The organism is Planococcus koreensis, from assembly GCF_004761975.1.
Taxonomy (GTDB): domain Bacteria; phylum Bacillota; class Bacilli; order Bacillales_A; family Planococcaceae; genus Planococcus; species Planococcus koreensis.
The window spans coordinates 1-44,783 of the sequence record NZ_RQII01000006.1; the positions used below are offsets into that span (position 1 = coordinate 1).

Annotated in this window: 43 protein-coding genes and 2 other annotated features; of the genes, 2 read left to right on the plus strand and 41 right to left on the minus strand. The window is 47.5% G+C overall.

Annotation, left to right across the window (positions count from 1 at the left end; translation table 11 throughout):
• Positions 1–236: 236 nt before the first annotated feature.
• The 11 genes from EGV91_RS00950 to EGV91_RS01000 all read right to left on the minus strand — a co-directional run bounded on the left by EGV91_RS00950 (position 237) and on the right by EGV91_RS01000 (position 10,664).
• Positions 237–1,706, minus strand: a complete 1,470-nt coding sequence (locus tag EGV91_RS00950; protein ID WP_135500304.1) for a hypothetical protein — start codon at positions 1,704–1,706, stop codon at positions 237–239.
• Entirely contained in the window at positions 1,703–2,182 is a 480-nt protein-coding gene (locus EGV91_RS00955; protein ID WP_158290553.1) for a prepilin-type N-terminal cleavage/methylation domain-containing protein, read from the minus strand. Before EGV91_RS00955 ends, EGV91_RS00950 begins: the two co-directional genes overlap by 4 nt.
• Positions 2,183–2,186: 4 nt before the next feature.
• Positions 2,187–2,657, minus strand: a complete 471-nt coding sequence (locus EGV91_RS00960) for a prepilin-type N-terminal cleavage/methylation domain-containing protein (RefSeq protein ID WP_135500306.1) — start codon at positions 2,655–2,657, stop codon at positions 2,187–2,189.
• A gap of 216 nt (positions 2,658–2,873) precedes the next feature.
• Complete coding sequence (gene pheT / locus EGV91_RS00965; RefSeq protein WP_135500307.1) at positions 2,874–5,273, minus strand: phenylalanine--tRNA ligase subunit beta; 2,400 nt, start codon at positions 5,271–5,273, stop codon at positions 2,874–2,876.
• Positions 5,274–5,288: 15 nt separating this feature from the next.
• Complete coding sequence (gene pheS / locus EGV91_RS00970) at positions 5,289–6,326, minus strand: phenylalanine--tRNA ligase subunit alpha (RefSeq protein ID WP_135500308.1); 1,038 nt, start codon at positions 6,324–6,326, stop codon at positions 5,289–5,291.
• A 38-nt stretch (positions 6,327–6,364) separates the two neighbouring features.
• Positions 6,365–6,592 (minus strand) — a binding site (T-box leader).
• Positions 6,593–6,636: 44 nt separating this feature from the next.
• Positions 6,637–7,404, minus strand: coding sequence for a TrmH family RNA methyltransferase (locus tag EGV91_RS00975; protein WP_135500309.1), 768 nt, complete (start codon positions 7,402–7,404; stop codon positions 6,637–6,639).
• Between the two features lie 186 nt (positions 7,405–7,590).
• On the minus strand, positions 7,591–8,034 hold the full coding sequence (locus EGV91_RS00980) for a small multi-drug export protein (protein ID WP_135500310.1): 444 nt from the start codon (positions 8,032–8,034) through the stop codon (positions 7,591–7,593).
• A complete protein-coding gene (locus EGV91_RS00985; protein ID WP_135500311.1) occupies positions 8,031–8,522 on the minus strand; it encodes a hypothetical protein in 492 nt (163 codons plus the stop codon). Before EGV91_RS00985 ends, EGV91_RS00980 begins: the two co-directional genes overlap by 4 nt.
• Entirely contained in the window at positions 8,512–8,727 is a 216-nt protein-coding gene (locus tag EGV91_RS00990) for a helix-turn-helix transcriptional regulator (protein WP_135500343.1), read from the minus strand. Before EGV91_RS00990 ends, EGV91_RS00985 begins: the two co-directional genes overlap by 11 nt.
• A 292-nt stretch (positions 8,728–9,019) precedes the next feature.
• Positions 9,020–10,108: a M42 family metallopeptidase gene (locus tag EGV91_RS00995; RefSeq protein WP_135500312.1), complete on the minus strand. Its 1,089-nt coding sequence runs from the start codon at positions 10,106–10,108 to the stop codon at positions 9,020–9,022.
• Between the two features lie 70 nt (positions 10,109–10,178).
• On the minus strand, positions 10,179–10,664 hold the full coding sequence (locus EGV91_RS01000; protein ID WP_135500313.1) for a dUTP diphosphatase: 486 nt from the start codon (positions 10,662–10,664) through the stop codon (positions 10,179–10,181).
• Between the two features lie 90 nt (positions 10,665–10,754).
• On the opposite strand from EGV91_RS01000, the gene EGV91_RS01005 reads away from it, so the two are divergent.
• Complete coding sequence (locus EGV91_RS01005; protein ID WP_135500314.1) at positions 10,755–11,141, plus strand: sigma-w pathway protein ysdB; 387 nt, start codon at positions 10,755–10,757, stop codon at positions 11,139–11,141.
• 9 nt (positions 11,142–11,150) lie between these two features.
• On the opposite strand, the gene EGV91_RS01010 is transcribed toward EGV91_RS01005, so the two are convergent.
• The 30 genes from EGV91_RS01010 to EGV91_RS01155 form a co-directional block, all read right to left on the minus strand.
• Complete coding sequence (locus EGV91_RS01010) at positions 11,151–11,426, minus strand: DUF1294 domain-containing protein (protein WP_241666079.1); 276 nt, start codon at positions 11,424–11,426, stop codon at positions 11,151–11,153.
• Between the two features lie 64 nt (positions 11,427–11,490).
• Positions 11,491–11,850 carry a 50S ribosomal protein L20 gene (rplT, locus tag EGV91_RS01015; RefSeq protein ID WP_135500315.1) on the minus strand — a complete coding sequence of 120 codons (360 nt, stop codon included), beginning with the start codon at positions 11,848–11,850 and terminating at the stop codon, positions 11,491–11,493.
• Between the two features lie 92 nt (positions 11,851–11,942).
• The gene (gene rpmI, locus EGV91_RS01020; protein WP_006831131.1) at positions 11,943–12,143 is read right to left on the minus strand and encodes a 50S ribosomal protein L35; all 201 of its coding nucleotides are present in this window, start codon (positions 12,141–12,143) and stop codon (positions 11,943–11,945) included.
• A 27-nt stretch (positions 12,144–12,170) separates the two neighbouring features.
• Positions 12,171–12,677 carry a translation initiation factor IF-3 gene (gene infC / locus EGV91_RS01025; protein ID WP_135500316.1) on the minus strand — a complete coding sequence of 169 codons (507 nt, stop codon included), beginning with the start codon at positions 12,675–12,677 and terminating at the stop codon, positions 12,171–12,173.
• Between the two features lie 84 nt (positions 12,678–12,761).
• Positions 12,762–12,897 (minus strand) — a sequence feature (ribosomal protein L20 leader region).
• Between the two features lie 58 nt (positions 12,898–12,955).
• Positions 12,956–14,884, minus strand: a complete 1,929-nt coding sequence (gene thrS, locus EGV91_RS01030) for a threonine--tRNA ligase (RefSeq protein WP_135500317.1) — start codon at positions 14,882–14,884, stop codon at positions 12,956–12,958.
• Positions 14,885–15,277: 393 nt separating this feature from the next.
• Positions 15,278–16,213: a primosomal protein DnaI gene (dnaI, locus tag EGV91_RS01035; protein WP_135500318.1), complete on the minus strand. Its 936-nt coding sequence runs from the start codon at positions 16,211–16,213 to the stop codon at positions 15,278–15,280.
• Positions 16,214–17,584: a replication initiation and membrane attachment family protein gene (locus EGV91_RS01040; RefSeq protein WP_135500319.1), complete on the minus strand. Its 1,371-nt coding sequence runs from the start codon at positions 17,582–17,584 to the stop codon at positions 16,214–16,216.
• Between the two features lie 11 nt (positions 17,585–17,595).
• The gene (gene nrdR / locus EGV91_RS01045; protein WP_135500320.1) at positions 17,596–18,072 is read right to left on the minus strand and encodes a transcriptional regulator NrdR; all 477 of its coding nucleotides are present in this window, start codon (positions 18,070–18,072) and stop codon (positions 17,596–17,598) included.
• Positions 18,073–18,651: 579 nt separating this feature from the next.
• A complete protein-coding gene (gene speD / locus EGV91_RS01050) occupies positions 18,652–19,035 on the minus strand; it encodes an adenosylmethionine decarboxylase (RefSeq protein ID WP_135500321.1) in 384 nt (127 codons plus the stop codon).
• A gap of 312 nt (positions 19,036–19,347) precedes the next feature.
• Positions 19,348–20,364, minus strand: coding sequence for a glyceraldehyde-3-phosphate dehydrogenase (locus tag EGV91_RS01055; RefSeq protein ID WP_135500322.1), 1,017 nt, complete (start codon positions 20,362–20,364; stop codon positions 19,348–19,350).
• Between the two features lie 100 nt (positions 20,365–20,464).
• Positions 20,465–21,070, minus strand: coding sequence for a dephospho-CoA kinase (coaE, locus tag EGV91_RS01060; protein WP_135500323.1), 606 nt, complete (start codon positions 21,068–21,070; stop codon positions 20,465–20,467).
• A gap of 9 nt (positions 21,071–21,079) precedes the next feature.
• Complete coding sequence (gene mutM / locus EGV91_RS01065) at positions 21,080–21,949, minus strand: bifunctional DNA-formamidopyrimidine glycosylase/DNA-(apurinic or apyrimidinic site) lyase (RefSeq protein WP_135500324.1); 870 nt, start codon at positions 21,947–21,949, stop codon at positions 21,080–21,082.
• Between the two features lie 15 nt (positions 21,950–21,964).
• On the minus strand, positions 21,965–24,586 hold the full coding sequence (polA, locus tag EGV91_RS01070; protein WP_135500345.1) for a DNA polymerase I: 2,622 nt from the start codon (positions 24,584–24,586) through the stop codon (positions 21,965–21,967).
• Positions 24,587–24,666: 80 nt separating this feature from the next.
• On the minus strand, positions 24,667–25,647 hold the full coding sequence (gene hflC, locus EGV91_RS01075) for a protease modulator HflC (RefSeq protein WP_135500325.1): 981 nt from the start codon (positions 25,645–25,647) through the stop codon (positions 24,667–24,669).
• Positions 25,647–26,606: an FtsH protease activity modulator HflK gene (gene hflK / locus EGV91_RS01080; protein ID WP_135500326.1), complete on the minus strand. Its 960-nt coding sequence runs from the start codon at positions 26,604–26,606 to the stop codon at positions 25,647–25,649. Before hflK ends, hflC begins: the two co-directional genes overlap by 1 nt.
• A gap of 170 nt (positions 26,607–26,776) precedes the next feature.
• Entirely contained in the window at positions 26,777–27,991 is a 1,215-nt protein-coding gene (locus EGV91_RS01085) for a carboxylate--amine ligase (RefSeq protein WP_135500327.1), read from the minus strand.
• A gap of 14 nt (positions 27,992–28,005) precedes the next feature.
• The gene (gene pnpS / locus EGV91_RS01090) at positions 28,006–29,403 is read right to left on the minus strand and encodes a two-component system histidine kinase PnpS (protein WP_135500328.1); all 1,398 of its coding nucleotides are present in this window, start codon (positions 29,401–29,403) and stop codon (positions 28,006–28,008) included.
• Entirely contained in the window at positions 29,400–30,107 is a 708-nt protein-coding gene (locus tag EGV91_RS01095; protein WP_135500329.1) for a response regulator transcription factor, read from the minus strand. Before EGV91_RS01095 ends, pnpS begins: the two co-directional genes overlap by 4 nt.
• Before the next feature lie 44 nt (positions 30,108–30,151).
• Positions 30,152–30,628 (minus strand): MaoC/PaaZ C-terminal domain-containing protein, encoded by a 477-nt coding sequence (locus EGV91_RS01100; protein WP_135500330.1) that lies wholly within the window; start codon positions 30,626–30,628, stop codon positions 30,152–30,154.
• Between the two features lie 134 nt (positions 30,629–30,762).
• A complete protein-coding gene (gene mdh / locus EGV91_RS01105; protein ID WP_135500331.1) occupies positions 30,763–31,701 on the minus strand; it encodes a malate dehydrogenase in 939 nt (312 codons plus the stop codon).
• A gap of 63 nt (positions 31,702–31,764) precedes the next feature.
• Positions 31,765–33,030, minus strand: coding sequence for an NADP-dependent isocitrate dehydrogenase (icd, locus tag EGV91_RS01110; RefSeq protein ID WP_135500332.1), 1,266 nt, complete (start codon positions 33,028–33,030; stop codon positions 31,765–31,767).
• A 74-nt stretch (positions 33,031–33,104) separates the two neighbouring features.
• Entirely contained in the window at positions 33,105–34,220 is a 1,116-nt protein-coding gene (gene citZ, locus EGV91_RS01115; RefSeq protein WP_135500333.1) for a citrate synthase, read from the minus strand.
• A 186-nt stretch (positions 34,221–34,406) separates the two neighbouring features.
• Positions 34,407–34,790: an FxsA family protein gene (locus tag EGV91_RS01120; RefSeq protein WP_135500334.1), complete on the minus strand. Its 384-nt coding sequence runs from the start codon at positions 34,788–34,790 to the stop codon at positions 34,407–34,409.
• Positions 34,791–34,814: 24 nt separating this feature from the next.
• Positions 34,815–36,575 (minus strand): pyruvate kinase, encoded by a 1,761-nt coding sequence (gene pyk, locus EGV91_RS01125; RefSeq protein WP_135500335.1) that lies wholly within the window; start codon positions 36,573–36,575, stop codon positions 34,815–34,817.
• A gap of 21 nt (positions 36,576–36,596) precedes the next feature.
• Positions 36,597–37,556 carry a 6-phosphofructokinase gene (pfkA, locus tag EGV91_RS01130; RefSeq protein ID WP_135500336.1) on the minus strand — a complete coding sequence of 320 codons (960 nt, stop codon included), beginning with the start codon at positions 37,554–37,556 and terminating at the stop codon, positions 36,597–36,599.
• Positions 37,557–37,737: 181 nt separating this feature from the next.
• Positions 37,738–38,721 (minus strand): acetyl-CoA carboxylase carboxyl transferase subunit alpha, encoded by a 984-nt coding sequence (gene accA / locus EGV91_RS17435; RefSeq protein ID WP_135500337.1) that lies wholly within the window; start codon positions 38,719–38,721, stop codon positions 37,738–37,740.
• On the minus strand, positions 38,708–39,586 hold the full coding sequence (gene accD / locus EGV91_RS17440; protein ID WP_135500338.1) for an acetyl-CoA carboxylase, carboxyltransferase subunit beta: 879 nt from the start codon (positions 39,584–39,586) through the stop codon (positions 38,708–38,710). Before accD ends, accA begins: the two co-directional genes overlap by 14 nt.
• On the minus strand, positions 39,570–40,220 hold the full coding sequence (locus tag EGV91_RS01145; protein ID WP_135500339.1) for a FadR/GntR family transcriptional regulator: 651 nt from the start codon (positions 40,218–40,220) through the stop codon (positions 39,570–39,572). Before EGV91_RS01145 ends, accD begins: the two co-directional genes overlap by 17 nt.
• Before the next feature lie 113 nt (positions 40,221–40,333).
• Positions 40,334–43,390: a DNA polymerase III subunit alpha gene (dnaE, locus tag EGV91_RS01150; RefSeq protein ID WP_241666080.1), complete on the minus strand. Its 3,057-nt coding sequence runs from the start codon at positions 43,388–43,390 to the stop codon at positions 40,334–40,336.
• Between the two features lie 21 nt (positions 43,391–43,411).
• Positions 43,412–44,350 carry a DHH family phosphoesterase gene (locus EGV91_RS01155; protein WP_135500341.1) on the minus strand — a complete coding sequence of 313 codons (939 nt, stop codon included), beginning with the start codon at positions 44,348–44,350 and terminating at the stop codon, positions 43,412–43,414.
• Between the two features lie 93 nt (positions 44,351–44,443).
• Here EGV91_RS01155 and EGV91_RS01160 point away from each other — a divergent pair, with 93 nt between their 5' ends.
• The gene (locus EGV91_RS01160; protein ID WP_135500342.1) at positions 44,444–44,743 is read left to right on the plus strand and encodes a YtpI family protein; all 300 of its coding nucleotides are present in this window, start codon (positions 44,444–44,446) and stop codon (positions 44,741–44,743) included.
• Positions 44,744–44,783 lie beyond the last annotated feature (40 nt).

Genomic DNA, 44,783 nt, shown 5'->3' on the forward strand with positions numbered 1-44,783 from the left:
TCCATTTTGCTAATACGAAGAAAGCAAAAGATCTTGCCGCGAAAAGACGGTAATCAACAACTTACGTGTATTTTAAAGCTTAAGGGGAGGTCCCTTAAGCTTTTTTTATTTGGTTTCTAATTTTTCGAACATTCTTATATTAACATATCTTTGGTGAAAAGGAAGCACACTTTAAGTATTTAGCACTAATAAATTTACAATTAAAAAAACGAAATCCAAGGATTTCGTTTTTTTATTTAATATGTTACATCCATATTTACGTCCCATTCCAAATCTGAAATCAAGAGCGGAAGGCCGAATATCTCTACACCTTCAACATTGTAATTAACGGCAACTCCACAGTTTTCCAAGAATTTCGTTGGATCATTAAAGTAAACCACTTTTGCATTGCTTGGCAACACCGTTGCAGGACCAGTTTTTGAAAAAAGATAAATCTTTCCAGTGCCCCTCACCGCTAAATCCGAGCTGCTGCTTCCATTCGTTTCACTTACATCAATTTTCGTAAACATATCCGCCGGTGATGGTGTAATGCCATCTAAATTCACACATAACTTAGAACCATCGTTAATTGTAACTTTACTGGCCGTATAGGTGCTCTTTGCAGTGTTACCAATATTAATAATTGTATTATTATAGATGTTTTGGTTGTTTTGGAAAGTTATTATTTCAGCGACAATAAAATTATTATTCGTGTGGACGTTGGTATTTTGCAATGCCAACAGTCCTTTATAGTAAAGCGTTAAATTGTCTGTTTGGTTAATATTGGGTTGGGTTGTAATGGAGCCACTGTCGGCTAGTATCGGTATATTGTAGGCATTGAAGTTATTTATTTGCTGAGGGAATTCATCTACTTTGATATAGAATGATCCATCTACATTGGCATCTTTCAAGGCCTTTAAATATGCCTCAGTTATTACTCCATCAAATTTGCATGGAGACATATCCGCTGTGATGCTGGCAGCGGATGGACATGCCGCTAATGGTTTGTCGACTAATTGCGGAAAAAAATTCGTCACTTCAGTTATCGGTTGTCCCCATTTCACCTCTACTTCAGATACTGAATCATCATTAAAGAACGGCACTTCTGGAAAATTCAATTCAGTAGGCAGCGTCTTTGATCTTAACACTGTTTTGGTTGCAGATGGCACCTGGTTTGGCTCGCTTTTTTCTCCGGTAACATCCATTTTCAAATTAATCGTCTTGTCTGTTGCAGTCATCGGCAAAAGCGAGATGCTTGCAAGTTCGTGCGACAATGTATCACTAACTGCCACTTCATCTTTATTAATCAAACTCAATTGGACCTGCATTTCATTAAAGAATTCTGTTCTCAACTCTTCGTCGTATTTGTCGATATTACATTGAATCCAGTCCTGCATAACGGGTTTACTCGCTTTTAGGCAAATTGCATTTAAGTTTGCATGATTGGGATACTTTTTCACTTCCGCTTCAAGTGCTTTCTTCTTAAGCAAAGCCGAAGCGTTCACTTTTGCATAGGTCTTTGCAAAAGCATTCTCAGCTTCTTTCGAGTACTTCTCTACACCCATTTCGGCTGCAGAGACTGCGAGATTCCCTTGATCCACTGTCTGTTCCTGCGTCGCATGGCTTAAAGAAGCTTGAACAAATACTGCTGACATCCCCATAAATAATACAATCAATAAAAGTGCAATGATTAAAGTATAGCCGCCTTCTTCTTTAAGCTTGTTCATGGTCCACAGGCCCCCTCAGTTTTTATTCGTGAAATGGTGGAATTTAAAACGACTTCCCTCGTTCCGCTCTTCACAGTTAGTTCCAATTTCAAATCGCATTTCTTGGGATTTCCAAGAAAGCCATTGGTATTTACTTTATACTCGTATGAACTATCGGATACGGCTTCAACTGCCAATTCTTCTGAGCATGGGATGGCCGTTCCGGTTTTATACGATACAAAAAACAGTTTTCCTCCTGTTTCTTTCAGGTTATAACATTCACCGCTTCGGTGTTTGGCGCTGATTTTAGCGATTACTAGATTGGCTTCTTGCTGCACCCTGAGCGTATCGGAAGCTGAAACATTGTGTTTGGCGCCGATTGAAAAAGAAGTCATTAAAATTCCCACTACTAATGAGGCAAGCAAAAGTGCAGCGATAAGTTCGAGCAGTGTTACGCCTCTTTCATTGTTTATCAACTTAAAGCCGATTTTCCTCACCCCTTTAATTCACTTCAATATAAGCAAATGTTTCACTATTGAATGTCTGCCCGGTCTTCACTGTCAAATGAACCTGATAAAGCTTCCCTAGCGCTGCTTCGCCCGTGAACTTAGGCGTTTCATTAAACCGCAATTCATATTCATAAGTGCCTTTGGTTTTCTTGAAGTAGTGGATTATTTCTCCGCCAGGCCCTGTTTCATTTAAAAGAGGGTTTGAAGAATAAGCCATTAACGGATCCGCCACAAGCTTTTGGCGTATTTCAACGGGTGTACCGGTGAAGGTCAATGCTTTCATTTCACTGATTTCCTGCCTCGCCAAATTCATCGTGTCTAATTTGGTATAAGTCTTTTCATTAAATAATGACATTTGAGGGAAAATGGACATGACGCCTACAAAGACGATGCCGATGAGTGCCAGCGTCGCCAATATTTCTACCAATGTTAAGCCCTTATTGTTTAGAAGCACGCTTTTCACTTCTGCTCATCTCCCTTAAAACATTATTCTTCCTCATTCGTAGTACTTTTTACCGCAAAATTCTAACTCATGAATATATATTATCACATACTTTAAATAAAAATAGATATTTTTAACTAATTAAATGGATTAATTGCCTTTTATTTTTTGTAGAGTAAATAAAAAAAGTGAAGCCATTTTGGCTCCACTTTTTGATACGTCCAACTGCCTGATTTATTAGCTGCGCAGTTCGGCTCCTGCATCTTTCAATGCCGAAAGAACTTTTTCGTGCACACGCGTTACTTCTTCATCAGTCAAGGTTTTCTCCGGATCGAAGTAAGTCAGTGAGAAGGCTACTGATTTTTTGCCTTCTTCCATGTTGTCGCCTTCGTATAAATCGAAGACGCGTACTTGTTTCAGCAATTTGCCGCCTGCGTTGCGGATCGTGTTTTCGATCGATCCTGCTTCGACAATTTTCGAAAGCACTAGGGCAACGTCGCGGGACATCGATGGATAGCGCGGCACTGGCGTGTAAAGCAACGCTTCCGGCTCGGCATTCAACAGAACTGCCAAGTTCATTTCCAGCACGATTGTGTCTTTCAAGTTGCGTGCCGCTTGTTCCGACGGATGCAATTGGCCAATGACGCCGATGCGGTTGCCGTCTTTGATGATGTACGCTGTACGCCCCGGATGCAAGCCGTCCATTTGGCCGCGCTCGAATTCGAGTGCAACGCCAAGTTTTGCAGCGAGTCCTTCGACAATGCCTTTCAGCACGAAGAAATCAACCGATTTTTTCTCTCCTTGCCAAGCGTTATCCAGCCATAAACCAGTCATGGCGACAGCCAAATGCTCTTCTTCGTCCAGTAATTCGCCATCCGTTTTCAGGAATACCGCTCCTGTTTCATAAAGAGCAACCGAATCACTGCGGCGTGCCGTGTTGAACGATACCGATTCCAATAAATGCGGCAACAGGCTTTGGCGAAGTGTGCTGCGCTCTTCGCTCATCGGCATCAACAAGCGCGTCATTTCAGTTTTCGCTAATGCGAATTGCTGCGCTGATTTGCTGGAAGTCAGCGAATACGTAATCGCCTGCAGCAAGCCTGCGCCTTCCAAATAATTGCGGACGATGCGGCGCTTGTGCTGATAAGGCGTCAAGCCGCCTGGCGTCGTTTCCATCTCCGGCAATGTCGCCGGGATTTCATCGTAGCCGTGCAGGCGTGCAATTTCTTCCACGACGTCTTCTTCGATCTGGATGTCTTGGCGGCGCGTCGGCACTGAAATCACTAATTGGCCGTTGATCGCTTCTGTATTGAATTTCAATCGTTTCAGGATGCGCATCATTTCTTCGAATGAAATCTTCATCCCTAGACGTGCATTGATGAAGTCCGGCGAAACCGTGACGATTTTCTCTTCTTTATCCAATGCGTCGAACATGACCGAACCGGACAATACTTCTCCGCCAGAAAGTTCAGCGATCAAACTAGCAGCACGTTCTGCAGCCGGAATGACGCGGTTCGGGTCGACGCCTTTTTCGTAGCGCGAGCTTGCGTCGCTGCGCAGATTATGGTCTTTCGACGTCTGGCGGATCGAGCCGGATGCGAAATAAGCGGATTCGATGACAATCGTTGTCGTCGAAGCGCTGACTTCTGAATTCGCCCCACCCATGACGCCCGCAAGCGCCACCGGTTCTTCACCGTTCGTAATGACTAAATTATGTGCGGACAGCTTGCGCTCTGCGTTATCGAGCGTGGTAATCATTTCGCCTTCTTTAGCATGGCGAACGGTGATGTTGCCGGTTTTCAACGAATCGTAATCGAACGCATGAAGCGGCTGGCCATATTCCATTAGAACGTAATTGGTAACATCGACAATATTGTTATGCGGGCGCACGCCAGCTGCCATCAAGCGCTGCTGAAGCCACATCGGCGACTCTTTCACTTCGACGTTGCGGACAACTTTCGCAACGTACAATGGATTCGCATCCGGTGCATCGATGTTCAGCGTCAACAGCGAGCTTGCTGAGTCGGCAGCTTCGGTATAACTGATTTCCGGCAATTTCACGTCTTCTGATAAAATGGCGCCGACTTCATAGGCAACGCCGATCATGCTCATCGCGTCTGCGCGGTTAGGCGTCAGCCCCAATTCCAAAACGGTGTCATCCAAATCGAAATTCGTGATGACGTCGCTTCCTGTTTCCGCTTCTTCCGGCAATACATAAATGCCTTCCGCGTAAGCTTTCGGGACGAGCTTGCTTTCGATGCCCAGTTCCTGCAGCGAACAAATCATGCCGTTCGATTCTTCTCCGCGCAGTTTCGCTTTTTTGATTTTGATGTCGCCCGGCAATGTTGCACCAGGACGGGCCACGATCACTTTCTGGCCGGCTGCGATGTTCGGTGCGCCGCAGATGATCTGGTCTGTTTCTCCGCCTACATCAACTTGGCAGATCGACAGCTTGTCCGCTTCCGGATGCTTGACGCATTCCTTCACGTATCCGACGACAACATTGGTCATGCCGTGTGAACGGTCGATCACCGCATCAACTTCGATGCCGGATCGCGTGATTTTTTCGCCAAGGTCGGCTGGTGCCAAACCTTGTGTATCTACGTACTCTTGGAGCCATTTAATGGATACTAACATAGTTGATTTTCCTCCTTATACTTCAGTGCGTTGGAATTGGGATAAAAAGCGGACGTCATTCGTATAGAAATGGCGGATGTCTTCCACGCCATATTTCAGCATCGCAATGCGCTCCGGCCCCATCCCGAATGCGAATCCAGTCAAACGCTTGGAATCATAGCCGGCCATTTCAAGGACATTCGGATGCACCATACCGGCACCCAGAATTTCAAGCCAGCCGGTTTTTTTGCAGACGTTGCAGCCGCTTCCGCCGCATTTGAAGCAGGAGATGTCCATTTCAACAGACGGTTCCGTGAACGGGAAGAAACTTGGGCGCAGGCGGATTTCCCGCTCATCGCCGAACATTTTCTTCGCGAATACAGACAAAGTCCCTTTCAAGTCGCTCATGCGGATATCTTCACCGATGACTAAGCCTTCGATTTGCGTGAATTGGTGAGAATGCGTCGCGTCGTCATTGTCGCGGCGGTACACTTTGCCCGGGCAGATGATTTTGATCGGCTCTCCGCCTTTTGCTTCCATCGTCCGCGCCTGGACTGGAGATGTATGCGTACGCAAAAGAATGTCTTCTGTTATATAGAAGGAATCCTGCATATCGCGCGCAGGGTGGCCTTTCGGCAAGTTCAACGCTTCGAAGTTGTAATAATCCTTCTCCACTTCTGGGCCTTCCGCAATTTCATAGCCCATCGAGATGAACAAGTCTTCGATTTCTTCGACGACGCGCGTCAATGGATGCGCATTACCGGTTTGCACCGGACGGCCTGGCAAGGTCACATCGATCGTTTCACTCTGCAATTTTTCATTGATCGCTTGTTCTTCAAGCAATGCCATGCGCTCTTCAAGAGACGCTGTCACTTCTTCACGGACAACATTCACCAATGCGCCCATTTTCGGACGTTCTTCGGCAGGCAGTTTCCCCATGCCTTTCAATAAATCCGTGATCGGCCCTTTTTTGCCGAGATACGCCACGCGGACGCCGTTCAATTCTTTCACGTTTTCTGAAGCTGCGATTTTTTCCAGCGCTTCTGTTTTCAATACGTGCAATTGTGCTTCCATTTTTTCTCCTCCTTTAAACATAGAAAAGCCCCGTCCCTAAAAGGGACGAGGCATTATTCGCGGTACCACCCTAGTTAATGCGCAAGCGCAATCACTCATTTACATAACGGCTCTTCACCGGCCCGACTTTACAGCATCTCTGCTGGTCCCGTCTGGCAGCTCGCGGGGTGAACTTCTGCGGCCCCTGCATATCCACACTTTCAGTCAAGGTGCGGAATCCCTTCGATGCATTTTGGCAACATACTTTTCCCGGTCAAAGCTTTTGTTTATTTATTCATTCATTATACGAAACTTATGCGGCTTTATCAAATTAGTTTTTCGGAACCAAGCTATACAGCAGGATGCCTGCCGCCACTGCAACGTTCAGGGATTCAGCTGCACCATAGATCGGCACCACCAAATTCTCATCTGTCTGCTGCAATAAAACCGGATCCACGCCGCTGCCTTCATTGCCGACCATCAACGCGAACTTTTCCTGCGCCTGTGCTTCGTGAACCGGCGTTGCGTGGAGCAGCGCCGTGCCGAAGACGCGCACGTCCTGCTCTTTCAAAGCCGGGATCCATTCGGACAACTCGCCTTTGACGACGGGAATCTGGAAATTCGAACCTTGCGCCGAACGCACCGTTTTCGGGTTGTACGGATCAGCCGAACCTTTCCCAAGAACGACCGCGTCAATGCCGATCGCTGCAGCTGTGCGGATCATCGTCCCGACATTGCCGGGATCCTGCACTGCGTCGATCAGCAATACTTTCGTCCACGAACGCTGCTCGTCTTCACTGAATTCAGGCTGCGCGCAATGGGCAAAAATGCCTTGCGAATGCTCCGTCTCCGAAATCTCCTTCGCCACCGCAGCGGTCACGGAATATTGCGGGACATCCGAAATGTCCCAAGCGTCTGGAATGTCGACGCCTTCACGGACGATGATGGACTTGATCAAACTTTTCTTTTTCAACGCCTCTTCCGTCAAATGAAATCCTTCAACCAGGAATTCCTCAAACTTATCGCGCTCTTTCCGCGTCGTCCCCAGCTTTTTCCAATGCTTCACAAGGGAGTTCTGCACCGATTCAATTCTTTTCATTTTGTTCACGCCTTTTTATCTAGAATAGCTCAATTATAGCATAGAAAAGCGCAGGTGCCTTGGTAGGCCTGACTAGCGCTGGAGGGCTTGGGATGAATGGCGCTTTTTCCATTCAGGCCAAGACCGAAGCGACCTCGAGGGCCTGGGCACTGGAGCTGGACAATACAGAAAAGCGCAGGTGACCGCTTACGACGTGAACAAGTCAAATCCTAATGCTGTGCCGAGCCCGAATATCAGCGTCCATAAACCGATGCTCACCGTCAGCCAAATCGTCGTATTGCGCTTCGTTGCGCCGAGCGTCATACCCACGAATGCGGCAATGTGCGTGCCGATCAAAATCGGTCCCAATAGCGCAAGCCCGGGAAGCCCGTATTTGTTCATGATGTCTTTGGCGCGTTCGCTTTTTTTCGATGGCGTTTTGCCTTTCGCTTCTTGGCGTTTTTGATGCCATCCTTTAAATTTATCAAAGCCGATAATGAGCGCAAGCACCGTCAGCAAATTCCCAACGAACGCTAGCACCATCACCCAAAACGGCGACAGCCCCCAAACGACGCCGAGCGGGATGACAAGCGCAATTTCCATCCACGGAATCGCAGCTCCCAGAAACACCATGAAATATTCGTAGGTCATTCAGTTTCCTCCTTTAAATGCTTGCGGATCTCGCTGAAATAAATCCAGTATTGGCCAAGTGCGACCAGCAGGATTCCGAAAATGATGTAAAGTCTCGGCATTGACAAAGCAATCGCAAAACCTGCGAGAGCAGGCAAACTCCACGTGATGAATGTGTAGACTTTTTGCGCCGCTTTCCGGGTGATGTAAGTCATGCCTTCATCTTGCTCCAAATACTCAGGAGGACGGATGGAAAACGGAGAAATCCGCTGCGCAGGATTTTTTTTATTGTGCTTTTTAAGTTTGAGCAAAAAAATCGTCAGCATGATGATGTAAATCACGATTGAACCTACAGCAAAAATTGTTCCGACAGGACCTAAGCTAATCACAATACTTCGTTCATTGATTACCTCGGTAACTGGTGAACTAAGCCCAAAAGCCAACAACCCCAATACGACGATAAAACCCATCATCCACAACGGATATTGCAAGCGAAAATCATTTTTCATCCTTCTCATCCCCCTCAAGCCAAAATAATTCATCCACATTCGTCTGCAGCGCTTTCGCGAGTTTCAACGCCAGCGTAATCGACGGCGAAAACTCACCTTTTTCAATAAAAGCAATCGTCTGCCGCGTAACTTCCACTTGCTTGCCCAGATCGCTTTGCGTAAAGCCGTAGCGCGCACGCAGCTCCCTGACCCGATTGTTCAACATCCGCATCGCCCTTTCTTCTTTTTCATGTTTGGTTTATATAACATAATGTATATTATACTTAACATTAAGTAAAGTATTATTTACATATATTCTTTTTCGGTCTGTTCTTTTTGCGGCCTCCGGCAATGTAAAAGTCTTCCGCTGGAGGCGGAAGGCTTGGTTTTAAGTAAAATCAAAACCGGGACGACTAGCCGGATGGAAGCTTTTCGCAAGCGAAAAGCGATGTAAGGGCGGAAACTTGCAACAACAAAAAACCCCTCGCCAACCGGCGAGGGGCCATAGTGTCACACCATTACTCAAATGTAATGCGCGCAACCGTGTCTTTATCCAATTTCTTGATAACTTCGATGATCAATTTGACCGCATTTTCGTAATCGTCGCGGTGCAGGATGCCTGCATGCGAGTGGATGTAGCGTGTGGCTACGCCGATTGACAACGATGGAACGCCGTTAGCTGTCAAATGGATCGAGCCGGCATCTGTTCCGCCGCCTGCAATCGTTTCGAACTGGTACGGGATGCCAGCTTCTTCAGCCGTATCAACGACTAGTTCGCGCAATCCTCGGTGCGATACCATAGAAGCATCAAACAGCAAGATTTGAGGGCCAGCGCCCATTTTGCTTGTCGATTCTTTTTCTGTGATTCCAGGCGTATCACCAGCAATGCCGACGTCTACAGCAAAACCGATGTCCGGCTGGATTTTAGAAGCCGCTGTACGCGCGCCGCGCAAGCCGACTTCTTCTTGCACTGTGCCCACTCCGTAAACGATGTTCGGGTGGTCAACGCCTTTCAAGCCTTTCAATACATCGATTGCGATAGCGCAGCCAATGCGGTTGTCCCAAGCTTTTGCCAATAATAATTTCTCGTTGTTCATGACCGAGAATTCGAAATACGGCGTCACCATGTCTCCTGGTGTTACGCCCCATTCTTTCGCTTCATCGCGTGAAGACGCTCCGATGTCGATGAACATATCCGAAATTTCAACCGGCTTTTTGCGTGCTTCCGGAGACAGGATATGCGGCGGTTTTGAGCCGATCACTCCCGTAATCTCTTTGCCGTTGCGTGTTGTGATCGTCACGCGTTGTGCCAGCATGACTTGCGACCACCAGCCGCCAACTGTCTGGAATTTCAAGAAGCCTTTATCATCGATTTTGGAAATCATGAAACCGACTTCATCCAAATGGCCCGCTACCATGATTTTCGGTCCGTCAGCTGCGCCTTCTTTTTTGGCGATCAAACCGCCCAATCCATCCATTTCGATGGAATCAGCGAACGGTGCTATGTATTTTTTCATGACTTCACGCGGTTGGCGCTCGTTGCCCGGTATGCCGTTCGCATCTGTCAATTCTTTCAGCATTTCAATTGTTTCATCCATTTTGCTCATTATTTCGACCTCCTAAGTATTCGTTCTTTTTTATTATAAATGAAAGCCGTTCCATTATCAAAAAATTCCTTTAATAGCCGTCATTTTGGCGATCATAATTGGTTTGGTTCTTAGCCTCATAAGCTTCAAAGATATCTTCGTAGGAAAAGCCGAGTTCTTCCGCGATCGCTCCGTACCAGCTCCACAAATCCTGGTAATTGGTCATCGAATAATCTTCCAGAAAATCCAGGATTTCGCGCTGTGTGCCGATGAACAATTCGGTCAAGTCATTCTCACTCACGCGTTCTGGCCACTCTTCCAGCATATTCAGGTTCTTTTCAATGCCGAGCGATAATAGGAAGTGAATCGAGTCCACATACTCTTCCAGAATGACATTGCGTTCTGATGGACCTTTTTGGCTCCAGAATTTGAAGCAGCGAGTTTCATTTGCCAGTTCTGCCAGCTCGATCAGCAGCGCAAGCCCTTTTTTCCGGAAGACATCTTCATTGATTCCTTGGTTCGACTGGATAAAACGGTCCAGCTCTTCCTGCATTTTAAATAATTTCTGCAAATTCATGCGAGCACTCCTTTTTCGGTAAAATATTGAAACCATACCCTTTTCCGTTCGTATTATACAGTAGAACTCGGGGAGAGAGGGCGATTTTGCATGGCATTTTTAATTCGTTTAATTGTTATTGGCTTGATCATATACTTTTTTTACCGCTTGATCCGCTATATTCTGGATCCTAAACGCAAAATCGATTCGGCAATCGAATCGGGCAATTATTATTTTTATGATGACGTCACGAATGTGCAGAAAAATTTCTTTATTGCGATGCGCGGAGTATTATTCGAAGGGGAAAAATATTTGGGGACGACTGAGGATGCTTTTGAAGTGGTATCGATTTTCGTCTGGACTGAAAATCCGGCCAAACTGCAGGGCTTTTCGAAAGAAGATTTCGCTTTTCTGGAAAAAGAAATTCATATGAATTATCCGAATGCGAGAATCGATTGGAAAAGCCCCATCGGCCAGTTATTGCATAAAGAAAGTTGAGTGCTTCCTTTACCGGAATGTCTGATAGCTCCAAACCAGTATAGCAGCGTCGATTACGGCAAGCATGAGAAAACCGACGCGGAAATTCGTGCGCTTTGTTTTATGCCGGAAAGCCATCATGCCTGCGTAAGCCCCAATGCCGCCGCCGAATATAGCTGCGGACCATAGGTTTTTTTCTGGAATCCGCTGCCCTCTGCGCTGTGCCTGTTTTTTATCGATCAGCATCATAAAGAAAGCCAATAGCGACAAGGCTAGAAAATAGCCTGCGATGATCAAAAACATCATGTTTCCCCCTTTGTCATATAAAAAAGACTGGCGAGTTTTCGCCAGTCTTTTCTTATGGTCTATCTTATTTGTTCAATGCTTTTTTAGCTTGGTCAGCCAATACTGTGAAAGCAGCTGCATCAGTTACAGCGATTTCAGCAAGCATTTTGCGGTTGATGTCGATGCCGGCAACTTTAAGGCCGTTCATCAAACGGCTGTAAGAAATCTCGTTCATACGAGCAGCCGCGTTAATGCGTGTGATCCACAGTCTGCGGAAATCACGTTTCTTGTTGCGACGGTCACGGTAAGCATAGTTACCTGACTTCATCACCTGTTGGTTTGCTACTTTGAAAAGGATGTGCTTCGCACCATAATACCCTTTTGCTAATTTTATGACCTTCTTACGACGCTGGCGCGTCACTGTTCCGCCTTTTACGCGTGGCATAATTCATTACCTCCTGCTTGAATATAAAAAATTCGATTTTTTGTTCATGTCTAAATTCGAGCATCCATTTTCCTGGATCGCTTGAAATTTTCTTACTTCATGTTGTAGATCAAAGATTTGATGCGTTTCAAATCGCCTGAAGAAACAAGTTTCCCTTTGCGAAGTTTGCGTTTTTGCTTAGTTGATTTGTTAGCGAACAAGTGGCTTGTGTGTGAGCTGTTGCGTCTTACTTTACCAGTACCCGTTTTCTTGAAACGTTTAGACGCACCGCTATGGCTTTTCATTTTCGGCATTTCGAATTCCTCCTAAACAATAATCTCTTATTCTTTTTCGTTGACTGGAGCAAGCATTAAGAACATGCTGCGACCGTCCATTTTAGGGCGCTGCTCAACCGTAGCGACTTCTTTGCACGCTTCTGCGAAGCGTTCAAGTACGCGCTGTCCGATTTCTTTGTGCGTGATCGCACGGCCTTTAAAACGGATTGAAGCTTTTACTTTGTCGCCTTTTTCAAGGAACTTGATCGCGTTGCGAAGTTTCGTATCAAAATCATGATCGTCAATAGAAGGGCTCAAACGAACTTCTTTCACGATGATCACTTTTTGGTTTTTACGAATTTCACGATCTTTTTTCTGCTGTTCGAACTTGAATTTCCCGTGGTCCATAATACGTGCGACCGGCGGCTTAGCTTGAGGAGCCACTAGAACAAGATCCAAGTTGACACGTGCAGCAATTTCAAGTGCTTCGTTACGTGTTTTAATACCGAGTTGTTCACCATTCTGATCAATAACCCGTAACTCACGTGCACGAATACCTTCGTTTACATTAATGTCTTTGCTAATATTAATCCACCTCCGGATAGTGTCGCGAATATCTTAAATGCTCGAACCGACGATTGTCGGCTTACAGGTTCCGATGCAAAACAAAAGCGGATGGACCACAGAGGTCCACCCGCCTAATATGACAACACGCACGCGTGTAGTAGTCAATCGTGTATACCTGCCAACAATCGGTCGATCAGGTGAGAAGCGGGTGCTCCTGCTTTGCACATATAAGTATTCTATAACCTCAACTATGATATCACGCGTGTGTTGCCGTGTCAACCATGTCAGCGAAGTTCGCTTTGGATCATTTTCAGGAAGTCATCAAATGGCATGCTTTCTGATTGCTGTTCGCCGTATTTGCGGACGTTGACCGAACCGCTTTCCAGTTCCTTGTCGCCGATGACGATCATATAAGGAACTTTCTGCATTTGCGCTTCGCGGATCTTATAGCCAAGCTTCTCGTCGCGCTCGTCGATGTCGACGCGCAATTTATGCGACTGCAATTTCTCCTGGACTTCTTTGGCGTAAGCGCTGTGCGCGTCCAATGAAACCGGGATCACTTCGACTTGGACCGGTGCGAGCCAAGTCGGAAACGCGCCTTTGTATTCTTCGATCAAGAATGCAACAAAGCGTTCCATCGTCGACACGACGCCACGGTGGATAACGACTGGGCGGTGCTGCTTGCCGTCTTCTCCGATATATGAAAGGTCGAAGCGTTCCGGCAGCAGGAAATCGAGCTGCACAGTCGACAATGTCTCTTCTTTGCCTAGTGCTGTCTTCACTTGGACGTCCAATTTCGGGCCGTAGAAAGCGGCTTCGCCTTCCACTTCCACGTAATCCAGGCCAAGCTCGTCCATTGCTTCTTTTAGCATCGCTTGTGCGCGGTTCCACATTGCGTCGTCATCAAAATACTTCTCTTTGTCCGCTGGGTCGCGGTACGACACACGGAAGGAATAATCCTTGATGTCGAAATCTTTATAAACTTCGACGACCAAGTTCACTACACGCTTGAACTCGTCTTTGATCTGGTCCGGGCGGACGAAGATATGCGCATCGTTCAACGTCATGCCGCGTACACGCTGCAGGCCGGATAAAGCGCCTGACATTTCATAGCGGTGCATCAATCCCAATTCCGCGATGCGGATCGGCAAGTTGCGGTATGAGTGAATGCCCTGTTTGAAAATCATCATATGGTGCGGGCAGTTCATCGGACGCAGCACCAACTGCTCGTTGTCCATCTCCATGACCGGGAACATATCTTCCTGGTAATGGTCCCAGTGGCCGCTTGTCTTATACAATTCCACACTTCCCAAGACTGGAGTATAGACATGGTCATAGCCCAGGCGTTCTTCTTTGTCGACGATGTAACGCTCAATGATGCGGCGGATTGTTGCGCCTTTCGGCAGCCACATCGGCAAGCCCTGGCCGACTTTCTGCGAGTTCATGAATAAATTCAGCTCTTTGCCGATTTTGCGGTGATCGCGCTCTTTCGCTTCTTCAAGCATGGCAAGATGCGCTTTCAATTCGTCTTTTGTAAAGAAAGCAGTACCGTAGATGCGCTGCAGCATCTTGTTATCGCTGTCGCCTCTCCAATACGCTCCTGCGACGCTCAACAATTTGAACTCTTTCAACTTGCCAGTCGATGGAACATGGATGCCGCGGCATAGGTCGAAGAAATCGCCTTGCTCATAGATGGAGACTTGGTCATCTTCAGGAATCGCTTCAAGAAGTTCCAATTTATATGGATCTTCAATCGCTGCAAACCGCTCTTGCGCTTCTGCGCGCGATACGTCTTGGCGAATGATTTCAACGTTTTCATTGATGATTTTCTTCATTTCTTTTTCGATTACCGGCAAATCTTCTGAAGTGATCGCTGAAGCTGTATCGATGTCATAATAGAAGCCGTTCTCGATGACCGGGCCAACACCCAATTTTGCATCTGGGTACAGGCGTTTCACCGCTTGTGCCAATAAATGCGCTGTGCTGTGGCGCAGCACTTCCAAGCCTTCCTCCGATTCAGGGACGATGATTGCGAGGTCTCCGTCTTCGTTCAATGGCGCACGCAAGTCGACCAATTTGTCGCCTACTTTGCCGGCCAATGCTTTTTTGCGCAATCCTGGGCTGATCGATTGAGCGATTTCTTCAGTAGTTGTGCCCCGTTCGAACTCTTTTACTGCTCCGTCAGGGAATTTTAGTTGAATCATGTCTGCCATGCCAATCTCTCCTTTTTCTCTGTTGTCGCTGAAGCACCTGGATTCACAGGGTCTGAGCAGGTGCTTCCTTTTTAAAACGCAAAAAAGCCCCATCCCAAAGGGACGAAGCTATGTTCGTGGTTCCACCCTTCTTCTATTCCGGACAGAAAAAATCTGTGCGGAACGAAGCTCTGCATCGGCTAACGGGCCGGTACCGTCAGCTGCTACTAAAAAAAGTTCACAGCTGCTGCTCGAAGGCGGTAAGCGTCGTGCCGGTACTTAAGAAGCTTGCAGCCGGGGCTTCTCTCTCTGAAAGTCGTACAGTCCGCTATTGTCCTTGTCAACGCATGTTAAATCATATTTCGATTGTTTTTACTATACTGTGTAAATCATGAAAACGCAATAGCTCAACTGTCAATTTCTGCGGTTTTTGCCGTCCAGCTTCACTGGCGTCGTCAAGGCACGGATTCGTTCCATGACGCGTGCCGCTTTCAAATCTTCTTTCTCGCCGCGCTGGGAATACGTGAGATGGTGCTGCAATTCGGAATAGCTGAAGTTCGATGTCATGAACGTCGGCAGCTTTTCCGCCATGCGGTAATGCAGGATCGTGCCGAGGACTTCGTCGCGCGTCCAGCTCGACATCGCTTCTGCCCCGATGTCATCAAGCATCAGCACATCGGCTTTTTTGACGTAATCGACTTTCTCCTGCAGCGTCTGATCCCCGATTGCCTGTTTCATTTCACGCATGAATTCGGGCACGAAAACCAAAACCGAGCGGATATTCATGTCCGCAAGTTCGTTGGCAACGGCGCTCAGCAAATAAGATTTGCCTACGCCGAACTTGCCGTAAAGATACAAGCCTTTTTCCGGCATATGGCCGGGCCCTGTCGTTTCATCTAGGAACTTGCCGACCGCGCGGAACGATTCCATGCGGCTGTCGTCCGGCTCGAATTCATCAAGCGTCGCTTGCATAACTTCTTTCGGCATATACATGCTGTGGATCATCGAAGAAGCCCTGCGTTTATTGTCATGGGCATTTTTCAAACGGCAGGCCGTATAGGAAATGCCGATTGTGCCCCGTTCAAGCACAAGGTTCGGTTCGAAGCCTTTCAAGTGGTTGACGCAGCCTTCAAAGCTCGGGCATTTATGGCAGTCGTGGGATTGGTCGATATACTCGTATAATTTGTGAAGCCCACGGTCGACGGTGCTTTTGTCGATTTCCGAGGCATGCTGTTCCAGGAATTTTTGGACGCCGGGATGCTCCAGCACTTCCTTGCGCATGTCGTTATAGCGCTCTGAAAAAGCCGGTGCGTTCACGACGCGTTTCATTGTTTCGCGAATGGGCTCCATTTAATCACCTTTCCCTTTCTTCATCGCCAATTTAGCGAGAAGCTTTTGTTTCTCGATTTCCAGGCTTTCGTTTTTCGGGCCGGAAGCCGCAGGCGTTTCTTCTTTCGTGTAAAACCATTCAGGCAGCTTTTCTTCGCGAAGCGGCTTGCCTCTGTTCTGGCGCGCAGGTGCTTTTGATGCAGCCGAAGGCGAACCTTCCGCTTTCCATTTCACATATTGCTCATGTTCGATGCGCGCAAGTTCCATCGCTTCTTTCGCCGTCGTGACATTTTTGCGCAGCCAATGCGATGCGATTTTCTCGACGTACGCTTTCGTCAATTTCATATCGGTGCGCAGCAGGACATATTGCAGCAGCACATTGACCACTGCCGGCTCCATGCCATGCTGCATGACAAGCTGGTTCGCCAACTGGACATCTGCAGGCAGCGGTTCATTGCCATTGGCGATGTCCCTCAAAACTTCGACGGGCGCAGCCGATTCCAAATAAAGGATCAGCTCATCCTGCCGGGTTTTCGGCTCGTTTTTCTCTTCAGGAAGCTTTTCTTCCTTCTTCACATGGACGAGCTGCGGTGCTGTCGTGGCAACCGTCAATTTATAATATTCCGAAGCGGCTTTTTTCAAGCTTTCGGCCGTCATTTTATAATCTTCGTCAATTGCCAGCAAGACTACTTTCTGCATTTCCAACGGCCCCCAGCTGTACAAATACGCTAGCTTTCCGATGGTATCTTTAATCGAAGCCGTCAGGACGCGTTTCGGCACCAGCTGCTCGGACAAACCTTGTTGCAATAAGCTGAAATCGAAATCGGACTCGGTCTGGTAAGCCCCTTTTTTGCGTTCATGCAAATCTTTCGTCTCCGCCGGGTAGCCGGCTTTCGCATGGACCGGGCGGAAAATATCCGTGAATGTGCGGGACACTTCCTCGAAGCCTTCGCCGATATCGGTCGGATTCAAGAACCGCTCCCGCACTTTGCGGTAAGCCGATTCGCCGATTTTGCTGAACAGGAACATCGACAGCAATGGATCCTGGAAAAACGTTTTCGGGTCAAGCGGCGGACATAGTTCATAGATGAACGACCGGTGCCCATTGTCTTTCTTGAAGGTCTTCATCAAACCGATCGCTTCAAGCTGGATGCGGGATTCAAAAAGCTTCGCGATTGAAATGCCCAATGTGTTCATTAATGAATAATGGGTCGCTTCTTCGCCCTGCGCTTCCCCTTCCGCCCATAGCGTCAAATAGAACGCAGTGGCTTCCGCCCCGATCATCGGCTGGTACAAGAGCGTCAACAGCTGGCGGTCGTAATTGGAAAATGGATACGGCAGCCGGATTTTAAATGAATCCGGAGGCTGCAGTTCTTTATAAAGTGCAGACATAGTACACCACCTTATTCGGGTTTCTTGCCATTCGGGTTTTTATCCAGTAATTCCTTTAATTCATCGATAAAAACCGTAATGTCTTTGAACTGGCGATAGACCGAAGCGAAGCGGACATACGCCACTTCGTCGATTGCCGCTAGGCGGTTCATGACAAGTTCTCCGACTTCCTCGGATTTCACTTCGGCATTGCCTGTACGGCGCAGCTCCTTCTCGATATCAAACACAAGGTTCTCCAGCGTCTCTAAAGGAACTGGACGCTTTTCGCAAGCACGGATCAAGCCGCGCAACACTTTCTCGCGGCTGAATTCTTCACGCGAGCCGTCTTTCTTCACGACGATCAATGGCATTTCTTCCACTTTTTCAAACGTCGTATACCGGTAGCCGCAAGCTTCGCACTCCCTGCGCCTCCGAATGGATTTATTATCATCTACTGGCCGCGAATCCACGACACGTGTGCCATTATGCTGGCAAGCCGGACATCTCATATTGGACCTCTCCCTAAACATTGTTTCTCGTAACTCCAGTATAACAAATTTACGGCGCCATTAGTTGCTATATAAATAGAACGAAAGAAGTATCATATTGAAAATCGCTTCAGTCACTTAGGGCATGGCTCCCGCAAGAAGCCGAGAAGAACACTCGTCTCCTTGCTTCGCCTAGCCCCTTGACGCGCTTCAGCTAAGATATCTCTCGATTTGGAGCAAAGCAGCTAAGACATCTTCAGATTAGAAAATTGACATCCAAAATCCCAGAAGAGCAATCGTTAGCAAGGTGCGGGTACTCGTCACTCATCGATTGTGAATATTAACTAGTTCAACAATATATAAGCCATCTCCGCAATTTTGCTTCTTATCAATAAAATAGCAGGCTTTAAATAACATTTAATTTTTAAAGAACTATCCAGCGCAGGCGCGAACACGGGCTGGGTGTAGCAGAAAGACAAGCGTTCTTTGCTTGACTCACCCTGAGCGACCGAAGCGGTATATCACAAATATCTTTTATCCCTAGAAAACAGAAAAAGCAGGGGATCAGATCCCCTGCTTCATATCGTTCATGTTAATGGATTATGCATTTACTGATACTTTGGATTGGCCAGCACTGACTGGACCCATTCCACGCGGAATTTCTACGAATTCACGTGTGCCTGAATTCAACGCTTCTGCAATATAATTAGCTGCAACAGTTGGATCAAGATCGCCGCAAGTATAAACATCGATACTTGCATAGCCGTGTTCCGGGAAGCTGTGGATCGTTAAATGCGATTCAGAAATGATGACTACCCCGCTTACGCCTTGAGGTGCAAATTTGTGAAAAGCTACTTCTCTGACTTCGGCTCCGGATTTAAGTGCTGCATCAACAAAAGTCTGTTCGATAAAATCCATATCGTTTAATTTGTCAAAATCACACTGCCAAAGTTCTGCAATTACGTGACGTCCCATTGTTTCCATGGTTCGTTTCCCCCTTTGATATCATTTTGTTTTAGTGCGCAAAATATTCAAAGTTGACTACCACGGGGGAAAGTTAGTCCAAAGAGGTCCTAACCCTTTAAGCAGTCATGTGAATAAATATTGCTCCGTCCGCTCCTGCTTTATGCTCTCAGAAACGAAGAAGTACGTAGCCGTTTTTTGACTACGAATGTTAGTATATGATGTATTGAAATGAAATGCAATCATAATTACTCAAAATCAATTAATTTTTATGGGAATTTTTTTCACGAAAAAAGCCGCTCGCCATTTTACAATGGCTGCGGCCTGTATTAATTATCGGGCATAAACCAATGATTTTGCCACTTTTTTAGTTAAATCAACCACCCGTGCAGAGTAGCCCCACTCGTTATCATACCAAGCAAGAACTTTCACTTTGCGGCCGCCGATGACCATCGTGGACAATCCATCTACGATCGCCGATTGTTCAGTCGTATTGAAATCGATCGACACCAATGGCTCCATCGTCAAGCTCAGGATGCCTTCAAGGCCGTCCACTGAAGCCGCTTGGAACGCAGCATTTACTTCTTCGATCGTTACGTCCTGCTTCAAGTCGACGACAAGATCCACTAAAGATACATTAGGCGTCGGTACGCGGAGCGACATGCCGTGAAGCTTGCCTTCCAATTCCGGAAGCACCAATGATAGCGCTTTCGCGGCGCCCGTAGAAGTAGGGATGATCGACTGGGCACATGCACGCGCGCGGCGGAGATCTTTATGCGGGTTATCCAGGTTCTTTTGGTCATTCGTGTAAGAATGGACAGTTGTCATGAGGCCGTTTTCAATCCCGAACGCATCGTTCAAGACTTTTGCAACCGGTGCGAGGCAGTTTGTCGTGCAGCTGGCATTTGAAATGACGTCATGCTTATCGATTTCGAGTGCGTCGTCATTGACGCCCATCACGATAGTCACATCTGCATTTTTACCCGGTGCCGATAAAATGACTTTCTTGGCTCCAGCATCCAGATGCAATGCCGCTTTTTCGCGTGCATTGAACTTGCCTGTTGCTTCAATGACGATGTCGATGCCCATTTCACTCCAAGGAAGCAGTAAAGGATCGCGTTCATTGACGAGCTGGACCCGTTTACCATTGACAATTAATGCATCTTCTTCATGAGAGACGTCGCCCTGGAAGGTGCCGTGATTTGTGTCATACTTAATCAGATGCGCTAGCGTTGCAGCAGGATAGCCGGCATTTACAGCGGCAATTTTGATGTCATCCATTAAAATAGCTTGTCTGAAAACCATACGGCCGATGCGGCCAAACCCGTTAATCGCAATAGAAACTGTCATTTATGAGTCCCCCATTAAATAAGTTATACTTTTATTTTTAATTCGTTATATAGTATAACACATTTTATGGATACTGGAACCTTAAAGTTCACTTCAGCGTTTATTGTTCAGAAATTCCCGCATCCCATTCTTCGAGGATGCGGTTGAGTTGCCATTTCGTTTCTTCGATCGTGCCATTATTGTAAATGACGGCATCCGCGCCTTCTTCTTTGACGGACATCGGCAATTGCGAGGAAATCCGCGCAAGCGCCTCCCCTTCAACCAATTCATTGCGTTCCATGAGGCGTTTCAGCTGATTTTCTTCGGTTACACTGACGACCAAAATCTTATCCACGAAATGCTGGAGCTTGCTTTCGAACAGCAGCGGGATGTCCATGATGACGACTTTCTGGCCTTCAGCCATATAATCCGCCCGCTGCCGCAGCATTTCGTTGCGGATTGCTGGATGAATAATATCATTCAAGCGTTTCCGGCTGGCTGGATCAGTGAAAATGAGGTCCCCCACTTTTTTCCGGTCTAGCGAACCATTTGGCAAGATGACATCTTCACCAAACGCCCCTTTGATTTTCTCCAATGTTTCACTGCCGGGTTCCACAACTTGGCGAGCCACTAAATCAGCATCGACAATCGGATAGCCCAATTCCTTCAACATCTGCGAGACGGTGCTTTTCCCGCTCGCTATGCTCCCTGTTAACCCAATGATCATCCTAATCCCTCATTTTTGGCATGTTGGGCAGTAGACGGAAGTGCGCCCTGCAATTTGCAGGGACTTCGTCGCCGTGCCGCATTCCATGCATTGTTTTTTGCCGTACATGCCGAAGCGGTCCTGCATCCGCCCGGATTCGCCGTTGATGTTGCGGTAATCCGAAATGGTGCTGCCCCCAGCATCGATGCTTTCGAGCAGGATTGCCGCAACCGCTTTGAACAACTGGATTTTCCGGGCACGGCTGATGCGCCCCGCTGCACGGTTCGGATGGATTTTCATCCGGAACAGCGCTTCGGTTGCGTAGATATTGCCGCAGCCTGAAATCACCTGCCCATCCATGATGACTTCCTTGATCGGCTTCGCGCTGTATTTCGGACGTTCCGCCATATGGAGAAAATGTTCGAGCGCTTCTTCTGCGAACGGTTCCGGCGCCATTAAAAGCAGCGGCGGAAAATCCGCTTCGCCGTTCAGCAGGCGCATCTCACCGAAACGGCGGATGTCCGAATACGCCAATAGATTGCCGTCGTCGAGCGTCAGCACGACATGGACATGGCGGCGGAACTTCTCTTCCGTAATGGACAACAGGCTGTCGACGTAAAACCACGCGCCTGACATGCCCAAATGGTTGACCAATAAAAATTCGCGTTCTTTTTGCATGGTGAAATAAATATATTTGCTGCGCCGTTCCACGCTTGAAATTTCCGCCCCGACCAGCCGGCTGATAAATGCATCCGCATCCATCTTTTTGATGATCGCTTCCTTGCCATTCGCCTTTGACAGGCGGATGGTGTCGGAAACGAAAACATCGCGGATTGTTTTTCCGGCTGCGGCCGGACGGATTTGGCGAACGACGCCTTCTACTTCAGGAAGTTCAGGCATCCTTCAGCCCTCCTATCATTTTGTATCGTACCAAGTATCACCGAATGCGAAATCGACTTTCAGCGGCACATTCAACGTGACGGCCGACTCCATCGCTTGCGGCACCAATGTCTTCAATTTCTCAAGTTCATTCGGCGGCGCTTCAAAGATGAGTTCATCGTGCACTTGAAGCAGCATGCGCGTCTGCATGTTTTCACGCTTCAAGGCATCCGCCATGTCGATCATCGCTTTTTTGATGATGTCAGCGGCGCTGCCTTGGATCGGCGTATTCATCGCTGTGCGTTCTGCAAAGCTGCGCAAATTGAAATTCGAGCTGTTGATGTCCGGCAAATAGCGGCGGCGGTTCATGATCGTCGTCACAAAGCCGTTTTTCTTCGCCATCTGGATGCTCTCGTCCATGTAGCGCTTGACGCCAGGGAAGCTCTTCAAGTACGTATCGATGAATTCTGCCGCTTCTTTGCGGGTGATGTTCAAGTTTTGCGACAAACCGTAATCGCTGATGCCGTAGACAATGCCGAAGTTGACGGCTTTTGCAGCACGGCGCATATTCGGCGTCACATCTTCCGCTCCGACGCCATAAACGTCCATCGCCGTTTTCGTATGGATGTCCATATCGTTCTGGAACGCTTCGATCAGGCTTTCGTCTTTCGACATATCGGCCAGCACGCGCAATTCAATCTGCGAGTAATCGGCAGCGACCATGACCCAGCCCGGCTGAGACGGCACGAAGGCTTTGCGGATTTTGCGCCCTTCTTCCAAACGCACCGGGATGTTCTGCAAGTTCGGGTTGATCGAACTCAAGCGCCCCGTTGTCGTCAAAGCCTGCTGGAAACGCGTATGGACTTTGCCATCTTCATGGATTTCCTTCAATAAACCTTCTATATAAGTAGAACGGATTTTGCCCAATTGGCGGTACATCAGAATATAGGAAATGACTTCATGCTTGCCTTCGAGCTTCTCCAAAACATCTGCAGCCGTGGAATAGCCCGTTTTCGTCTTTTTCTGCACAGGCAATCCGAGTTTTTCAAACAGGATCACGCCCAATTGCTTCGGCGAATTGATGTTGAACCGTTCGCCGGCAAGGCCGTAAATATCGAATTCGATTTTCTCGAGTTTATGCGACAAATCCTTGCCCATTTCCACTAATTGCTCTTTATCGACTTTGACGCCGAACGATTCCATCTCGCCCAAAATCGTGGCAAGCGGAAGCTCCAGCTTATTGTACAAATCGAATTGCTCGTTTTCCTGGAGCTTCTTCAAGACCATCGGGCGCACTTCCCAAATCGTGCGTGCTTTTCTGGCCATATGCTCGTTGAGGATAGCTGCTTCAGGCACCGCTTTTTTCGCGCCTTTGCCGTAGATCTGCTCATTCTGGGCAACATCCGTATAGCCGTATTCCTGAACGATATTCGCCAAATCCGTATACGTCAACGACGGATTGACAATATACGCGCCGAGCATCAAGTCAAAATCGACGCCGTCCACACCTAAGCCGTAGCGGTAGAAAGCAGCCGTTGCCGCTTTCGAATCGGACATGTATTTCTTCTTCGAATCATCTGCGAACCATTCTTTGAACGCTTGGGATTGCGTAATCGTCTCCATCGGCACGACGTAGGTCTTGTCAGCCGTCGCCAATGAAACCCCGAGCAAGTCGCACGTGTGGTATTGCTCATCGTACATTTCCAGGTGGATTGCCATCTCGTCTTCCAGAATCGACGCATCAAGTTCCGTCAGCACTTCAAATTCCAATTCTTTTTTGGTCGTTTCCTCAGCCGTGTAATCGAGTTTTTCCAGAAGCGATTTGAATGCCAGCTCATTCCATACTTTGACCAATTCATCATGGTCCGGGCCTGGATAAGACAATTCTTCAATGGAAACTTCCACAGGTGCGCTGCGTTCGATCGTCGCCAATTTCTTGCTGATGTACGCAAGGTCTTCATTGGCAACGAGTTTTTCTTTCATCTTGCCTTTCTGCTGATCGATCGCTTCATAGACGCCTTCGACGCTGCCATGCGCTGCCAGCAGTTTCAATGCCGTTTTTTCGCCGACTCCCGGAACTCCTGGAATGTTATCCGATGCGTCACCCATGAGGCCTTTCATATCGATGATCTGCAAAGGCGCCAAGTTGTATTTTTCACGTATGTGGTCGACGGTGTATTTCTCGATGTCCGTCATCCCTTTGCGGGTGATGTATACCGTAGTCGATGCCGACGCCAATTGCGTCAAATCCTTATCGCCGGAAATGACGATGACTTCATCGCCTTCTTTTTCCGCTTCCAAGCTCAAGGTGCCGATGATGTCATCCGCTTCGTAATTCGGCAATTCATAGGTTTTGATGCGGTATGCATCGATCAGCTTGCGCAAATACGGAAATTGCTCTGACAATTCGGGCGGCGTTTTTTGGCGCCCGCCTTTGTACTCCCCGAACATCTCATTGCGAAACGTCGTTTTCCCGGCATCGAACGCCACAATCATATGCGTCGGCTGTTCTTCTTCCAGTATTTTTTGGAGCATCATCGTAAAGCCGTATACCGCATTGGTATGGATCCCTTGTTCATTCGTCAATAGCGGCAGCGCGAAAAACGCGCGGTACGCCAAACTGTTTCCGTCCAATAATAAAATCTTCTTTGCCACAATATTACCCCTCTCATAAACAAAAGCCGTCATTCCTTCTATTTTACCACGCGGGCAAAAAGAAGAGAAATGACGGCTTGCGGCTATTCCAAATTCCCGGAGAGAATTTGGGCGTATGGCGAATCGGACGGCAGGATGATCACCGTGTCGTCGCCGATTGTTTTGGTGTAGGACTGAAGCGAACGGTACAGCTCATAAAATTCCGGGTCTTTGGAAAAAGACGCATTGTAGATTTTAGCAGCTTCGGATTCACCTTCCGATTGGATCAGCGCCGCTTCCTTTTTAGCGGAAGCGATCACTTCCTGCGCTTCGCGGTCAGCTTGCGCTTCGATTTCACGTTTTTTCGCATCGCCTTGTGACAGATAATCCTGTGCGGTCGAATCACGCTCCGAAATCATCCGGGTATAGACCGACTGTTCGTTTTCTTCCGGCAAGTCCGTGCGTTTCATGCGGACGTCCACAACGCGGATGCCGTATTGGTCTTTCTCCAGCAATTCATTGACGCGGGCTGTGACATTGTCATTCAAACTGCCGCGCGAAGAATTTTCATCGTTGATGATTTCATCATAATTCAATTGCCCAAGTTCGGTCCGCACAACCGAGTAGATGAATTCCTCCATCCGCGATTCTGCGTTGACAATCGTTACAGCATTTGTGATCAGTTCCCGCGGGTTGACGACATGCCAAACTGCGTAATTGTCGATGATGATGCGTTTTTTGTCTTTCGTGTTGATCTCCGCTTCGGAAACATCGTAGGTCATCTGGTATTTCGGCAAGGTGCTAACGCTTTGAATAAATGGTGTTTTCATACGGATGCCCGGCTCCTCGTAGATGCCAACAACTTCACCGAATTGGCGGACCACCCGGTATTCGTTTTCTTTTACGACATAGACATTCGTCAACAGGATGATCAAAGCGAACAGCGCCAGCGACAAGACCGTGATCAATTTCCAGTATTTCTTGAAATTAATCGGTTCTCTCGGCGTTTTCGGTTTTTTCGGCTTCAGCGGCTTTTCCCACGGGTTCGGTTTTACGGGATTGTTCTGTGGTTTATTCGGCTCCATCAGTTTCCTCCTCCTTCTTCTGCTGCCGGCGGCACGATTGTCTGTGTTTCATTTAAAGGCAAGTACGTCATTGTTCCGCCTTCGTCATTCATGATGTAAAGTTTGGCATTAGGCAGCACCGTCTCAAGTGTTTCCATAACAATCCGCTGGCGCGTCACTTCCGGATTGGTTTCATATTCTGCGTATAATTTATCAAACAATGCGACGTCTCCAAGTGCCTGCTCGACGCGGGCCACTTTCTGCCCTTCGGCGCGTGAATTGATGGCCGCTTTTTCACCCAGTGCTTCATTGCGCTTTTGGTTTTCGTATTTCCGCGCTTCGTTGATTTTTGTGTTCATCGTCTCACGTGCATCCGTCACATTGGTGAACGCTGCACGCACTTCTTCATTCGGCAGCTCGACGTCCTGCAGTTTAACGGCCAGCACGGTGATGCCAAAATCGTATTTATCCATCAAGGAAGCGAGCAAGTCTCTTGTCTCCGCCTCGATTTCCGCTTTCCCGGAAGTCAGCGCGTCATCGATGAGCGAACTGCCGATAATGGAGCGGATAGAAGCCGATGTCGCATCGTGCAGCACATCTTGCGGATTTTCCGCATTGAACAGGTATTTTTTCGGATCGGTGATTTTCCACTGCACGACCAGATCGGTCAATACGATATTTTCATCGCCCGTGATCATTTTCGTTTCTTTGTCAAAAGCGACGATTTCACCGTCTTCGTTTTGGTTATAGCCGAATTGAAGGCTATACGTTTCTTTTGATAGGATTTCGGCTTTCTGTATCGGCCAAGGCATCTTGAAATGAAGCCCCGGTTCGACAATCGTCTCATTGGCGACACCGAATGTGACGATTACCGCCTGCTCGGATTCATCTACGGTATACCATGACGTGAACACAGCAATCAGCAACAGGATTCCGAACATGGACAATCCAATGATAGCTAAGATTTTTTTGACGGACATTTTTATTCCCCCTTTTCTCTTCTATTTCATATACGGCAGAATCTTGAAATAGTTTCAGAAAATAGAAAAAGAGCCCCGGGGAAGGGCTCTTTTTCCCTTCATGCGGTTGAAGGGGGTTCTATTAAACAATAACATCCGATTGTGAAGCCAGTGTTAACCTAATGTTAAACTTACCACTGATTATTCTTATATTTCTTATAATAATTGACTTGGCGTGCGAACAAGTATAATTTACGCTTTAAATGCGTATCTTTCTTGTAGAATAGCGGATTGCCGTATTTGCCTTTTTTCAGCAATTCATTGATGTCCCGTTGAACCGCTTTGTTATTGACGAATTTGCGGAGCACGATTTTCGGCACTACCGTAAAGAGGAAGTCTTCGTTCAAATACGTCACCGGCTTTTCCACATGGTAAATCAAGTCATCAACGAGATACGATGCCATGTTGTGGCCAAGTGCCGTCACGTAATAGCTCGAACGCCCTTGGCGGATATTCACTTCAAACACTTTGAACTTGCCGTCGCGTTCATCAAATTTCAAGTCGAAATTCGCGAAGCCGTTATAGCCGACCGCTTCCAGGAAATTCTGCAGCTTGACCATCATTTCCTTGTTATAGCGGGTGATCAACGCTGTGTAATTTCCGATTGCTGTAACGGTATGTTCTTGCAGCACGACTTGCGCAAACGTCACCAGCTGGGTCTTGCCTTTTGAACTTGCGTAAATGACGGAATCCCACATATACGTATCATCGCCAGGGATGAAATCCTGGATGATCAGCTCATCATCGTAGCCGCTGCCGACGATTTTATTGATGACATCTTGCAGTTCACGCGGATTTTCGACTTTATAGACTTTTTGCTGGCCATCAAATTTGTTGAGGTTATAAGCAATTCCGTTGCTCGGCTTGACGATGACCGGATACATCATCTGTTCTTCGAACGGCGTGTTTGAACGGCAATCGTAGAAATAAGTCGTAGGTGTATCGATGCCGTGCTCCGCACATAATTTATAGAAATTCGATTTGACCTGCAGCTTGTTCATCAAGTCCTCGGAGATATAATTAAAGACAAAAAACTCTTTCAGTATTGCCGCGTTCTCGATAATCAAGCGCACGTATAAGTCGTTGGTGCCGACAAGCAGCAAGGTCTTGCCAGGTGTTCTGTATTTTTGGGCGATAGCGGTCATGATCCCGGCAAATTGTGCGGAATCCGATAAGCCCGAACGCAATTCAATTGTTTTGGTAATTGTGCTCATTGCTGTAAATGACAACGGTTCTTTGCCGACCAAAATTGGTTTAATGCCATATGCTTCGTGAAAAGAAATGGCCATGTTGTAAGCGTTCATGTCTGTGCCAATAATAATCGGCAAAAATGGGTTTGTTTCCATATGTTCCTCCTAGATTAACTTGCTAAGGGCAAGTGGATGATAAACGTTGAGCCTTTGCCAACTTCGCTTTTGACTTCCACTTTGCCGTGATGTGCTTCGATTAAATGTTTGACGATGGATAATCCCAGTCCGGTTCCGCCGGAGTTTCGGCTTCTCGCCCGGTCCACCCGGTAAAAACGTTCAAACAAACGGCTGAATTCAGCTTTTGCGATGCCGATTCCCTGGTCTTCCACTTCAATAATGGCTTCATTGCCGCGTGAAAATAACCGGATGGTGATCACCGTCTGCTCCGGCGAATAAGTCATAGCGTTGACCAATAAATTCATCATGACCTGGACAAGCCGGTTTGGGTCTCCTTGGACAATAACGGGTTCGAGCTGAAGGTTCAACTCGATCCCTTTGTCTTCCAGTTTTTTCTGCACCATTTCCCTCACTTGGTAAATGATCGCTTCCATATCCGTTGGATGGGCATCCACTTTAAAGCCGGACTGTTCCACCCGCGAAAGTTCCAACAAATCTTCAATCAGCATTTCCAGCCGATTGCTTTCTTTATGGATGATTTCCAAAAACGATTCGCACGTGGCGGGATCTTTATAGGCCCCGTCCAAAAGCGTCTCGGAAAACCCTTTTATCGATGTCACTGGCGTCCGCAATTCGTGGGATACATTCGCCACGAAATCTTTCCGGATCTGCTCCAAACGCTTTAATTCTGTGATATCGTGCAGCACGATGACAATACCATGCCATTGTTCCTGTTCACCGATTACCGGCGCACCGTAGACATCAATATGGCGGCTGCTCAGCCCTTGGGTGAATGCAAGCTGTTCGCGTGCAGGTTTTTCCATCATAAAAACCCGCTCGATAAACTCCTGCAGAACCTGGGGAATCGGAACTTCTTTGTAGAATTTCTTATTGACATCCATTTCAGCTAATTCGAATTCATACATGAATGATTTATTGACAAGCGAGACCGAACCTTGGCGATCAATCATGATCAGCGCACTGCCCATATTTTCAATCAGTGTTTTCAGCCGTTCTTGTTCCATTTCACGGACAGCTGTTATTTCCTGCAGGTTCCTTGCCAGGACATTGATGGTAGAACTGAGTTCGACTGTGCCGATGTTGCTGTATTCATATGCGCGCGCCTGGTAATTCCCTTTGGCCAGCTCCAACGCGGTTTCTGTCACGTTTTCAATCGGCATGGCCTGGACCTTGATGATCCGGTAGCCGATAATAGCCGAAAAAATCATGGCCAGCGCAAAAATAAGCGCAAGCCAGATCCATAATTGCATTTGATTTTCCGATTCTGCGTAAATGGGAAAAAGCTGGCCGATGATGAGCAATAGGCCAGCCAGCAATATACCGAGCCACGCAAGGATTGTCATCAATAAGCGATGCTGAAATGACTTCATCCCGCTTTCGGCTCCTCAAATTTATAGCCCAGCCCCCGAATCGTCTTGATGAAAACCGGTTTGCGGCTGTTTTCCTCGATTTTTTCACGCAGATGGCTGATATGAACATCCACAATCCGCGTATCGCCTGCAAAATCGTATTTCCAGACGGCACTCAATAACTGGTCGCGTGTCAGCACACGATTTTTGTTTTCCATCAAGTAGACAAGAAGTTCGAACTCTTTCGGAGTGAAATCAAGCTGTTTTTCATCCAGAAAAACCTCGAACCGATCTGGAAACACTTTTAAACTGCCCAGCACCATAGGCGCGGAAGTTTCTCCTTTTGGCGTCGGAGTCGTAACCGAACGCCGCAGCACTGCTTTGATGCGTGCTACAACTTCCCTTGGGCTGAAAGGTTTTGTCATATAATCATCGGCTCCGAGTTCCAGCCCGAGCACTTTATCGAATTCATCATCTTTTGCAGTCAGCATAATGATGGGAGTATTCACCTTCTCTTGGCGAAGCGCTTTGCACACTTCCACACCGTCCATTGATGGCAACATCAAATCAAGGACGATGAGCGACGGTTTCTCGCTTAACGCCAAATCATAGCCTTGCTTCCCGTCGTTCGCGACAATCGTTTCAAATCCCGCTTGCACCAGGTTATAAGATAGGAGTGTAGCAATTGAATGTTCATCTTCGATAATCAGTATTTTATTCAGCATTTGACATCCTCCACATTCAGTTTGAAACCCCCATCTCAAACCGTTTAGAAATTATCCATTGCATGTGTGGCCAGCTGATTCAGCAACTGCGGCGGATTAACATGCACCGTTCCTTCAACAACGGTGTTGCCGTTTTCATCAGTTGCTTCGACCCGTACGCTTACCAGGTTGTTTTTTTCGTCAATCTCAACGATTTCCAGCAAGAAGTCGATCGTTGAATAATGGTATACCGGTTTAACAAATTTCAATCGCTGTTCATTAATATACGAGCCTGGGCCCGGCAAGTATTTGGAGATTGCTGAAGTGATAATGCCCGTCAGCATGATGTTCGGCACAACCGGTTTTTCAAATGCGGTCTGGGAAGCAAAATCGTGCTGGATATACAGCGGATTCCCGTCATTCGTCAACCCCAGATAAAGAAGCAGATCTTTGTCTTCAATCTTCTCTGTGAGTTTCAATTTTTCCCCGACATTCATATCCTCGATTTTTCGGCCTAATTTACGTTTCTTACCAAGCAACAATAAATTCCCCTCCTAAATCTTGCTACTCTTATAGTATCAAGTAATGCCTGAATAGCGCAAGCGGGTATAATAGCACTGCTTTGGCGCGAACAGAAAAAACCGGACAGGAAAATTCCTGCCCGGCTGATTAATATTTACACCAAAAGATCCATTACAACTTTCACGGATTCAGCTGATTTATTGAGCAGCGCCCGCTCTTCTTCGTTCAAATCGATTTCGATGATTTTTTCAATGCCGCCTGCACCCAGAATGGTCGGCACGCCGAGGTAAATGCCATCCAACCCGTACTCGCCTTCCAAATAAGCAATCGACGGCAGAATGCGGCGCTGGTCTTTGATGATCGCTTCAGCCATTTCCACTAAAGAGGCAGCTGGCGCATAGTAAGCAGAGCCGTTTCCGAGCAGGTTGACGATTTCCGCTCCGCCTTTACGCGTGCGGTCAACGATTTCTTCAAGACGCTCTTTAGCGATGAGCGTCTCCAACGGAATGCCTCCTGCGTATGAATAGCGAACCAACGGCACCATGTCATCGCCGTGGCCGCCGAGAACAAACCCGGTAACGTCTTTGACCGAAACGTTGAGTTCTTCTGCGACAAATGTTCGGAACCGTGCAGAATCCAATACGCCGGACTGGCCAATAACGCGTTCTTTCGGCAATCCCGATGCTTTATAGACGGTATATGTCATCGCATCGACCGGATTCGTCAATACGAGAATCGTCGTATCCGGTGAATATTTGACGATTTCAGCCGTCACGGATTTCATGACGTTTTGATTCGTCTGCACAAGATCATCCCGGCTCATGCCCGGCTTGCGGGCGATTCCCGCAGTGATGATCACCAAATCGGAGCCTTTGGTATCCTCGTAATTCGCTGTCCCGGTTACCCGCGCGTCAAATCCTTGAACTGGCCCGGCTTCTGCCATATCAAGCGCTTTGCCTTTTGCCGGGTTTTCCATTTGTGGAATATCGACCAGTACAACATCGCCCAGCTCTTTTTGAGCTAATAGAAATGCAGCTGTTGCGCCTGTAAATCCTGAACCGATGACCGAAATCTTTTTGCGTTTGAATGTCATAGAAACTCTCCTCTGAATTCGTATTTGGGTAAATAAAAAAAGAGGGGTTTCCCCCTCCAATTTTTAAAGATTTTTAATTAATTCGTCAGCGAATGCAGAACATTTCACTTCTGTAGCGCCGTCCATAAGACGTGCGAAGTCATAAGTGACTACTTTAGAAGCGATTGTTTTCTCCATAGAAGCCATGATTAATTTAGCCGCTTCATTCCAGCCCAAGTGCTCAAGCATCAAAACGCCTGACAAGATGACTGATGAAGGGTTTACTTTATCAAGGCCAGCATATTTAGGAGCTGTACCGTGAGTAGCTTCGAAAATCGCATGTCCAGTCAAGTAGTTGATGTTTGCTCCTGGAGCAATTCCGATTCCGCCTACTTGTGCAGCCAATGCGTCAGAGATGTAATCGCCGTTCAAGTTCATTGTTGCAACAACATCGAACTCGCTTGGGCGTGTAAGGATTTGTTGAAGGAAGATATCAGCGATTGAATCTTTGACAAGGATTTTGCCAGAGTCAAGAGCTTCTTTTTGTGCTTTATCAGCAGCTTCAGTTCCTTGCTCATCTTTGATCTTGTCGTATTGGTTCCACGTGAACACTTTGTCGCCGAATTCTTGCTCAGCAACTTCGTAGCCCCAGTTCTTGAAAGCTCCTTCAGTGAACTTCATGATGTTCCCTTTGTGGACAAGCGTCAATGACTCGCGGCCTTCAGTGATTGCATAGTTGATTGCAGCACGAACTAAGCGTTTTGTTCCTTCTTCTGAAATCGGTTTGATGCCGATTCCTGAAGTTTCTGGGAAGCGGATGTTTTTAACGCCCATTTCGTCAGTAAGGAAAGCGATCAATTTCTTAACTTCATCAGAACCTTTAGCGTATTCGATGCCCGCATAGATATCTTCCGTGTTTTCGCGGAAAATGACCATATCCGTATCTTCAGGGCGTTTAACCGGTGAAGGTACGCCTTCGAAATAACGTACAGGGCGCAAGCATGTATAAAGATCCAATTCTTGGCGCAAAGCAACGTTCAATGAACGGATACCGCCGCCGATTGGCGTTGTAAGAGGTCCTTTGATTGCGATCAAGTATTCGCGGATAACGTCAAGCGTTTCTTCCGGAAGCCATTCGCCAGTTTCGTCGAATGCTTTTTGTCCAGCAAGAACTTCTTTCCAAACGATTGATTTTTCACCGTTATAAGCTTTTGTTACAGCTTGCTCAAGAACGCGTGAAGCCGCATTCCAGATGTCCGGCCCAGTGCCGTCACCGATGATGAAAGGAATTACTGCATTATTAGGAACGTTTAAAACGCCGTTTTCTACTGTGATTTTTTCGCCTGTCATTTAAAATAGCCTCCTGTAGTCATGTAATAGGACGGTGCAAATTGCCCGTCCTATGTTTATTGGTTAAAAAATGATTATCTTTCGTTAACTGGAACATATTTTTGCATTCCAGGTCCGATGTATTCCGCGCGCGGACGGATCAAGCGGTTGTTTGAATATTGCTCCAAAATGTGGGCAAGCCAGCCTGAAGTACGTGATACTGCGAAAATCGGCGTGAACAAGTCATGCTCGATGTTCAATGAATGGTAGACGGATGCCGAATAGAAGTCGACATTCGGCGGAAGATTTTTCTGGCCGCTGACGATTTCATCAATCTTGATCGACATTTCGTACCATTTTTCTTCTCCGCGGATTTTCGTCAATTTCTGAGACATTTCACGCAAGTGTTTTGCACGTGGGTCACCTTTGCGGTAAACGCGATGGCCAAAGCCCATGATTTTTTCCTTGTTCGCCAATTTTTCATTAATGACTTTTTCTACGTTATCTACTGAACCGATTTCAGTCAACATTTTCATAACCTGCTCGTTTGCGCCGCCGTGCAATGGGCCTTTTAATGCGCCGATTGCCGCAGTTACGCCAGAATAGACATCTGAAAGAGTAGCGACTGCAACACGTGCAGTGAATGTAGATGCGTTCAATTCATGGTCAGCATGAAGAACTAGAGCTTTGTTGAATGCTTCTTCTTCGATGTCCGCTGGAACGTTTCCAGAAAGCATGTAAAGGAAGTTAGCTGCAAAACTCAAATCATTTTTCGGTGCAACCGGCTCTTGGCCGCTGCGGACGCGCGCGAATGCAGTCACCAAAGTAGCAATTTTGGCCTGGATGCGGATCGCTTTGCGGTAGTTCGCTTCAGGGTTCATCACTTCAGCTTCTTCATCGAATAAGCCAAGCATCGATACTGCTGTACGCAATGCAGCCATCGGATGAACTTTTTTGATTTCGTATGTTTTAAAATGATCCAATACTGCCTGTGGCACTGACATATTATCAGCCAATTGCTGTTTTAGTTCAGCAAGCTCATCCGCTTTCGGCAAGCGCTGGTGCCATAAAAGATAAATCACTTCTTCAAAGCTGGCATTATTTGCCAAATCATCAATATCGTAGCCAACGTATGTAAGAGTGTCATCAATAATTGAACTGATGGCTGATTGTGTAGCTACTACACCTTCTAAACCTTTTGACGATGTCATTAAAATCGCTCCTTCTACTTGTAATTCATCATTCCAAAAAAAAACCCCGAATGATGGGTTATCCTCTTTTTTCGAGCATGAATAAATTTCCTTACCTAGCCATTATAATCAACATTGTAGAATTTGTGAATGAAAACGCTTGTTTTTGTGAAACTTTTCTCAAAATAACGATGGTTTCACTCGGGATTATCCTTCGATAATCCGAGTGACACGCATCTTTTTTTGAATTATTTTGCCGACAATCGGCTTATAGATCTTTTGGGTTGGCCTGAACAGAAGCGACAGCCCGATTGCATCGGAGATGAAGCCGGGGGTCAAAAGCAAGACGCCGCCGACCAGCACCAATGCCGCGTTGATTAGGTGTTCGCCTGGCGGCTTCAAGCGCCCCATGCTGTCCTGTATGTCACGAAGTGCTTTCAATCCTTGTTTCTTAGCCAAAAAAGCACCAATCAAACCTGTTGCTATGATTAATCCTAGCGTCGGAAAGATTCCCATGGCGTCGCTCGCCCACAAAAGCAGCGTAAGTTCCAGTGTCGGGACGATGATTAAAGCTAAGAAAAACCATTTCATAACGGATTACCCTCCTTGCTGAACTTATAAAACACTGGCATGGCCGTCATAGATAATGCCAGTTTCTGCATCTATCGTGACGTCGTAATCGTTCTTGATCAATGAAGTGGCACCTTCAACTCCGACAATGACTGGAATTCCCAGGCTCAAACCGACTACAGCTGCATGGCTCGTCAATCCGCCTTCTTCCGTAATCAAACCGGCACATTTCTCAATGGCTGGCATCATGTCGCGGTCAGAGCCGATTGTGACGATAATCTTGCCTGTTGCGTCATAAGCCAATGCTTCTTCAGAGTTTCTTACTACAAGCGTTTTGCCGAAAGCACTCATTTTTCCGATTCCTTGGCCCTGCGCGATGCTGTCGCCGATCAAATGAACTTTCATCAAGTTCGTCGTGCCGGCTTGGCCAACTGGCACTCCCGCAGTAATCACGACCAAATCGCCGTGTTTTACAAAATGGTGCTGCAGGCTTTCTTCCACCGCATTTTCAAGAACTTCATCGGTTGACATCACTTTCCGGCCGACAATCGGCTGGACACCCCAAACAAGGGTAAGCTTGCGTGATGGCCGTTCAGAAGAAGTTACTGCAATAATCGGTACGCCTGGACGGTATTTTGAAATCATCTTCGCCGTATGCCCGCTTTCAGTCGGGGCAATAATGGCTTTCACTTTCAAGTTCAGCGCCGTATAGGCAACAGCTTGGCCGATTGCTTCCGTCATGTTCGGCTCTTTCTCTTTGCGGCGGTTGTCGACAAGCTGCTTGTAGTTCAACGCAGCTTCTGTCGTCACTGCAATGCGGTGCATCGTTTCCACTGATTCGACAGGATAAATCCCCGCCGCTGTTTCACCTGACAACATGATTGCATCGGTGCCGTCAAAAATGGCATTGGCGACATCGCTGGCTTCCGCTCTTGTCGGACGCGGATTGCGCTGCATAGAATCGAGCATTTGCGTAGCCGTGATAACCGGCTTGCCTGCACTATTGCATTTTTCAATCAACGATTTTTGGACAAGCGGCACTTCTTCTGCAGGAATCTCTACGCCGAGATCTCCACGTGCAACCATCAAGCCGTCAGAAACAACAAGAATTTCATCGATATTATCGACGCCTTCCTGATTTTCGATTTTCGGAATGATCTGGATATGCGAACCGTTATTATTTTCCAAATGGCGGCGGATTTCCATGACATCAGAAGCTCTGCGAACAAATGAAGCTGCAACAAAATCAACGTTTTGTTCGATTCCGAACAGGATATCCTGTGCATCTTTTTCTGTCATGCCTGGCAATTGAACAGACACGCCCGGTACGTTAACACCTTTTTTCGTTTTTAAAGTCCCAGCATTTTCCACCACTGTATGAAGCAAACCTTTTTCTTTGTCGATGCCAGTGACATGCAATTCGATCAATCCGTCATCAAGCAAGATGACCGATCCGACGTGAACATCGTCAATCAACCGGCCGTAGCTGATAGAAAACATTTCTTTGGTTCCGAGCACTTCCATCATCGAGATGGCGATGCTTTGGCCAGTCTCTAAATCGATCGAGTCGTTTTCCATTTGGTGGGTACGGATTTCAGGTCCTTTTGTATCCAGCAGAATGCCGACAATTTTCCCTGTTTTTTCTGCCGCTTCACGGATTCGTTTGATGCGAAGCGCGTGCTCTTCATGGCTTCCGTGTGAAAAATTCAAGCGGGCAACGTTCATGCCTGCATTGATCAATGCTTCTAAAAGCTCCGGCGTTTCACTTGCCGGTCCAATTGTACAAACGATTTTTGTTTTTCTCAATGTGCTCACTCCAATAGGCTTTTAAATTGATAGTTCTTTGGATAAATTGTATAAGCTCATATCCACTTTGCGTTTCAGCTTGAATGCTTCTTCCATATCATAATCGACAACTTTGTTATTGACCATGCCAATCGCTTGTCCGCCTTCGCCTTTCAGCAATGCTTCCACTGCGCGAGCGCCGAACAAACTGCCAAGAACCCGGTCGCGTGCAGTTGGTGAACCGCCGCGCTGGATGTGGCCGAGCACCGAGATGCGTGTTTCGGTATCCGATTTCTCTGAAAGCAGGTTCGCTAATTCCTGCGCACTCATGACGCCTTCAGCAACGATGATGATACTGTGCTTCTTGCCGCGCTTTTTCCCTTTTTCCAATCGGTCAATCATGTCATCCAGGTCAAAAGCTTGTTCCGGTATCAGAATGGTTTCTGCTCCACCCGCAAGCCCTGCCCATAAAGCGAGGTCCCCGGCATCGCGGCCCATTACTTCTATTATAAATGTCCGTTCATGGCTCGTTGCCGTATCACGGATTTTATCAATCGCTTCGATTACCGTATTCAATGCCGTATCAAATCCGATTGTATAATCCGTTCCCGGAATGTCATTATCGATCGTACCCGGAACCCCTACTGCTGGAATCCCTTTTTTCGTAAGCGCCATGGCCCCGCGGTATGAACCGTCGCCGCCGATGACCACTAGCCCCTCAAGGCCGTGTTCTTTCATATGCGCAATCGCTTTTTCCTGGCCAGCGTCCGTGATGAATTCCGGACATCTTGCCGAATACAATGCTGTTCCACCGCGCTGAATAATATCACCGACATCCCCAGCTTCCAGCTTCGAGATTTTGCCGTCAATCAACCCTTGATAGCCACTGTACACGCCGAATACTTCAATTCCTTCAAAAATACCTTTACGCACGACAGCCCGTACCGCAGCATTCATGCCCGGAGAATCTCCTCCGCTTGTTAAAACACCTATTCGTTTCATGCAAATCCCTCCTGCTATTCCGTTTACTCTTTTCACCTTACCACGCGGGCACTCGACTGTCAGTCTTGAAAACCATGTTATTCTGTTAATTCTTTGTTTTTTCGTTAATAAATCAAGCGCATTTGAAAAGGCAGCGCATTCATTTTGCTAAGGCAACGAAAAAAACCGCCGAAGCGGTCCTTTATTCACTAAATACGCCAATGGATTTGAATTTTTCGTAGCGCTGGTTGATCAGTTCATCGCTGTTCAGCTTATTCAGCTCCACTAAAGATTCCTTGATTGCAGCAGCCATAAATTCGGCTTGTTTTTGTGCGTTATGGTGCGCGCCTCCGCGCACTTCAGGAATCATGCGTTCGATGATGCCCATTTCCAGCAAATCGGGTGCAGTGATTTTCATCGCTTCCGCCGCCGTTTGGGCAAGTGCCGAATCTTTCCAAAGAATCGAAGCGGCACCTTCTGGGGATATCACGGAGAACGTCGAATTCTCCAGCATCAGAATATGGTTTCCGACACCCAGCGCAAGTGCCCCGCCGCTGCCTCCTTCACCGATGACAATCGACAAGACCGGTACTTCAAGGCCTGCCATTTCCACAAGATTGCGTGCAATTGCCTCACTTTGGCCGCGTTCTTCAGCCGCTTTGCCCGGATAGGCACCTTTCGTATCGATCAGGCAAATAATTGGACGTTTAAATTTCTCTGCTTGCTTCATCAGGCGTAGGGCTTTCCGGTAGCCTTCGGGATGCGGCATACCGAAATTGCGGCGGATGTTTTCTTTCGTGCTTTTCCCTCGCTGATGGCCGATCACTGTAACAGGCTGCCCCTCAAAAGAAGCGATGCCGCCGACAATGGCTTCGTCATCGCCGTATAAACGGTCACCGTGGAATTCAATGAACTCTTCAAAGATGAGCGGGATATAATCCAAGGTGGTCGGACGCTCGGGGTGGCGCGCCACTTGCACACGGTCCCAGGGCTTCATGTTTTCGTAGATGTCATTCTCCAGCTTTGACAGACGGTCTTCGAGACTCTTGATTTCCGAACTCAAATCCACTTCCGCCGTAGCCGAATACTCTTTTAACTCATTGATTTTTTTGTGCAATTGGATCAACGGTTCTTCGAAGCCCATCGATTTGGGCGCATTTTTTTTCGATGATTTATGCTTGGGCATTGTGTTCAGCCCCTTTCGCGTGAAGTTTAACGATTGCCGTTAAAGTTTCTTTCATTTTTCCGCGGTGGACAACGGCATCCAATTGCCCATGGTCCAATAGGAACTCAGCTGTCTGGAAATCTTCCGGCAGTTTCTCGCGCACCGTTTGTTCAATGACCCGGCGGCCCGCAAAACCGATGAGTGCTTTCGGCTCCGCGATGTTGATATCGCCGACCGATGCAAAACTGGCCGATACGCCACCCGTTGTCGGATGCGTCAAAATGGAAACGAATAAGAGACCGGCATTGCTGTGGCGTTTTAATGCAACACTTGTTTTAGCCATTTGCATAAGCGACAAGACACCTTCTTGCATGCGTGCACCGCCGCTCGCTGTAAAGATCAAAAATGGAATACCGCGGCTGGTTGCCGCTTCGATGGCACGGGTAATTTTTTCTCCGACAACAGAACCCATCGAGCCCATGCGGAAATGTGAATCCATGACGGCGATCGAAATTTCATGGCCGCCAATTTTGCCGATACCTGTCAAGACAGCTTCGTTCAAGCCTGTCTTTTCGCTATCGGCTTTGATTTTTTCTGTGTAGCCAGGAAAACCAAGCGGATTCTCTGATTTCAAATGGTCATCCATCGAATGGAAAGAGCCTTCATCCAGCAAGCTATCAATCCGTTCGTAGGCAGTCATTTTATAATGATGGTCGCATTTCGGGCAGACCTTCAGTAACTTGGTCAAATCTTTCGTCAAAGTGATTTCTTTGCATTCCGGGCATTTTGTCATCAGCCCTTCCGGCACATCCTTTGATTTTTTTGAAGGGATCGTCGCTTCTCTAACATCTTTATTGCGTTTGAATATTTCACGAATTATCGCCATTTAGCATTCTCCTTTTTTCTATCCATTCACTCCAGGATTTAAAAGCGTGGATCGCCTTCTCTTCTTGCTGATTTTCGAGTGCATCCAATATCGGAAGCATCAAATCCTTTTCGTCTTCCGACACTTCGTGTGAATACGGGCTGCCGCTGTATTGGTGCAGCAGAAACCAAATTTTCAACGATAGCCGGTTGCCTGACAAAACCATCAATTCACGGACGAAATCGGCCCGTTGAAAACTTTCGCCTTCGAGCCTTTTCTTAAAGCTGTCCCAAATGCGCAGCTCCGCCAACGCTTTGTTTTGGCAGATAGACTGGATTGCCGAGATTTCGTGCATCAACCGTGTCTCCCAGACATCTTTCCGGGATTGGTTGTCCTGCAATATGAAAGTGGATAATACCTCCACTAATTTATGGTTGCGATGGTCGGAAAGGAACGTCCCTTCTCCCCTGCGTGTTTCGATGAGCCCCAATAACTCAAGGCTCCGCAGCGCTTCCCTGAGCGTCGATCTGCCGACTTGAAGCTTTTCTGCCAGTTCCCTTTCAGATGGAATGCGGTCGCCCGGCCTGATTTTCTCCTGCCGGATCATGTCTCGGATTTCTTTGACAATGTCTAAATATCGCTTTGATTGATTCATGGTCGCCCCTATTTTCCATTAATTTGAAAGTGGTCTGGCCACTCATATTGTTTAGAATACAAAACTTTTCGCCATACGTAAAGAAAAAACTGCCTTTCCTGGAAGAAAGGCAGTCAGCTATCGATTGTTTTGCATATAATGGCTGTTTTTTGGTTGCGGTTTTCAATAATGCCTTGCACTTCCAAAATGGCGTTTATTTCAAGCAACGCGTTGAACTTGGCGTATTCGGCCGGGAATAACGTGACGGATGCAGGACCAGTATCATCCTGCAACGTGACGAACCCCATTGCGTCTCCTTTTTTTGTACGGATCCGTTTGACATCCTCTACCATTCCAAGCACAAGGACGGGTTCGCGGTCTTTGCTGTTTTTCAATTCCGCTAAATCAGCAAACGTTTTTTGGCGCTGTTCTTTTTCCCGCGCAATCGGATGCATCGACAAATAAAAGCCGAGCACTTCTTTTTCAAAATCTAGCTTCAAGTTTTCCGGCATGGGTGAAGCTTTGGCGTATTTCGGCTTCATAAAGCTTGACCCCATATCGTCAAAGAGTCCAGGCTCTTCATTGGGCTTAACCAGTTCAGCGTGTTTCACCGCACTGTCAAGCGACGCCAGCAGAACTCCTCTATCCAGTCCAAACCCATCCAATGCGCCAGCTTTTATCAGCGGTTCAAACGCTTTTCTGGTGAAATGCACGGCAGAGATGCGTTCGGCAATGTTGAACATGCTGGTGAACGGACCTTCTTTGCGTGCGTTCAGCAATGCTTTGATGGCATTGCCTGGTACGCTTTTCACTGAATTCAGCCCGATCCGGATCCCTTCGCCATCCACTGAAAACGAGTAGCCGCTTTCCTGGATTGATGGTGGAAGAACCGGGATGCTGCGCCCTTTTATCTCCTGCAGCAATTGCTGGATCTTTTCGTTATTGCCTGCGCTGTTCGCCAGCATCGCCGCATAAAACGGCAGGGCGTAATGCGTCTTCATAAATGCCAGTTGATAGGAAATCATGCTGTAAGCGACGGCGTGGCTTTTCGGAAATCCATAATCTGCAAAACGGACGATCAAATCGTAGACTTCAGTCGCTGCAGCTGCAGGGAAGCCTTTTGAAGCTGCACCTTTTGTAAAGTTCATTCGTTGCTCATCGAGAATTTCGCGTTTCTTTTTGCTGACTGCCCGCCGGAGCAGGTCGGCTTCTCCGAGTGAAAAGCCTGCCATCTGTGCAGCAATCTGCATGATTTGCTCCTGGTAGACAATAACACCATAAGTTTCCGCCAGAATCGGCTCCAGTATGGGATGGGCGTAGGCCACAGTTTCCTGTTTATGCTTGCGGCGAGCGTATAACGGAATAAACTCCATCGGACCTGGCCGGAATAATGCGTTGACCGCTACGATATCGCCGAAAGCTGTCGGTTTGACTTGCTGCAGCGAGCGCCTCATCCCATCGCTTTCAAGCTGGAAGATGCCCGTCGTGTCACCTTTCGCTAACAAGGCGTAAGTGGCATCGTCTTGGAGCGGAATTTTGCGGTAATCGATCCACTTTCCGCTTTGGCGATGCAGCAGCCGCCGGATTTGTTCGAGAATCGTCAAGTTGCGCAGGCCGAGAAAATCCATTTTCAGCAGGCCGATTTGTTCCAGCTCCCCCATTGGCCATTGGGTGATGTAGATGTCTTCGCTGCCTTTTTCAATCGGCACGAGGTCGACAAGCGGTGCAGGGCTCAATATGACGCCTGCTGCATGCGTCGAGGCATGCCGCGGCAGCCCCTCTAATTTCAATGCGGTTTTGAACCAGGTTTTCCGTTCTTCTTTGGCAATGACCCAATCGCTGAATTTGGGGGACTCTTTTAATGCAGACCTTAGGGTCGTGCCCAGACGGTTTGGAATCATCTTGGAGATTGCCTCCAGCTCTTCCGCCTCAAAACCGAAAACCCTGGCAGTATCGCGTGCGACCGCTTTTGCAGATAAAGTTCCGAACGTAATGATCTGAGCTGTTTTATCTTTGCCGTATTTTCGTGCGACATATTCCACAACTTCATGGCGGCGATGGTCGGCGAAATCGATATCGATATCCGGCAGCGTGACGCGTTCAGGATTTAAGAAACGTTCAAATAACAACCCGTGTTCGAGCGGATCGACATCTGTTATGCGCAAAGAAAAAGCGACAAGCGAACTGGCAGAAGATCCCCTGCCCGGCCCTGTCAGAATTTCCTGTTCACGGGCAAACTTCATGAAGTCAGCGACAATCAAAAAATAATCGATAAAGCCCATTTGGCTTATGACACCCAATTCATATGACAATCGCTGAGAATAAGCCGCAGTTGTACCAGGAAGCCGCTCCTCAAGGCCCGTCTTGCAAAGTTCTTCTATGTAACGCAAACGGTCCGTTCCTTCCGGCAACGGGAACATAGGGAGCAATTGCCCGTGCAAAGCAATCGCCACTTGGCAGCCCGCCATGAGCGCCGCTGCTTCAGCGACCCATTCCGGGCGGTCCGAGAACCAGCCGGAAAATTCTTGGGCTGTTGGCACATATGCTTTTGCGTGCCCAGGCTTTTTGCGTTCCGGGTCATTCATTTTCAAGCCTTGGCCGATTGCGGAAGCCACTTCAAAAGCAAATGCATCTTCTTCGCGCAAATAGCGGCATTCTTGTGTGGCAAAGATGGCAAGCCCGAGTTCGGTGCATTGCGCCACGAACCCTTCTTCGTATTCCGTCCGTTCCCCGCCCGGCCGGCTGACGCTTGCGAAGCATTCCTCCCCGAATACCGACTGCAAATACCGGAACGCTTCACTCCGGTCTGTCAGCGTCCACTGGATGGAATTCGGAATTGCACAGACCAGTCCGTCTTTATAGGCTTTGAGCCATTGCTCCGGAATTGAATTTTTATCCCGGGTGGACAATGCGCTCGTTATTTTCAATAAATTTTGGTAGCCGGCATTGGACCGGGCATACAGCACTACTGGATATTCTTGTCCATCAAATTCAATAAACGCCGAAAGGCCGGCCACCGCATGGATGCCCGCCTTTTTGCACGCTTCCCAAAAGGGCAGTATGCCGTATAATTTCGTATTGACGATGGCAGCCGAGACGGTCCCTTGCTGTTTCAGGAAAGGGAAAAGTTCGTCAAGGCGCACCGTGCTTTTCAGCAGATCAGCCGAAGTGCTTATATGCGGGTAGACCATTGACAACGCTATCCCTCCTTTTTACGATGAGCAAATTTCATTCAGGCGCGCAACAACCCGGTCCGCTTCTTCCCATGAATAAGCTGTAGCACCAGAAGCCATTGGATGACCCCCGCCGCCGAACTCTTTTGCCAAGCCATTGATGACCGGGCCTTTAGAGCGCAGGCGTACACGGATTTCATTTTCTTCTTCGATAAAAATAACCCATGCTTTTAAGTCTTTTACGTTGCCCAAGGAACCGACTAGAAGAGAAGTTTCCGTCGCTGTAACACCGAACTCCTTTAGAATATCCATTGTGATTTTGACATGGGCAGCACCGCTGCTTTCCATAACGAAGTTCTGATAAATATAGCCCTGCAGATGTAGCAAACTGCGATCCATTTCATACAAGCCGTTATGGAGTTCATTGCGGTCGAAATCAGCCTTGATCAATTCACCGGCTACGTCGAATGTCTTTTCCGTCGTGCTCGGAAACAGGAATCGGCCTGTATCTGCGATGATGCCGGCATAAAGCTGGCGTGCAGCTGAAGCTGGCAGCTCCCACCCCTTGTGCTGACGGCCGTATGCAAACAATTCGAAAACGAGTTCAGAAGCAGAACTGGCTTTGGTATCGACCAAAAGCAAGTCTCCATAAGCGTCATCATTCGGATGGTGATCGATTTTCACTATTTTTTCCCCGGTCTTGTAGCGCTGGTCATCAACGCGTTCAGTATTGGCCGTATCCGTGACAATCACCAGGGCGCCTGCGTAGTTCTGATCTTCGACGGTATCCGGATAACCGAGAAAGTCGAGCGTGAAATCGTGTTCGCCTGCCGCCAAAACTTGTTTTTCCGGGTAATTATGCTGCAGGAGGTATTTCAGGCCAAGCTGCGATCCGTAAGCATCAGGATCCGGGCGAACATGGCGATGGATAATGATCTTGCTATACTGTTCAATTGTGTCGATGATTTGACTGTTCATATCCAAGTTCCTCCATTTATAAGGAAATCCATTCGCAATTCCATGCTTTTCTAAGTACAATAGAAATGAATTATGCATGACAGGAGGTCCCTTATGTTAGTATTCGTATTATTGATCATTGTATCATTTGTTTTTTATTTTTATTATAAAACAAAACAATTCCGCGCGGTGCTGCCGATCCGCAAAAAGTGGTACGGCGCTACGGCATCATTTTCACTGGGTGCTTTTATGCTCTTTTTCGGCATCAACCAGCTTTTCGTCTTCCAGACAGCCGTCACCTACATCATTGCCGGCATTTTCATCGTGTTAGGCTTAGCGATGATGGTCACGAATTACAAAGCGGCTAAACATTACCACCAATTTGTTGCCGAAGAAGCGCGCTTGAACCAGTAAGCAGCATAATAGTTGTAAGAGCTAAAACCTCTCCTTCTTG

What these genes read in the sequence shown, in the direction of transcription:
- EGV91_RS01010 (WP_241666079.1), bottom strand. Translation starts at nt 11,426, where the DNA reads ATGATGTTTTTGATCATCGCAGGCTATTTTCTAGCCTTGTCGCTATTG.
- pnpS (WP_135500328.1), bottom strand. Translation starts at nt 29,403, where the DNA reads ATGAAGTCATTTCAGCATCGCTTATTGATGACAATCCTTGCGTGGCTC.
- EGV91_RS00985 (WP_135500311.1), bottom strand. Translation starts at nt 8,522, where the DNA reads ATGAAAAATGATTTTCGCTTGCAATATCCGTTGTGGATGATGGGTTTT.
- thrS (WP_135500317.1), bottom strand. Translation starts at nt 14,884, where the DNA reads ATGGCAGACATGATTCAACTAAAATTCCCTGACGGAGCAGTAAAAGAG.
- hflC (WP_135500325.1), bottom strand. Translation starts at nt 25,647, where the DNA reads ATGGAGCCGAATAAACCACAGAACAATCCCGTAAAACCGAACCCGTGG.
- accD (WP_135500338.1), bottom strand. Translation starts at nt 39,586, where the DNA reads ATGGCGATAATTCGTGAAATATTCAAACGCAATAAAGATGTTAGAGAA.
- EGV91_RS01000 (WP_135500313.1), bottom strand. Translation starts at nt 10,664, where the DNA reads ATGAATTTGCAGAAATTATTTAAAATGCAGGAAGAGCTGGACCGTTTT.
- citZ (WP_135500333.1), bottom strand. Translation starts at nt 34,220, where the DNA reads ATGACATCGTCAAAAGGTTTAGAAGGTGTAGTAGCTACACAATCAGCC.
- icd (WP_135500332.1), bottom strand. Translation starts at nt 33,030, where the DNA reads ATGACAGGCGAAAAAATCACAGTAGAAAACGGCGTTTTAAACGTTCCT.
- EGV91_RS01160 (WP_135500342.1), top strand. Translation starts at nt 44,444, where the DNA reads ATGTTAGTATTCGTATTATTGATCATTGTATCATTTGTTTTTTATTTT.
- rpmI (WP_006831131.1), bottom strand. Translation starts at nt 12,143, where the DNA reads ATGCCGAAAATGAAAAGCCATAGCGGTGCGTCTAAACGTTTCAAGAAA.
- EGV91_RS00980 (WP_135500310.1), bottom strand. Translation starts at nt 8,034, where the DNA reads ATGACCTACGAATATTTCATGGTGTTTCTGGGAGCTGCGATTCCGTGG.
- EGV91_RS00990 (WP_135500343.1), bottom strand. Translation starts at nt 8,727, where the DNA reads ATGTTGAACAATCGGGTCAGGGAGCTGCGTGCGCGCTACGGCTTTACG.
- EGV91_RS01040 (WP_135500319.1), bottom strand. Translation starts at nt 17,584, where the DNA reads ATGTCTGCACTTTATAAAGAACTGCAGCCTCCGGATTCATTTAAAATC.
- pfkA (WP_135500336.1), bottom strand. Translation starts at nt 37,556, where the DNA reads ATGAAACGAATAGGTGTTTTAACAAGCGGAGGAGATTCTCCGGGCATG.
- pheT (WP_135500307.1), bottom strand. Translation starts at nt 5,273, where the DNA reads ATGTTAGTATCCATTAAATGGCTCCAAGAGTACGTAGATACACAAGGT.
- mdh (WP_135500331.1), bottom strand. Translation starts at nt 31,701, where the DNA reads ATGACATTCAAACGCAAAAAGATTTCGGTCATCGGTTCAGGATTTACA.
- EGV91_RS01085 (WP_135500327.1), bottom strand. Translation starts at nt 27,991, where the DNA reads ATGGAAACAAACCCATTTTTGCCGATTATTATTGGCACAGACATGAAC.
- EGV91_RS00950 (WP_135500304.1), bottom strand. Translation starts at nt 1,706, where the DNA reads ATGAACAAGCTTAAAGAAGAAGGCGGCTATACTTTAATCATTGCACTT.
- EGV91_RS01145 (WP_135500339.1), bottom strand. Translation starts at nt 40,220, where the DNA reads ATGAATCAATCAAAGCGATATTTAGACATTGTCAAAGAAATCCGAGAC.
- EGV91_RS01155 (WP_135500341.1), bottom strand. Translation starts at nt 44,350, where the DNA reads ATGAACAGTCAAATCATCGACACAATTGAACAGTATAGCAAGATCATT.
- EGV91_RS01120 (WP_135500334.1), bottom strand. Translation starts at nt 34,790, where the DNA reads ATGAAATGGTTTTTCTTAGCTTTAATCATCGTCCCGACACTGGAACTT.
- speD (WP_135500321.1), bottom strand. Translation starts at nt 19,035, where the DNA reads ATGGAAACAATGGGACGTCACGTAATTGCAGAACTTTGGCAGTGTGAT.
- coaE (WP_135500323.1), bottom strand. Translation starts at nt 21,070, where the DNA reads ATGATCATTGGGTTAACAGGGAGCATAGCGAGCGGGAAAAGCACCGTC.
- nrdR (WP_135500320.1), bottom strand. Translation starts at nt 18,072, where the DNA reads ATGAGATGTCCGGCTTGCCAGCATAATGGCACACGTGTCGTGGATTCG.
- rplT (WP_135500315.1), bottom strand. Translation starts at nt 11,850, where the DNA reads ATGCCACGCGTAAAAGGCGGAACAGTGACGCGCCAGCGTCGTAAGAAG.
- EGV91_RS01005 (WP_135500314.1), top strand. Translation starts at nt 10,755, where the DNA reads ATGGCATTTTTAATTCGTTTAATTGTTATTGGCTTGATCATATACTTT.
- EGV91_RS00995 (WP_135500312.1), bottom strand. Translation starts at nt 10,108, where the DNA reads ATGAGCAAAATGGATGAAACAATTGAAATGCTGAAAGAATTGACAGAT.
- hflK (WP_135500326.1), bottom strand. Translation starts at nt 26,606, where the DNA reads ATGTCCGTCAAAAAAATCTTAGCTATCATTGGATTGTCCATGTTCGGA.
- EGV91_RS01055 (WP_135500322.1), bottom strand. Translation starts at nt 20,364, where the DNA reads ATGACAGTTTCTATTGCGATTAACGGGTTTGGCCGCATCGGCCGTATG.
- pheS (WP_135500308.1), bottom strand. Translation starts at nt 6,326, where the DNA reads ATGGAAGCACAATTGCACGTATTGAAAACAGAAGCGCTGGAAAAAATC.
- dnaE (WP_241666080.1), bottom strand. Translation starts at nt 43,390, where the DNA reads ATGGTCTACCCGCATATAAGCACTTCGGCTGATCTGCTGAAAAGCACG.
- accA (WP_135500337.1), bottom strand. Translation starts at nt 38,721, where the DNA reads ATGCCCAAGCATAAATCATCGAAAAAAAATGCGCCCAAATCGATGGGC.
- dnaI (WP_135500318.1), bottom strand. Translation starts at nt 16,213, where the DNA reads ATGGAGCCCATTCGCGAAACAATGAAACGCGTCGTGAACGCACCGGCT.
- EGV91_RS00975 (WP_135500309.1), bottom strand. Translation starts at nt 7,404, where the DNA reads ATGAAAAGAATTGAATCGGTGCAGAACTCCCTTGTGAAGCATTGGAAA.
- mutM (WP_135500324.1), bottom strand. Translation starts at nt 21,949, where the DNA reads ATGCCTGAACTTCCTGAAGTAGAAGGCGTCGTTCGCCAAATCCGTCCG.
- EGV91_RS01095 (WP_135500329.1), bottom strand. Translation starts at nt 30,107, where the DNA reads ATGCTGAATAAAATACTGATTATCGAAGATGAACATTCAATTGCTACA.